The organism is Thiorhodococcus mannitoliphagus (assembly GCF_010915725.1).
Taxonomy (GTDB): domain Bacteria; phylum Pseudomonadota; class Gammaproteobacteria; order Chromatiales; family Chromatiaceae; genus Thiorhodococcus; species Thiorhodococcus mannitoliphagus.
On the sequence record NZ_JAAIJR010000027.1, the window covers coordinates 1 to 53,303 of the forward strand.

44 protein-coding genes are annotated in these 53,303 nt (G+C 63.8%); 18 read left to right on the plus strand and 26 right to left on the minus strand.

Annotation, left to right across the window (positions count from 1 at the left end; translation table 11 throughout):
• Positions 1–397: 397 nt before the first annotated feature.
• Positions 398–1,234, minus strand: coding sequence for a symmetrical bis(5'-nucleosyl)-tetraphosphatase (locus tag G3480_RS08610; protein WP_164653466.1), 837 nt, complete (start codon positions 1,232–1,234; stop codon positions 398–400).
• A 62-nt stretch (positions 1,235–1,296) separates the two neighbouring features.
• Complete coding sequence (gene apaG / locus G3480_RS08615) at positions 1,297–1,668, minus strand: Co2+/Mg2+ efflux protein ApaG (RefSeq protein WP_164653467.1); 372 nt, start codon at positions 1,666–1,668, stop codon at positions 1,297–1,299.
• 403 nt (positions 1,669–2,071) lie between these two features.
• On the opposite strand from apaG, the gene G3480_RS08620 reads away from it, so the two are divergent.
• Positions 2,072–3,058, plus strand: a complete 987-nt coding sequence (locus G3480_RS08620) for a Gfo/Idh/MocA family protein (protein WP_164653468.1) — start codon at positions 2,072–2,074, stop codon at positions 3,056–3,058.
• A 29-nt stretch (positions 3,059–3,087) separates the two neighbouring features.
• Here G3480_RS08620 and pdxA read toward each other — a convergent pair whose 3' ends face one another.
• Genes pdxA through G3480_RS08635 form a run of 3 tightly spaced genes read right to left on the minus strand, consistent with a single transcriptional unit; the run spans position 3,088 to position 7,964 of the window.
• Positions 3,088–4,095, minus strand: coding sequence for a 4-hydroxythreonine-4-phosphate dehydrogenase PdxA (gene pdxA, locus G3480_RS08625; protein ID WP_164653469.1), 1,008 nt, complete (start codon positions 4,093–4,095; stop codon positions 3,088–3,090).
• 52 nt (positions 4,096–4,147) lie between these two features.
• On the minus strand, positions 4,148–5,482 hold the full coding sequence (locus G3480_RS08630; RefSeq protein WP_164653470.1) for a peptidylprolyl isomerase: 1,335 nt from the start codon (positions 5,480–5,482) through the stop codon (positions 4,148–4,150).
• A complete protein-coding gene (locus G3480_RS08635) occupies positions 5,463–7,964 on the minus strand; it encodes an LPS-assembly protein LptD (RefSeq protein ID WP_240905695.1) in 2,502 nt (833 codons plus the stop codon). The genes G3480_RS08630 and G3480_RS08635 overlap by 20 nt, the downstream gene beginning before the upstream one ends.
• A 185-nt stretch (positions 7,965–8,149) precedes the next feature.
• Between G3480_RS08635 and G3480_RS08640 the strand changes: the two genes are divergently transcribed.
• Both G3480_RS08640 and G3480_RS08645 read left to right on the plus strand, forming a co-directional pair.
• The gene (locus tag G3480_RS08640) at positions 8,150–9,151 is read left to right on the plus strand and encodes an aminoglycoside phosphotransferase family protein (protein ID WP_164653472.1); all 1,002 of its coding nucleotides are present in this window, start codon (positions 8,150–8,152) and stop codon (positions 9,149–9,151) included.
• A 156-nt stretch (positions 9,152–9,307) separates the two neighbouring features.
• Positions 9,308–11,566: a PhoX family protein gene (locus tag G3480_RS08645; protein ID WP_240905696.1), complete on the plus strand. Its 2,259-nt coding sequence runs from the start codon at positions 9,308–9,310 to the stop codon at positions 11,564–11,566.
• Positions 11,567–11,756: 190 nt separating this feature from the next.
• Here G3480_RS08645 and G3480_RS08650 read toward each other — a convergent pair whose 3' ends face one another.
• Both G3480_RS08650 and G3480_RS08655 read right to left on the minus strand, forming a co-directional pair.
• On the minus strand, positions 11,757–11,963 hold the full coding sequence (locus G3480_RS08650) for a hypothetical protein (protein ID WP_164653473.1): 207 nt from the start codon (positions 11,961–11,963) through the stop codon (positions 11,757–11,759).
• Positions 11,953–12,381, minus strand: a complete 429-nt coding sequence (locus G3480_RS08655; RefSeq protein WP_164653474.1) for a PIN domain protein — start codon at positions 12,379–12,381, stop codon at positions 11,953–11,955. The genes G3480_RS08650 and G3480_RS08655 overlap by 11 nt, the downstream gene beginning before the upstream one ends.
• A 673-nt stretch (positions 12,382–13,054) precedes the next feature.
• Between G3480_RS08655 and G3480_RS08660 the strand changes: the two genes are divergently transcribed.
• The 3 genes from G3480_RS08660 to G3480_RS08670 all read left to right on the plus strand — a co-directional run bounded on the left by G3480_RS08660 (position 13,055) and on the right by G3480_RS08670 (position 16,872).
• Positions 13,055–14,083: a Fe(3+) ABC transporter substrate-binding protein gene (locus G3480_RS08660; protein WP_164653475.1), complete on the plus strand. Its 1,029-nt coding sequence runs from the start codon at positions 13,055–13,057 to the stop codon at positions 14,081–14,083.
• Between the two features lie 79 nt (positions 14,084–14,162).
• Positions 14,163–15,812 (plus strand): ABC transporter permease subunit, encoded by a 1,650-nt coding sequence (locus tag G3480_RS08665; protein ID WP_164653506.1) that lies wholly within the window; start codon positions 14,163–14,165, stop codon positions 15,810–15,812.
• Positions 15,796–16,872 (plus strand): ABC transporter ATP-binding protein, encoded by a 1,077-nt coding sequence (locus G3480_RS08670; RefSeq protein ID WP_164653476.1) that lies wholly within the window; start codon positions 15,796–15,798, stop codon positions 16,870–16,872. Before G3480_RS08665 ends, G3480_RS08670 begins: the two co-directional genes overlap by 17 nt.
• A gap of 211 nt (positions 16,873–17,083) precedes the next feature.
• On the opposite strand, the gene G3480_RS08675 is transcribed toward G3480_RS08670, so the two are convergent.
• The 13 genes from G3480_RS08675 to aroQ all read right to left on the minus strand — a co-directional run bounded on the left by G3480_RS08675 (position 17,084) and on the right by aroQ (position 31,478).
• A complete protein-coding gene (locus G3480_RS08675; RefSeq protein WP_164653477.1) occupies positions 17,084–18,100 on the minus strand; it encodes a hypothetical protein in 1,017 nt (338 codons plus the stop codon).
• On the minus strand, positions 18,097–20,007 hold the full coding sequence (locus G3480_RS08680; protein ID WP_240905699.1) for a VWA domain-containing protein: 1,911 nt from the start codon (positions 20,005–20,007) through the stop codon (positions 18,097–18,099). Before G3480_RS08680 ends, G3480_RS08675 begins: the two co-directional genes overlap by 4 nt.
• Positions 20,008–20,019: 12 nt before the next feature.
• The gene (locus G3480_RS08685; protein WP_164653478.1) at positions 20,020–20,694 is read right to left on the minus strand and encodes a sensor histidine kinase; all 675 of its coding nucleotides are present in this window, start codon (positions 20,692–20,694) and stop codon (positions 20,020–20,022) included.
• Positions 20,695–20,711: 17 nt separating this feature from the next.
• Positions 20,712–22,331, minus strand: coding sequence for a tetratricopeptide repeat-containing response regulator (locus G3480_RS08690; RefSeq protein ID WP_164653479.1), 1,620 nt, complete (start codon positions 22,329–22,331; stop codon positions 20,712–20,714).
• Positions 22,332–22,529: 198 nt separating this feature from the next.
• Positions 22,530–23,813, minus strand: a complete 1,284-nt coding sequence (purD, locus tag G3480_RS08695) for a phosphoribosylamine--glycine ligase (protein ID WP_164653480.1) — start codon at positions 23,811–23,813, stop codon at positions 22,530–22,532.
• A 401-nt stretch (positions 23,814–24,214) separates the two neighbouring features.
• Positions 24,215–24,991 carry an acyl-ACP--UDP-N-acetylglucosamine O-acyltransferase gene (gene lpxA, locus G3480_RS08700; protein ID WP_164653481.1) on the minus strand — a complete coding sequence of 259 codons (777 nt, stop codon included), beginning with the start codon at positions 24,989–24,991 and terminating at the stop codon, positions 24,215–24,217.
• A gap of 201 nt (positions 24,992–25,192) precedes the next feature.
• Positions 25,193–26,752, minus strand: a complete 1,560-nt coding sequence (gene purH, locus G3480_RS08705; RefSeq protein ID WP_164653482.1) for a bifunctional phosphoribosylaminoimidazolecarboxamide formyltransferase/IMP cyclohydrolase — start codon at positions 26,750–26,752, stop codon at positions 25,193–25,195.
• Between the two features lie 70 nt (positions 26,753–26,822).
• Positions 26,823–27,125, minus strand: a complete 303-nt coding sequence (locus G3480_RS08710; RefSeq protein ID WP_164653483.1) for a helix-turn-helix domain-containing protein — start codon at positions 27,123–27,125, stop codon at positions 26,823–26,825.
• Positions 27,122–28,168 (minus strand): tRNA dihydrouridine synthase DusB, encoded by a 1,047-nt coding sequence (gene dusB / locus G3480_RS08715; protein ID WP_164653484.1) that lies wholly within the window; start codon positions 28,166–28,168, stop codon positions 27,122–27,124. Before dusB ends, G3480_RS08710 begins: the two co-directional genes overlap by 4 nt.
• A 46-nt stretch (positions 28,169–28,214) precedes the next feature.
• Positions 28,215–29,108, minus strand: coding sequence for a 50S ribosomal protein L11 methyltransferase (gene prmA, locus G3480_RS08720; RefSeq protein ID WP_164653485.1), 894 nt, complete (start codon positions 29,106–29,108; stop codon positions 28,215–28,217).
• A gap of 9 nt (positions 29,109–29,117) precedes the next feature.
• Positions 29,118–30,467, minus strand: coding sequence for an acetyl-CoA carboxylase biotin carboxylase subunit (accC, locus tag G3480_RS08725; protein WP_164653486.1), 1,350 nt, complete (start codon positions 30,465–30,467; stop codon positions 29,118–29,120).
• An 88-nt stretch (positions 30,468–30,555) separates the two neighbouring features.
• Positions 30,556–31,011: an acetyl-CoA carboxylase biotin carboxyl carrier protein gene (accB, locus tag G3480_RS08730; RefSeq protein ID WP_164653487.1), complete on the minus strand. Its 456-nt coding sequence runs from the start codon at positions 31,009–31,011 to the stop codon at positions 30,556–30,558.
• Between the two features lie 17 nt (positions 31,012–31,028).
• Complete coding sequence (gene aroQ / locus G3480_RS08735; RefSeq protein WP_164653488.1) at positions 31,029–31,478, minus strand: type II 3-dehydroquinate dehydratase; 450 nt, start codon at positions 31,476–31,478, stop codon at positions 31,029–31,031.
• Between the two features lie 348 nt (positions 31,479–31,826).
• Here aroQ and G3480_RS08740 point away from each other — a divergent pair, with 348 nt between their 5' ends.
• The 8 genes from G3480_RS08740 (at position 31,827) to fabG (ending at position 39,852) form a co-directional block, all read left to right on the plus strand.
• Entirely contained in the window at positions 31,827–32,423 is a 597-nt protein-coding gene (locus G3480_RS08740) for a LolA-related protein (RefSeq protein WP_164653489.1), read from the plus strand.
• Positions 32,420–34,792: an MMPL family transporter gene (locus tag G3480_RS08745; protein WP_164653490.1), complete on the plus strand. Its 2,373-nt coding sequence runs from the start codon at positions 32,420–32,422 to the stop codon at positions 34,790–34,792. Before G3480_RS08740 ends, G3480_RS08745 begins: the two co-directional genes overlap by 4 nt.
• A gap of 26 nt (positions 34,793–34,818) precedes the next feature.
• On the plus strand, positions 34,819–35,682 hold the full coding sequence (locus tag G3480_RS08750) for a polysaccharide deacetylase family protein (RefSeq protein ID WP_206171595.1): 864 nt from the start codon (positions 34,819–34,821) through the stop codon (positions 35,680–35,682).
• On the plus strand, positions 35,679–36,476 hold the full coding sequence (locus G3480_RS08755) for a class I SAM-dependent methyltransferase (protein WP_164653491.1): 798 nt from the start codon (positions 35,679–35,681) through the stop codon (positions 36,474–36,476). Before G3480_RS08750 ends, G3480_RS08755 begins: the two co-directional genes overlap by 4 nt.
• A 190-nt stretch (positions 36,477–36,666) precedes the next feature.
• The gene (locus tag G3480_RS08760) at positions 36,667–37,866 is read left to right on the plus strand and encodes a beta-ketoacyl-[acyl-carrier-protein] synthase family protein (protein ID WP_164653492.1); all 1,200 of its coding nucleotides are present in this window, start codon (positions 36,667–36,669) and stop codon (positions 37,864–37,866) included.
• Positions 37,859–38,665, plus strand: coding sequence for a beta-ketoacyl synthase chain length factor (locus G3480_RS08765; RefSeq protein ID WP_206171597.1), 807 nt, complete (start codon positions 37,859–37,861; stop codon positions 38,663–38,665). The genes G3480_RS08760 and G3480_RS08765 overlap by 8 nt, the downstream gene beginning before the upstream one ends.
• On the plus strand, positions 38,662–39,105 hold the full coding sequence (locus G3480_RS08770; protein ID WP_164653493.1) for a hotdog family protein: 444 nt from the start codon (positions 38,662–38,664) through the stop codon (positions 39,103–39,105). The genes G3480_RS08765 and G3480_RS08770 overlap by 4 nt, the downstream gene beginning before the upstream one ends.
• Before the next feature lie 24 nt (positions 39,106–39,129).
• The gene (gene fabG, locus G3480_RS08775; RefSeq protein WP_164653494.1) at positions 39,130–39,852 is read left to right on the plus strand and encodes a 3-oxoacyl-ACP reductase FabG; all 723 of its coding nucleotides are present in this window, start codon (positions 39,130–39,132) and stop codon (positions 39,850–39,852) included.
• Positions 39,853–39,862: 10 nt separating this feature from the next.
• Here the strand turns inward: fabG and G3480_RS08780 are convergent, their stop codons facing one another.
• From G3480_RS08780 to G3480_RS08800, 5 genes are all read right to left on the minus strand, one after another.
• On the minus strand, positions 39,863–41,032 hold the full coding sequence (locus tag G3480_RS08780; RefSeq protein ID WP_164653495.1) for a 4Fe-4S dicluster domain-containing protein: 1,170 nt from the start codon (positions 41,030–41,032) through the stop codon (positions 39,863–39,865).
• Positions 41,033–41,078: 46 nt separating this feature from the next.
• Complete coding sequence (locus G3480_RS08785; RefSeq protein WP_164653496.1) at positions 41,079–41,717, minus strand: GDSL-type esterase/lipase family protein; 639 nt, start codon at positions 41,715–41,717, stop codon at positions 41,079–41,081.
• A 65-nt stretch (positions 41,718–41,782) separates the two neighbouring features.
• Positions 41,783–44,497 (minus strand): cation-transporting P-type ATPase, encoded by a 2,715-nt coding sequence (locus G3480_RS08790; RefSeq protein ID WP_420824614.1) that lies wholly within the window; start codon positions 44,495–44,497, stop codon positions 41,783–41,785.
• Positions 44,498–44,682: 185 nt separating this feature from the next.
• On the minus strand, positions 44,683–45,438 hold the full coding sequence (locus G3480_RS08795; RefSeq protein ID WP_164653498.1) for a glycosyltransferase family 2 protein: 756 nt from the start codon (positions 45,436–45,438) through the stop codon (positions 44,683–44,685).
• Positions 45,439–45,550: 112 nt separating this feature from the next.
• A complete protein-coding gene (locus G3480_RS08800; RefSeq protein WP_164653499.1) occupies positions 45,551–46,012 on the minus strand; it encodes a hypothetical protein in 462 nt (153 codons plus the stop codon).
• Between the two features lie 260 nt (positions 46,013–46,272).
• On the opposite strand from G3480_RS08800, the gene G3480_RS08805 reads away from it, so the two are divergent.
• From G3480_RS08805 to G3480_RS08815, 3 genes are all read left to right on the plus strand, one after another.
• A complete protein-coding gene (locus G3480_RS08805; RefSeq protein ID WP_164653500.1) occupies positions 46,273–48,486 on the plus strand; it encodes a GGDEF/EAL domain-containing response regulator in 2,214 nt (737 codons plus the stop codon).
• Between the two features lie 497 nt (positions 48,487–48,983).
• Positions 48,984–50,075, plus strand: coding sequence for a HAMP domain-containing protein (locus tag G3480_RS08810; protein WP_164653501.1), 1,092 nt, complete (start codon positions 48,984–48,986; stop codon positions 50,073–50,075).
• 6 nt (positions 50,076–50,081) lie between these two features.
• Entirely contained in the window at positions 50,082–50,633 is a 552-nt protein-coding gene (locus G3480_RS08815) for a DUF8082 domain-containing protein (RefSeq protein ID WP_164653502.1), read from the plus strand.
• Positions 50,634–51,181: 548 nt separating this feature from the next.
• Here G3480_RS08815 and G3480_RS08820 read toward each other — a convergent pair.
• The gene (locus tag G3480_RS08820) at positions 51,182–51,703 is read right to left on the minus strand and encodes a hypothetical protein (RefSeq protein ID WP_164653503.1); all 522 of its coding nucleotides are present in this window, start codon (positions 51,701–51,703) and stop codon (positions 51,182–51,184) included.
• A 751-nt stretch (positions 51,704–52,454) separates the two neighbouring features.
• Here G3480_RS08820 and G3480_RS08825 point away from each other — a divergent pair.
• Positions 52,455–53,297 carry a PstS family phosphate ABC transporter substrate-binding protein gene (locus G3480_RS08825; RefSeq protein ID WP_164653504.1) on the plus strand — a complete coding sequence of 281 codons (843 nt, stop codon included), beginning with the start codon at positions 52,455–52,457 and terminating at the stop codon, positions 53,295–53,297.
• Positions 53,298–53,303 lie beyond the last annotated feature (6 nt).

The following is a 53,303-nucleotide window of genomic DNA, read 5'->3' on the forward strand; positions in this document are numbered from 1 at the left end:
GCAGACGGACTCCAACGTCCACGGAAGAGGCCATTGCGGTCGCTCGCTGGCGTTGGCCGAATGTCAGCAACTGGCCGACAACCGTCAGTGGGACGAAGACGGCGAATTTCCGTTGCCGGGGCGCAGGAGTCACCGCGCCAAGCAGGTCGAGTGACAACTCCCCGCGTTTAGCCCTCGTAGCGGATCCGCCCATCATCTGCGGGGTTGGGCGGCCTCTTGCGGTCGATGAGGGAGTCCGGAATGCGTGCCCTTTTCGCCGCAATGCGGTTATAGGCCAGCTTCCGAGGTGTCCCTTGATGGCCGGATGCTGCCAAGACGAAGACCCAAGACGGGCATCGTCGTGATTCAGAAGTCGCTACAACAGCCGGATCTGCGCAGAGGTGAGGCGCCTTCGGGATCATGCCTCTCCGGGTGTCAGTGCGCCAGGGCAGTCGAGCTGGATGACCCGCATTGGGTCCTGGTCCAGCGTTAGGGCGCTGAGTGTGCCTCCCCAGAGGCAACCGCTGTCGATCGCCCAAACATTCTCCCCGGACCAGTAGCCAAGGGTCGACCAGTGTCCGAAGACGATCCTGTCCCCACGTGTCCGCCTTCCAGGCATTTGAAACCAGGGCAGCCGCCCCGGACTCTGGCTCCCGAGCAGCCCCTTCTCTTTCAGGGCAAGGCCCCCGTCCGGCTCGCAGTATCTGAGTCGTGTCAAGCAGTTGGTGATGAACCTCAGTCGTTCCATGCCGCTCAGCTCCGCAGACCAGAGGCTGGGTCGATTGCCATACATCTCGCGCAAGAAGGTTCGATAGTCGTCGCTTCTCAGCACGCTCTCCAGCTCTCCGGCACAGCGGCGGGCTTGGTCCAGGTCCCACTGCGGCGGGAGACCTGCATGAACCATGGTAAGCGCTAAGGTGGGGTCATGATGGAGTAGCGGCTGATGGCGCAGCCAGTGCAGCAGATCGTCTCGGTCCGGCGCCTCGAGAACGGCGTCCAGGGTGCTTTTCTTAGAGTGCTTCGTGTTTCCCGCGGCCACTGCCAAGAGGTGGAGGTCGTGGTTTCCGAGCACGACGATGGCGGCCTCGCCGAGGCTGCGCACGAACCGCAGGACCTCGAGTGACTGCGGGCCGCGATTGACCAGATCTCCGACGAGCCAGATCCGGTCGTGCTCGGGGTCGAACGCGAGCTGATCGAGCAGTCGTCGCAGCTCCGCATAGCAGCCTTGGATGTCGCCGATGGCGTAACTTGGCATGAGGTCGGTCTCGGATCGCTCCTCGGATGCGCGTCAGCGCACTTGTGCTCGTTGCAGTCTGCTCAGTGGATGCGGGCCGAGGCGAGTGAGAACACTGGAACCTCGGCCTTGAAACGGGTCCCGTCCTCCGCGACCATGCCGTAGGCGCCTTGCATGCTGCCGAGCGGGGTCGTGAGAATGGTTCCGCTGGTGTACTCAAAGGACTCTCCAGGGCGCAGGTGGGGCTGCTCGCCGACGACACCCTGGCCCCTGACTTCTTGGACCTTGCCGTCTGCGTCAGTGATGACCCAGTGACGATCGAGGAGCTGGGCCGCCTTCGCCCCCTGGTTCTCGATTGAGATCGTATAGGCGAAGACGTAGCGGCCTTCGTCCGGCGATGAGCTGTCTGGCTGATACTGGCTTTGTGCGGTGACCTTGATGGAATAATCGCTCACATGTCTCTCCGGTGCGTCTAGTTGTCTTGAGCCAACAAAGTGTCGGACCTAAGTCGGTGATTGCCTGATATTCGGCCGATTCTTGCTAGATTGCTTGTATTATTTTTAAAGAGTTGTAGGATGTTTATAGAAGTCTACGCGAACCAGTGGCGAGAGTCGTGATTACATCAAAACGCAAGAAACGGAGGCCGGATCCGCTGATGTTGTTGTTACTCTTCGTAGTGATTGGGATGTCTGCCACAGTGGGGTATCAGCTCTTTCTCTACTCGGATTCCAGCCACACTGAGTTCGCGCGTCAGGCGCTGCCAGGTCCCCGCGTCGGCGGCTGAGGCTGAGGCTGCGGCTGTATAGGTCGTTGCGCCAGGGCGCCCCGTGACTTCGATCCAAAACTCAGGCTTTCACCATGACGCGCGTGCAGACCGATAAGAAGCTCAGAGTCGGAGTTGTCGGCGTTGGCTATCTCGGCCGTTTTCACGCGCTCATCTACTCGAGGATCCCGCACGTCCATCTCGTTGGTGTTGTGGATACGGATCCGGCACGCGCGCGGGCCGTCGCCGACGAGGCTGGCTGCCGAAGCTTCCCTGCGATCGATCAGCTTGCCGAAGAGGTCGACGCCGTCAGCGTTGTCGTCCCTACGACGGCTCACCTCGAGGCTTCTGGGCCCTTTCTCAAGCGCGGCATTCACGTCCTGCTCGAAAAACCGATCGCGCCGAGTCTTGAGGAGGGCGCTGAGATTGTTCGCTTGGCGGGCGCGCACGGTGCGATTCTCCAGGTCGGTCATGTAGAGCGCTTCAACGCCGGCGTCATGGCGCTGGCCGAGCGCATTCGCTCCCCGCTCTATCTCGAGGCGCAACGCATGGGAGGCTTCGTCGAAAGGGCGACCGATGTGGATGTGGTCTCGGATCTCATGATCCATGACATCGATATCATCCTCTCGCTGGTTGCCTCTGAAATCAGCTCCATCTCCGCGGTTGGTGCCTCCGTCTTGACGGAACACGTGGATATTGCGAATGCCAGGCTCGAATTCGCCAATGGCGCCGTCGCGAACGTGGTTGCCAGTCGAGTTTCGGACAAGCCGACCCGGCGGATTCGCGTTTTCCAAGGGGGTGCCTATCTCGCTTTGGATTTCGTCGAGCAGACCATCGACGTCGCGGCCCCGCGAGCGGTCGAGGGTGCCGAGCGTCCGGAGATCGTGCGCGAGCAGATCAAGGTTGAGCCCGTGAAGCCCCTGGATCAGGAGATCGCCGCCTTCGTGCGCTGCGTCCAAGAGGGAAAGCCCCCCTTGGTCGATGGTCCCACGGGATTGGAGGCGCTGAAGGTCGCGCTGGAGGTGCAGGCTTGTATCCAGCGTTCTGCCGAGCTGCAACGACGTCACTTGCTTCCCATCTGAGCCACATTCGGCCCGCCCGTCAGGGTGCTTCAGCGTCCTTCCTTGTTCGGGGCGGCGGAAGCGACCATCTCGTTGGCCATCTCCACGGCCGCAATCAGACTCCCCAAGTCGGCATTCGCTGTTCCAGCGAGATCGAGCGCTGTTCCGTGATCGACCGAGGTGCGGATGATTGGAAGTCCCAAGGTCACATTGACCGCGCGCCCGAATCCGAGGTGCTTGAGCACCGGCAGGCCTTGGTCGTGGTACATGGCCAGCACGGCGTCCATCCGAGCGAGCTTGTCTGGCACAAAGGCGGTATCTGCGGGAAGCGGACCAACCAGGTCAAGGCCCTGGGTCCTGAGATCCGCGAGCACGGGCTCGATGACCTCGATCTCCTCGCGGCCGAGATGCCCGCCTTCACCTGCGTGCGGGTTGAGTCCGCAGACCAGGATGCGCGGTTTGTGAATGCCGAACTTGGTGCGCAGGTCATGGTCGAGCGTGCGGATGACCCGAGTCAGCAGCTTGGGTGTGATCGCTTTGCAGATCTCGGAGAGCGGCAGATGGGTCGTGGCTAGCGCCACGCGCAGCTCAGGGACCGCGAGCATCATCACCGGCTGCGCGCCGCAACGCTCGGCGAGTAGCTCGGTATGTCCGGTGAAGGGGATGCCCGCATCATTGATCACGCCCTTATGCACCGGGGCGGTCACCATGGCATCGAAGGTGCCGTCGAGACAGCCGTCGCAGGCCTGAATCAGGGTTTGAGTGACATAGCCTGCATTGGCCGGGTCGAGGCGTCCCGGGAAGCAGGGCTGGCTAAGCGCAACGGGCACAACCCGCAAAGTGCCCGGATTGGTGGGGTGGGGCGGGACCGTGGGGTCAAAGTCTTGGATGCTGAGCGCTAGACCGAGTCGCTGTGCGCGCGAGATCAGCAGAGCCGGGTCGGCCACGGCGACCAGTTCGGCGCGATTTCCCTGGCACGCGAGCCGGACGACGAGATCCGGCCCGATCCCGGCTGGCTCGCCCGGCGTCAGCGCCAGACGTGGGGTCGCGCGGCTCATGTGCGCCGGCGCGCGCGGCGACTGGCGGCTGTGAGATGCGACAGGTCCATGACTAGAAATCCTGGCCCAGGCGGATCTCAACGTAGGCCTCGTCGCGCAGTTGTCGCAGCCACTCCTCGGTGGCCTCCTCGGCCTTGCGACGCTGCAGCGCTTCGCGAGCCTTGATGCGCATGATCTCTTGGCTGGTGTCCTGGCTGCGCCGCTCGCGGACCTGAACGATGTGCCAGCCGAAGGGGGTCTTGAAGGGCTCGCTGATACCATTGATGGGTAGAGTGTTCATCTGCTCCTCGAAGTCCGGCACGGTGTCGCCTGGATTCACCCAGCCGAGATCACCGCCCTTGAGCGCGGAGCCGGTGTCGTCGGAATGGGCGCGGGCGAGCGTGGCGAAATCGTCGCCGCCGATGACGCGCTGACGCAGCTGATTCAGGCGCCGCTTGGCGTCGTCGTCGGACACGATCTCATTGGTACGGATCAGGATGTGCCGCGCATGGGTCTGTGTGACATTTTCGGGGGTCGCGGCCTTGATCTCGCGGATCTTGATGATGTGAAAACCGCTTGGGCTGCGCAGTGGGTCGCTGATCTCGCCCTCGGCCAGGGTGTAGGCGAGGTCGGAGACGAGACTGGGCACGGCGCCCATCTCGAACCAGCCGAGATCACCGCCGTCCAGCGCATTGCGGCCATCCGAATCGCGCACCGCGACCTCAGCGAAGTCCGCCCCAGCCCGCAGCTTTACGACCAGGCGCTTGGCCTTGTCCTCGGCCGTCTTGAGCTGCTGGGCAGACGCATTTTCCGGGACTGCGATGAGGATGTGCTGCAGTCTGACCTGCTCGCGCTCGACCAGCCGGCTGCTCTCTTTCTCCAGGAAGATGTCGATCTCGCGGTCCGTGACCTGAATCTTCTTGACGACCTCTTGGTTCTGCAGTCGACTGGTGAGGATTTGCGCGCGCGTGTCCTCGCGGAAGTCCTCGAAGCGAATCCCGCCGGCCTCGAGCGTTGCCTTGAGCTCCTCGAGCGACAGGCCGTTGCGGCTGGCGATATTGGTCATGGCCTCCATCAGGGCGGCGTCGTCGACGCTGATGCCAATATCCTTGGCGCGCTGCTGCTGCAGGCGCTTGAGGATGATGCGATCAAGCACCTGCTTTTCCAGCTGCGGTCGCGGCGGGATGGCCGTGCCTTGGCGTTGGAGCTGAGGAATGACGATCTCGATCTCACGATCGAGTTCGCTTTGGACGATCACGTCGTCGTTGACCACGGCGACGATGGCATCCAGTGCCTGGGTTGCGGCCAGGGCGCATCCGACGCTGATCGTCAGGAGCAGCAGGGTTGCCGCGCCAGACCAGAGACGCTGCCGCCGCGCGGCTGCACGGCTAATCGGGCTGATATCCATAGATTCCTCTTTCCAGGAGCTTGTCGATCTGATTGCCGAAGGATCCGAGTCCGGCAAGCTCCAGTTGCAACATGATGCTGGTGCTGGCGGGGTCTGTGGCGCTGCGCTTGATTTGCTGTCCAAGCAGGCGCAGCCGCCAGCAGCAGCGTCCGACCTCGATCCCAGCGAAGGCTTCGACGGTCTCGTCGTTCAGCATTGAGTAGAGCCAGCGCCCGACCAGCTTGACATTGGAGCCGAGCGGCAGCTTGAAGGATAGGTCGGTGTCCTCGTACTCCTCGGACTCCTGGTTGCCCAGATTGTAACGGTAGGCGAGGTTGATGAGGTGGTTGGCGTCCGGCGCGTATCTGAGCTGCAGCACTTGCTTCTCCCAAGGCTGCTCGGTCTCGTTGGGATTCCATTGCAGGCTGGCGGTTGCGGTCCAGTCGGAGTGCAGGCGTGCTGACAGCTCGCCCGCCACGGACGAGCTGATGTCGCTCTCGGTGCTGTCCGTGTTGCCGTCGAGCTGAACACGGGGTTGGGCGAAATAGTAAACCTGGCCGATGCTGGTGCGCAGCAGCTGGTCACCGCTGCGGTTGGCGATGGTGCGTGACGTTAGGCCGAGGGTCAGGCGGTTCTCATCCCCGATGCGATCGTAGCCGGTGAAACGATTGGGGCGGAACAGGCTCGAGAAGCTGAAATCCAGTGCAGTGGTGTCGAAGAGTGGGTTGTCGGCTTGGTCCACATAAGGCGTTAAGACGTAGTAGAGGCGTGGCTCCAAGGTTTGCAGGGCATGGGTGCCGAGCCAATTGACCTCACGCTCGAAGATGAGCTTGCCGTCGACGTCGACACTGGGGATCAGGTGCGATAACTGGTCCGGGGCACCCTCTTCCTGCCCGGTCAGGTCATAGCCCGTGTAGTAGAGGCGGGCACGCGGGATGAGATACCCGAAGCTCCGGCGCAGCGGCGCGCGTAGCGACGGGAGTGCGACGACGCGGCTGCCATGCACGGCGTTATTGTGGTCGAAATAGTCGTACTGTGCGTCGAAGTCGAGTTCCGCGAGCTTGTTCCAAGTCTTTGGGTCGACATTGAACTCGATATGAGGCAGCTGGCCGTAGGGGCGGTCCTCGGGGGGAATGCTGGCATCGACTGTCTGGAACTGCTGCAGTCGGCCGATCAAGCCCCAGCCGTCGCCTCTGTAGCGGACGTCGGCGCGCTGGCTGAGATTGCGCACGCTGGTGACGTCCAGGCGGTTGCCGAAATCCTGCAGGTATTGGTCGTCCGAGACGGCGGCGTAGTCTACGGACGAAGACCAGCGTGAACCCAGCCAGCCTCCCTGCTTGATGCGGTAGGCGCCGCGCACCCCCTCGTTCTCGGCCTTCTGGTCGTGCGGCAGAATCTCGCCGTCGATCTCAAGATGCTGGAAACTGGACAGGTGACGGAACTGGCCGCCCAGCATGAGGCCGCGCGTGCTCATGTAGCGCGGGATGATGGTGGCGTCCATGTTGGGCGCGATATTCCAGTAGTAGGGCAGGCTGATGTCCGTCCCCGTTTCTTCCGATGAGCCGAAGGTCGGGATGAGCATGCCGCTGCGGCGGCGCCCGTCGATCGGGAAGCGCAGATAGGGCGTATAGAGCAGGGGCACGTCCGCGAAGCGGATCCGCGCGTGGCGCGCGATGCCGATCCCGCTGGCCTGATCGAGTTCCAGCTCGCGCGCGGCGATGGACCAGTCGGTGTTTCCCGGCGGGCAGGTCGTGTAGATGATGTCGCGGTAGCGGCTTTGCTGCTCGCTCAGCATCCATGCTTGCTCGGCTTCGCCGCGCAGATTCGCATTGCCGGACATGCGGTAGCCTGGCTTGGTGATGCTGCCTTTCTGTGTTTCGAGGTTGTAGCTGGCCGCATCTCCGACCAGCCGGATGCCTGGCAGCTCCAAATAGATATTCCCGCTTGCCTTGATGTCGCCATTACTGCGGCGATAGCTCGAACGATCCGACTCGAACCGACGGCCTTCCTGCAGGATCTCCACATCTCCCAACAAGCTGATCAGATCTGCATCTTGGTCATAGCTGACGCGATCCGCCGTGATATCGGTCGGTGGTTGTGCGTCGGCGCCGAACGGCGCGGTCGGGGTCATCTCTGTCGTGCCAGGTTTGGGACCACAGTAGTCCCAGCTCAGTCCTTGGCTTAGCCGCTTGTCCTCGGATCTTGGGCCTAAACGACGCGGCGCTGGATGGGGCGTGACGGCTGGGGTGCTGGCGGGGGCGGTTTCTGCCGGCGCGGCTGGCTTGGGCTCGAGTCCTTGCAGGTCTGTCCCCGGCGGCGTTGGCTCGCTTGGGGTCAGGAGGGGCAGCGCGGGGCGATCATCCGCAGGCGTCGTCGGCTGAAAATCGCTGGGGCGATCGGCTTCGACCGCGGTTCTCGGCTGCTCTTCAGACAGGCTGGGACCCGACAGGGCGATGAGGGCTAGCAGCGCCGAGGCGAGAGCGCTGCGTTTTTGATCGACCATGGTCGGCATCCGTCGGGCGGACTCGCTACACAAGAGTGGACGGTGGAAGTTGAACCTGCAACCATGGCATATCCGGTCTCGGGCGGCAATCGGAAAGCGCTCAGCGCAATGGATGCGGCCTTGTCGAGAACCGTTCCAATCATGAAAACGCAGGGTCGCTGACAACCTCAGCGGCGCAGAGGTGGATGTGCGTGTCAGAACGAAATGATGCCATGCGGGCCTGGCTCGCCAGGGTAACGCAATCAGCGGACTTCGAGTTGGTCGCCGCCTCATCGGACGCGAGCTTTCGCCGCTATTGGCGGCTGATTCAGGGCGGAGAGACCCGCATCGTCATGGATGCTCCGCCGGCGCAGGAAGACTGTGGTCGTTATGTCGATCTCGCACGCCGGTTCCGCGCTATCGGTATCAATACGCCCGAGATCCTCGCCGAGGATCGAGCCCAGGGCTTCCTGCTGATCTCGGATCTCGGGGATCGCGTCTATTTGAGTCATCTGAGCGAGGCGAGCGCGGACCGGCTCTACGGCGATGCCCTTGCTGCCTTGCTGACCATCCAGGCCCACGGACCGACTCAGGGGCTGCCGGCGTACGACGCGCCCTTTCTCAAGCGCGAGCTTGGGCTCTTTCGCGAGTGGTTTCTGGACCGGCATTTGGGGCTGGGGCTTTCGCGGGCCGAAGCGGACATGCTCGAGGCGCTAGACGCCTTGCTGATCGCCACTGCGCTCGAACAGCCGCAAGTCTGTGTGCATCGCGACTACCACTCCCGCAATCTCATGGTGACGGCGTCCGAGAATCCTGGAGTGCTGGATTTTCAAGACGCCGTGGTTGGCCCCGTCACCTACGACGTGGTCTCGCTGCTCCGCGATTGCTACATCGCCTGGCCTGCCGAGAAGGTTGCAGACTGGGCGCTCGCCTATCAACGCCTGGCCTGCCAAGCAGGCGTCATCCGCGAGGAAGATCCGCAGCGCTTCTTGCGCTGGTTCGATCTCATGGGACTTCAGCGCCACCTCAAGGTGTGCGGCATCTTCGCACGGCTCAATCTCCGCGATGGCAAACCGCACTATCTCGCCGACCTCCCGCGCACGCTCGGCTACATTGTCGAGGTCGCGGGGCGCTACAGGGATCTAAGCGAATTCGGCGCCTTCCTCGGCGACAAGGTCAGGCATGCGATGCCCGCTGCTGTCGTCTGAGCCTCCCTCGATTGTCATCCTGTCGTCATAGAATCTTCATCGTTTCCTGATCCGAGCATCTTGTTTTTTCCTTAGTCTCCGCGGTTCGAACGCACGTCCAGGCCCACCAGCGGGTCTTGGTCTCGTCTAACTCTTGCTACTTTAGGAATGCAGTCGATGTCTCAGCTCAGTAAGACCCTTTGCAGCATCCCCGCGTTGATGTTGGCGCTCGGATGTACCCAATCGCAGGCGGATCTCAGCGTTGATAAGATTGCTGGTGTTGCCAGCGATGGGGGCTCGACATCCGCGACCTTCGGGATGCGCGTGCAGTCGCAAGCCGGCACGGGTGCGCCCTTCGCAACGGATGACAGCCTTGACGTCTCCGCTCAGATCGCTCCAGCCGCTGGCGACCTTGGCAACCCCGCTGACCTCTTCCTGGTCGCGTCACAAAATGGCGTTTGGCTCAATCGCGACGCTGGCGGTGTCTGGCACCTCTGGGATGGCCGCATGGACGCTTTGTTGGCGGCGGCTACCGCAGCCAATCTAGGATCGAGCCAAGCGATCGAGGTGATCAAGGGTCTCAGCGATCCTGGCGCATTCCAAGCCTATGTGGGCTATCGTGCTCAAGGCTCGAGCACTGTTGTCTACAACAGCGAGCCGGTTAGCTTCCAGATCAGTGATTTGGTGTTCTCGACGCTTTCGGTGCCCATGACGCCGAACGAAAAGCGCCAGATTCGTGCCTCTAGCTCAGTTTTCGTCGAGGGGCAGGAGCATGACATCGCTTATCACGACATCGTGCGCACGAACCAAGTGCTGCCGAAACTTGACGGAGCCGCGGGCGAGACGGAGATCTTCGGGCTTCTCAAGGATAAGGATGGCGATCCGCTGCGGCTGGAGGATGGAAGCCCCTGGGTTTGTACCAATGGTTCAGGTCCGGACCACACCTCCATCCTGCAGTACGGCTCCAGCCTCTTTGCCGTCACTCAGCTCGAGTGCAGCCTCGGCGGTGCTTACATCACCAAGCTCGAGCAAGGTGGCGACGGGAACCTGACTGCGGTTTCCACGCGCGCTGCGGATTTCTCTGACGTTTACGGCACCTACGTCAATTGCGCTGGCATGACCACGCCTTGGGGCACGCACCTTGGCTCCGAGGAGTACGAACCTCCCATGGCGCTATTCGACGCGGATGCCGCTGACCAAGCCTGGTTCAATGATCCGAGCTGGCACGACGCGCACATGCAGGCGATTGCGGATTTCAACAAGATCGAGAATAGTGCCGACAATGCGGCCTACTTCGGCTATATGTTCGGCTGGATCCCAGAGGTTCGCATCACCTCCGATAACGGCGATCACGAGGTCGCTAAACACTTCGCGATGGGACGCTTCGCGCACGAGCTGGCCTATGTCATGCCCGACCGCCGAACCGTCTATTTGTCTGATGACGGCACCAACGTCGGGCTTTTCATGTTTATCGCCGATGAGGCTGAGGACCTGAGCGCGGGTACGCTCTATGCGGCGCGCTGGGTCCAAACCTCAGGGGCCGGTGCGGGTAGCGCGAACATCGAGTGGATCAATCTCGGGCATGCCACGAATGAGGAGGTCCGCGCCGCGATCGAGAGCTGGACGACGTTCGCCGATATGTTCGACAAGATCGACCCGCTCGACGCCGATGCGGGTACCTGCCCGGATGGTTACCTCAGCACCAATACTTACGACGAAGGTCTGCTCTGCACGCGTCTCAAGTCCGGCATGGAGCAGGTCGCGTCACGCCTTGAGACCCGCCTCTATGCGGCGCACATGGGTGCGACCACCGAATTCCGTAAGGAGGAAGGGCTCACCTACAATCCGGACGACAATGTCCTCTACGTTGCCATGAGTGAGCTTCGCAAGGGGATGGAAGACGGCTCCTCGAACGATGTCGGCGGACCCAATCACATCCGTCTTGATGAGGGGAACCCCTGCGGTGCCGTCTACGGCATGAACCTCCATGGCGGGGCCGTCGACACCGCTGGTCGATCCATCAATAGCAGCTACGTTGCTTACGACATGCATGGCGTCGTGGTTGGCACCCCCAAGGACTACAGCGGCACGGAGCTTTCAGCGAATACCTGTGATGTCGACGGCATCGCCTCGCCTGACAACCTCACCTACCTTCCGAAGTACAGGTCTCTTGTCATCGGAGAGGACACCAGCGCTCATCAGAACGACTACGTGTGGAGCTATGATCTCAACACCCGCATGCTGACCCGCATCGCCACCACGCCGTACGGCGCGGAGACGACCTCGCCCTTCTGGCACGCCAACATCGGTGGCTATGGCTACCTGACTCTCGTGACTCAACATCCCTACGGCGAGTCGGACGAGGACCAGGCTCAAAGCCCTGACGACAAGGAATCGCACGTCGGCTACATCGGACCATTCCCTGCGCTCGACTAATCGACCGGGAACCGGGTGGCGCAGGGAGGCGCCGCCAGCCTGACGTGGGGGTGGTCCGCAGCGCGCTCGGGTGTGGCGCTGCCCACGGCATGACCCAGGCACAATTTGGCAACCTGAACCCATCAAAGCCTGCGAGCGTGATCGGCCCAAACCGCTTTACAGCGCTGAATGATTGCGCGCGAGGTGGCCTTCATTCGTGATTCAGTTGATCCGACAACTGATTCGCGGCGGCCGCGATCTCATCAATACTGAGATCCGGTAGTCCTGTTCTTCGCCACTCCGTATAGTCAAATTTATCTCGCGACACGGCGGCAAGAAAGCGCTCTGCTTCAACAAGCCCGAGCGCACCGATTAAGGCTTGCATACCCGCCATTCGGATTTCGGCTTCAGTCTTCATACCAGTGCTCTAGTGTGGCCAGTGCTTCGCCCGGCAGTCGTGCCGCGAGCAGGTCGAGTTTGCGGAGTCTCTTGAGCAGGCGATCGTCCGTAGTAACGAAGAGATCGACTTCACTGGCGAGCGCGCAGGCGACATGCTGTGCATCAAAACGCGCTACAGCTTGCGATTCGAGTTGCTTGGCTCTAGAAGCAATCTTGGGGGAGACCTGAATGCATCGATCTGCTAATCGACGCCACTGCAGGATTGCTTGTCGATGCTCTGGAAACGGATTCTTACTGCATTCGAAGTCGAGTATGGAAGACCAGACAAGGCGACACCTGCCGTCCTTGATGTTTTCCTGGATCAGCAGCTTTGCCTCTGTTTCGAGCCGAACGCGTGCTTGCGTCTGGTCATCGTAGGGTCGGTTGAAGCAGCACATGTCCAGACAGGGTGATTTCCGAGAAACAACAGACCCGCAGTTCCGATCCCGGATGGGCAAAGCCCTGGCGATGCGCTTCTTTCGGAGTGCCGAGGGTAGAGGGGCGTGCCCATCATCCCAGCTCAGCGCTTTGCAGGATGGGCGCGTCCGTCCAGCGCCGAGGTGACGCTCAAGCCCCGAGTGCGGACTTTGCCCATCCTACCGCCCCGCGCCCTTTGGGTAAGGTCATGTTCGAAGTTCGCGAGTTTAACGCCGAAACGCCACATCTGCACCGAAATCCGTGATCAACCGCTTGCAGCGGCTGGGAGCAACGCCACTGCTTCACCCGCGCACCGAGCGAGATGCGTTGATCCTCGGACCGCCCCGTCGTTGGGCAGGCCCCTCGCATCTTTTGGGCGAAGCGCCGTGGGAGCGGCGCCCCGCCGCGATCGCGCGCCCGTCGCGGCGGGGCGCCGCTCCCACCGACCACGTGGTTGGATCGGAGGATGATCGAGGCCTTCCGGGCGTAACGCTCGTCCTCTCTCGCGACACCGCTCGACGCCGCCGCGAATCCTATGTCGGAAATCACGCGTTGATATTGAGAAGCAGTCTTATTATCATTATTGATACTTGGACGCGAAAGCCGCGCGTGACGACCAACCACCGATTCGACGATTCAGAGGAGCCGCTGTCCGTGAGACGACACCTTGCCACCCTTACCGCGATCACCTTGACGGCAGCCTGCTTGGCCGCCTTTCCTGTCTTTGCCGACGACGAGGTCAATGTCTATTCCTCGCGCAAGGAGGCGCTTATCAAGCCGCTGCTCGACCGTTTCACGCAGGAGACGGGCATCGAGGTCAATCTGGTCACGGGTAAGGACGCCGCGCTGCTGCAGCGGCTCAAGAGCGAGGGGGCCAACTCGCCGGCGGATCTGCTCATCACGACCGACGCCGGCAACCTGCACCGTGCCAAGGCGGCGGGCGTGACCCAGGCGTTCTTGTCCGAGGGGCTCGCGGAGGTCATCCCCGCGAGCTATCGGGATGCGGAGGGCCACTGGGTCGGGCTGACGCTGCGCGCGCGCCCCATCCTCTACGTAAAGGAGCAGGTCGACCCAGCCAGCCTCTCGACCTACGAGGCCCTGGCGGATCCGGCCTTCAAGGGGCGTATCTGCATCCGCTCCTCGGACAATATCTACAACCAGAGCCTGGTCGCCTCGCTGATCGCCGCCAACGGCGTCGAGGCGACCGAGACCTGGGCGAAGGGACTGGTCGCCAACCTGGCGCGCCCGCCCAAGGGCGGCGATCGCGATCAGATCAAGGCAGCGGCCGCTGGCGAGTGCGGCATCGCCGTCGCCAACACCTATTATCTCGCCGGCATGCTCGAGAGCGAGGAGCCGGCGCAGCGTGCAGCGGCCGAGGCGATGGGTGTGTTCTGGCCCAACCAGGAAGGGCGCGGCACCCACGTCAACGTCAGCGGGGCCGCCGTCACCGCAGCCGCCAAGCACCGGGAGGCCGCCGTCCGGCTGGTCGAGTATCTGGCCGAGCCCGAGGCGCAGGCGTGGTATGCGCAGGCGAACGGCGAGTACCCAGTCCGGACCGGCGTGGCGCTCAGCCCGACCCTCGCCGCCTGGGGCACCTTCAAGGCCGACGACCTGGATCTGAGCCGCCTGGGTGAACTCAATGCCGAGGCGCTGCGGTTGATGGACCGTGCCGGCTGGCGCTGAGCCGCGCTTGGCGACGGCCACTGCCGCTGAAGGGCCGGCGGATCGACCCCAGCCGTCCCCGCGCCGCGACTTCGCAGGCGTGCTGACGCGGGGAGCCGGCGGTCGGCTCTGGGCGATCGGCACGGTCACATTGGCGGTGCTCCTCGCGGTGCCCGTGCTCGTGATCCTCGGCTTCCTGCTGGTGCCGTCCGGTGCGACCTGGCACCACCTGGCTTCGACGGTCCTGCCCGACTATGTCGCCAATTCGCTCCTGCTGATGCTCGGGGTGACGCTTGGCACCCTCGTCGGCGGCGTGGGGACGGCCTGGCTGACCAGCATGTGCCGCTTCCCCGGACGCGGCTTCTTCGAGTGGGCCTTGCTGCTGCCCATGGCCATGCCGGCCTACATCATCGCCTACACCTACACCGGCCTGCTGGACTTCGCCGGCCCGCTGCAGAGCGGGCTGCGCCAGCTCACCGGCTGGGGCTACGGGGACTATTGGGTGCCTGAGGTGCGCTCGCTACCGGGCGCGGCCGTCATGCTGTCGTTGGTGCTCTATCCCTACGTCTATCTGCTCACGCGCGCGGCCTTCCTGGGGCAGTCCATCTGTGTGCTGGACGTCAGCCGAACCCTGGGCAACGGCCCCTGGCGGACCTTCCTCACAGTGGCGCTGCCGCTGGCTCGGCCGGCGATCGCCGCCGGTCTCTCGCTGGCCCTCATGGAGACCCTGGCCGACTATGGCACGGTGCAGTATTTCGGTGTCCAGACCTTCACGACGGGCATCTTCCGCACCTGGTACGGCCTCGGCGACCCGGCTGGAGCGGCGCAGTTGGCGGCACTGCTGCTGGGCTTCATCCTGGTGCTCATCACACTGGAACGCTACTCGCGTCGCCACGCCCGCTACCACCACACCAGCCAGCGCCACCAGGCGATCCGTCGTTATCGGCTGGGCGGTTGGCGGGCCGCGGCGGCCACCCTCTTTTGCGCACTGCCGCTCCTGCTCGGCTTCCTGATCCCGGCCGGGCAGCTCTCAGTCTGGGCCGTCAGTCTGGCCGACACAGCCTACGATGCCCGCTTCCTCGAGCTGGTGGTCAACACGCTCGGGCTGGCCGGGCTCGCCGCCCTCCTGGCGCTGCTGCTCGCCCTGCTGCTCGGCTACGGTCGGCGCTTGCAGCCGAGTCGCCCCGTCCGTTTCGCGGTGCGTCTCGCCGGGCTCGGCTATGCCATCCCCGGCACCGTCATCGCCATCGGCGTCATCATCCCCTTCGCCTGGCTGGACAACCAGGTCGACGCCTGGATGCGAGCCACCTTTGGGGTCTCGACCGGACTCTTGCTCAGCGGCACCTTGGTCGCCCTGGTCTTCGGCTATCTGGTGCGCTTCCTGGCCGTCTCGCTGCAAAGCGTCGAGACGGGGCTTGGCAAGATCCGACCCTCGATGGACGAGGCGGCACGTTCTCTGGGTGTCCGCCCCGCGAGTTTGCTCTGGCGGGTCCACGTCCCGCTGCTGCGCGGCAGCCTGATCACCGCCTTGCTGCTGGTGTTCGTGGACGTCATGAAGGAACTGCCGGCCACCCTCATCCTGCGTCCCTTTGACTTCAATACCCTGGCCGTGCGCGCCTTCGAGCTAGCCTCTGACGAGCGTCTGGCCGACTCGGCGCCGGCCGCGCTGACCATCGTCCTCGCCGGGCTGATCCCGGTCATCCTCCTCAGCCGTTCCATCACGGGGTCCCGCCATGTCCAACCGGCTTGAACTCTGCGACGTCGACGTCGGCTACGGCGCGCGCGCCGTCGTGCGCGCTGCCTCCTTCGCACTCGGCGAGGGCGAGATCGGCTGTCTCCTGGGTTCGAGCGGGTGCGGCAAGACGACGCTGCTGCGGGCCATCGCGGGCTTCGAGCCGGTCAGCTCGGGTGAGATCTGGATCCATGGCCGCAGGGTTGCGACGCCGGGTCAGATGCTCGCGCCGGAGGAGCGGCGCGTCGGCATGGTGTTTCAGGACTTCGCCCTCTTTCCGCATCTGAGCGTCGCACGCAACATCGGCTTCGGGCTGCGTCATCTCTCCAGGCGCGAGCGCCGCGCTCGGGTCGCCTCGCTGCTCGAGCTGGTGGGTCTTGGACATACGGCCGAACTCTTTCCGCATCAGCTCTCGGGCGGTATGCAGCAGCGAGTCGCCCTCGCTCGGGCCATGGCACCACGCCCCGAGGTGCTTCTCCTCGACGAGCCCTTCTCCAGCATGGATGCCGCGCTGCGCGAGCAGCTCGCGCGCGAGGTCCGCGAGGTCCTCAAGCGCGAGGGGGTAACGGCGGTGCTCGTGACCCACGACCAGCTCGAGGCCTTCGCCATGGCAGACCGTATCGCGATGCTCGCCGACGGCACCATCCAGCAGTGCGGCAGCGGTTTCAGCCTCTACCACGAGCCGGTCAACCGCCTTGTCGCTGACTTCATCGGTCAGGGTGCATTCCTGCCCGCGACGGCCATCGACGCGCTCAGCGTGCGCACCGAACTCGGCCGGATCGCGGGGACACGACCGCATGGCCTGGCGCTCGACCTGCCCGCCGAGGTGCTGATTCGACCCGACGACCTGGTCGACGACGATGCCAGCCCGGTGCGCGCGACCGTGGTCGAGCGCGCCTACCGCGGGGCCGAGTACCTCTACCGGCTCGAGCTACCGAGCGGTGCCGAGGTCCTCTGCCTCTTGCCGAGCCATCATCAGTACGCGCCGGGCGCGCAGATCGGCATTCGGCTCGAGGCGAAGCATCTGGTCGCCTTTGCTCGAACCGGTGTGCAGGCCGCGAGTCCTGGGTCGAACTGACCCTGGGTTGAACTGATAAGGAAGCTCCAGCGTTATCGCAGGGGTCACACCGCTAGAGCGGCGTGACCAGGACAAGACCTGCGCGCCGTCCGGCGCGGGCAAGCCAGGCGCTCACCCCCAGCCTGCGGGGCGCCGCTCCCACCGACCGCGTGGTTGGATCAAAGGATGATCGAGGCTGAATTCCGCGCTCATGGCGAGATCATGGAGCGCTTCATTTTTTGTCGGCCGGCTCACCGAAGAGGTCTGCGAGGCCTTCCAACTCCTCACGCGCGCGCGCCTCTTCATCCTCCGGCGATTCGGCCTGAGTGGCCGAGCTTGGCTCTGGCTCTGGCTCCGGTTCCTGCTCGGGCTCTTGTTCTGGCTCCGGCTGCGGTGCTTGATTCTGCGTTCCGAAGGCATCCAGCATGGCGTCGAGCGCGTCCTGATCGATTGGTTCCTCGTTGAGCGATGATGGCTCTTCGGGCGTTGCGGTGGGCTCCTCGGCAACGGCTTCTTCGGCAACCGGCTCAGGCTCAGGCTCAGGCTTGGGCGCTACGATCGCTTCCGGCGCGGCTGCGTCAGGTTGTGATGCTTCAACGTCCACTTGCTCGGGCAGAATGTCAAATTCCACGTCTTCGAGCTGATTGTCGGCTGGCTCGGACGGGGTAGGCGCCGGTGGTTCCGGGGGCGCCGCCTGGTCCGGCTCGCCCGCTGGCGCGGGTGTTTCTTCTGCCGTTGCTTCGTCCTGATTCTTCTTGAACGCAGCCATGTACTCGTCCATCAGCTCCTCAAGCGTGTCCTTGGTGCTGGCGAGTTCATCGGCTAGTGCCGCCTTTTCATTCTCCAGGTCGTTGAGTTGGCTGGCATCGATCATTCCTGTCGGCGTCATCTCGGCCAAGGGTGTCAATACTTTGGTCAGCTCCTCGGGGATCTTCTTGAGCATGGCGCCATCACGACTGAGGTAGAGGCTGAGCATGGCGCTGTAGAAGGCCTTCTCGCGGACGATGTACTCATCCACCTTAGCCGCCAGGTCGTCGCCCTCCAGGTGGTAGGTGCTCTCGAACAGGCTTGTCAAGGCATCGCGCCGTGAGAATTCATCTGTTTCTAAGCGGCGCATGACGGCCCCCGCATGGGCGTGGTCTTCATGGGAGCGCTTGTGCTGATGGCGCATCATCATGAAGAGGATGATCCAGGCGATGAGGGCGAACTCGCCGGCCAGGATCAATGCGCCAATCTCGAGCGTCGTCATGACCCTTTCCTCGTCTTGGCCTTCTTCGGTTCGGGCGTTTCACTCGCGATCACGGCGGCTGGCGCCGAACGTTTGAGCAGCCACCAGGTGAGGCCCAAGATGATGCCCAGGAGGAGATTGCCACCCAGTACATAGCTGCTCAGAAGTAGCCACTGGATTGGGGGTTTGGGGGACTCTCCCGTGCGCTCAGTGGTCGCGGGCGCGGGAAAATCCAAGTTGAGTTCATGCGGCTTGGGGCGGAAGACGACGCTGTCGTCCCTGAGCGTGGTGGCAATCAACTGGCCCTTGATGACATAGTGTCCGGGCTCTTGGACTGGGACCTTGATGCCGAGGGGAAGCTGCGCCGACTCGGGAATCTCCACCACGGAACTGCTACCGCCGGGGGCCGTGATCTGCAGGTAGCCGAGTAGGCTCTCAGGCTTGATCAGGTCCGGCTCGCCTGTGATCCGCATCTTGATCCGTGCGATTGGGTCCTCCGGCGACGGCAATTGCTGGTCGTAATCGACCGCGATCGGAGCACCAGAGACCTTGATGCGCTTGACGGTCTGACGCTGAAAGGTACCGCCGTCGATGACAAGCTTGAGTTCATAGCTACCGGTCCCGAGTGCTTGGGTGTCGAGCTTGGTGGCAAAGTGGCCGCTTTGCGCGTCGAGCGCCATCTGCAGCGTAGCGGGCAGTGCGGGACCTTTGTCTGCCGGCTCGGAGGCTGCGTCTGGGGCGGGTGCGTCATGCTCACCGGCCTCGCGCGCGGGCGCCTGCCCTTCTTGGTCGGGAGTCGATTCCACAGGGCGGTCGAGCGGTGAGATCTCCGCCGTTGCGGTCAGTACCTTGAGCAGGTCCTCGCGTGTGACGGGCTGACCATGATCCGTCAGCCAAACTTCAATCTCGGGCTTCTCGCCCTCGCTCAGTGCGCTCGGCAACTGTGCCGCTGCGATTTGCAGGTCCGTGACCACGACGACCCGATTGTCCGGGTCCTCGACACCCTTGAGCCGCCAGGTGCCGGCCTCGGGATCCTTGATGGTGATGAGGTCGTAGCCGGGCTCGGTGCGCCAGGTGATGGTGTCGGCGTGCTGCTTTGCGGAGAGACGCTCGCGGCTCGGTGAGATCAGTGCGGTGTCGGCGCCCTCGGCGCGAAAGGCGAGCACCGTCAGCTCCGAGACTTGGTCGTCGATCTCGAAGCGGTTGCCCTTGATCGGCACCGTCGTTGGCTCGGCCGTCTGCTCGAGCATGTGAAGAAAGATCCGCTGGAGTGCGTCGGCATTTTGTGCGGTCTCCAGCCAGCCGCCGGTCTCTTTGGTCAAGAGTCGCATCAATGCCATGTCGACATTGCTTGAGAGTCCGACTGCGTGCACCTTGACCCCCATGCCCTTGAGCCGCTCGAGCTGCTCGCCCAAGATGCGCTCTCTGGAGGCGGCGTCCGCCGTGTCATCCTTGGAGACGTCGACTAAGCCGTCGGTCAAGAGCACCAAATGTCGCTCGTCGTCGGCGCCGGCAGGCGCGTCCCAGCCGCGCGTTCCGGTCGCAATCGCCTGCTCGATATCGGTGAGCAGGCCGCGCGAGTGGATGCGTGTGAGTCGCTCGCCTGTCTTGCGTTTCCATGCCTTGTCGACGGTCCCTGGTGGCGCCAAGACCTCCGTCTTTTCGGCGAAGAGCCAGACGCCGGCCTTCGCACCTTCGGGAAGCAGCTCATTGACGAGCCGCAGGGCAGGGACCCGCAGGTTCTCGGGATCGTTCTTGCGCATGCTGCCCGAGACGTCGATCAGCATCCGGACATCGGTCGCTGCAGAGAGGTCGCACGCGGTGAGCGCGAGAAGCACAATGATGACAAGTCGAGTCACAACGCCAGAGATGGGCTTGGAGTCCGTCATGGCCTGTGTGACGGCGGCCTGCGCAGGATCTTGAGTCATGATGGGTGCGGGCTAGGGCAGCCAGAGTTCGAAGCAGCCGCCGGGTAGGCGATGGCCATTCTTGAGTTCGATGCGTCCGCGCTTGCCGTTGTTCTGGTGGAGTTCGGCGATGCTCGTGGCGAAGAAGAGGCCCAGCTGCGTTCGGCCTGGCGCTTGCGATTCCTGCGGCTGCTTGGCCATGTTCTTCAGCAGTCCGGACAGTGAGTCGGGAAAGCCGCCGCCATCGTCCTCGACGCGAATCACCAGATAGCCGTCTTCTTCTGTTGCGTTGACCTGGATCTCGGTCTTGGCGTAGCGGTGTGCGTTGCCGATGGTGCTGTCGAGGACGCTGCGGATGAGATCGGCATCGAAATAGCCGTTCAGGTCCGGATCGCAGTCGGAGCTCAGCTGGATGTTCAAGGACTCGCAGAGGGCGGAGTTGTTGGCGATGACCTCGTCGAGGAAATCCTCCAGATTTTGCTCGGCGACGCGCGCGGCGAGCTGCTGGTTGCCGATCTTGTAGAGCGTGAGCAGTTGGATGAGGTTGTTGTTGGCGCGCTGTGCTTCATGCTGCAGCAGACTGGCCTGGCGCACATCGGCAATCTTGTTGTTAGGATCGTTGACCAGCTCGTCGACGCTGCTCAGGATAAGCCCGAGCGAGTTCTTGATGTCGTGGATCGAGGAGGCGAGGATGTCGGAAAAGTCCATGCGTCTTGCCCTCGTTGTCAGGAGGCTCCGGTTGCTAGCTGGCGCAGGCGGGAGATGACATCGCCGAGACGCCAATCGTTTGGATCCAAGTCTCTAACGCGCTCGATGAAGTGCCTGACCGCAGTGATGTCATCGGCGGTCGCACCCATGCTCTCCATCTTCATGATGATGGCCTTGGCGGCGTTGAGGTTGATTGTCTTGTTGCCCGGCATCTCGTCTGCCGCGCCGCTCAGCAACTGAATGGCGGCTTCGAACTGGCCTTGCTTGATGAGACGCACGCCCTCGTTGTTGGTCTTGACCACCGCCTGCTGGATCTCACGGATGGCGGTCTCCGCGTCATAGTCCAGGTCGGCGTCTCGGCAGACCTGGACCACCTCCATCAGCAGCTCCTCCTCGTCGTGATTGTTGGCGATCGCTTCGTGGATGAGCTTCTCGGCCTTCTTCTGCTCGCCAAGCTGCGCGTAGGTCTTGGCCATCTCAAGCGTCACCTTGGAGGAGTGACGCGTTGTGGCCATCTGCTGCATGCTCTCCTCGGCCGCTTTCAAGGCTGCGGCGGCGCCTTCCATGTCGCCCTGATCCTTTTTGACGGTGGCGGTCGCCGTTGCGGCATAGAGTTCGGCCTCCTGACCGTTAGCGAAGGTCTTGCCGATGTCAGCGACGACCTTGAGGGCTTCGGCGTGCTTGCCGTTCGCGGATTTGGATTTGGCCAAGCCGGCGAAGAGCGATGGGTGATTGAGGACCGAGTGCTTGGCCAGGGCGACGGCGCGGCCGAAGGCGAGTTCCGCGTCGTGGGTGTTGCCATTGCTCAGCGCAAGCTCACCGAGGAGCTGCTGGCGGGGCAGGCCCCTTGGGGATAGCCGGGCGGCGCTCTGTATCGTCTTTTCGGCCGCGGTGAACTGCTTGAGCGCGGTCTGTGTCTTGGCCAGCCAGTCGTAGGCCGCGATCATATTCGCATCCAGGCCGACGATATGCTCGAAGACCTCCTGCGCAAGCGGGTATTTCTTCTGCCAGAAATAGACCTTGCCGAGCCCGAGTCTCGCCCAGGGGAGGTCGCGCGCGCCGAGCACGTCCTCGAAGATCTTCTTGGCCTCCTCATAACGCTTGGCCGTCAGCAGGATGTCGGTCTTGGTGCGAATGAGTTCGGAGAGATTCTTCGGCTTGGCGGCGATCAGGCGGTCTAGCTCGGAGATTGCGGCCGCATAGTCCTTGGCGATTAGGGCCTTGTTGACCTCGGCGAGGTTCGCCTTTGCCGCAAACAGCTTGGTCAGCCGGGTGCGCAGCAGCTCTTTGGTGAAGGGCTTGGCGAGGTAGCTGTCCGGCGAATACTCAATGGCGCTCATGACCATTTCGCGGGTGTTCTCCGCAGTGATCATGATGAAGATGGTATTGACCCCGATGAGTTGCCGGTGACGCGCCTCCTCGAGCACCTGTTGCCCGTCCTTGCCTGGGCCGAGGTTATAGTCGCATAGGATGACGTCGAAGCTCGTACGGGTGAGCTGGGCGATGGCTTCTTGACCATCTCGCGCCTGCTCGAGCGTGCTCACGCCGAGCGAGCGCAGCAGATGCCTGATCGCCGAGCGCATATCCGGGAAATCGTCGACGACCAAGAAGGATTTGTCCGAAAAGTCGTTCGCCATAGGACTGGGCTCCAGGTGCTTTGCACTGGTGGCTGTGCATTCCCGTTGCATTGCCGTCGGGCCGCAGCTGGGCAGATTTTCGCCCCTAGGCCCCAAGATCGAACAACCTTATCGTGTTCTGAAGGGCCCTGCCTGGCACTCGATTCAGCCTAGAGCTTCTTTGCCCTGGCGCGGCAGCGCGATGGACTCATGCCTCCCTTAGGATTCTCGCGCGATGGCACGGTGTCCAATGTCGCGTCGAGAATAGCATTGATCCCAGTGAATCCGATCGACGGCTTGATAGGCTAGTGTGTGCGCGGTCGAGATGTCATTTCCGAGAGCTGTGACACAAAGTACGCGACCGCCGCTGGTCACAACCTCTTTACCTTGGAGTTTCGTTCCGGCATGAAAGACCTTGGCCTCGCTGGCGGGGACCTCATCCAGCCCTGAAATGGGCTTGCCGCTCTCGTAGGCATCAGGATAGCCGCCGGCTGCCATGACCACCCCAAGGGCGGGGCGCGGATCCCATTCGGCGCTGAGGGTGTCGAGCTGACCCTCGAGCGCGGCGTGGCAGAGCGTGACGAGATCGGACTTCAACCGGATCAGCAGCGGCTGGGTCTCTGGGTCGCCCATGCGGCAGTTGAACTCAAGGACCTTGGGCGTGCCGTCCGGCGCGATCATGAGACCGGCGTAGAGGAAGCCAACATAGGGCAGGCCCTCGCTGGCGAGTCCGCGCACGGTCGGCTCCATGACCTCGCGCATGATGCGGTCGTGGATCTCGGGTGTGACCACGGGTGCCGGCGAATAGGCGCCCATGCCGCCAGTGTTGGGTCCAAGATCGCCGTCGTCACGGGCCTTGTGATCCTGGGATGAGGCCAATGGCAGGATGGTGTGGCCATCGACCATGGCGATGAAGCTTGCCTCTTCGCCGGTCAGGAATTCTTCGATGACGACGCGCGCTCCGGCCTGGCCGAAACGACCGGCGCCGAGCATGTCGCGCACCGCTTTCTCGGCGATCGCGAGGTCGTTGGCGAGGATGACGCCCTTACCAGCGGCCAGGCCATCGGCCTTGACGACGATGGGTGCGCCGACCTGGCGGAGATACTCCAGAGCGGGCTCGATGTCCGTGAATACCCCATAGGCGGCCGTAGGAATCTCGTGGCGGGCGAGGAAGTCCTTGGCAAAGGACTTGGAGCCCTCAAGCTGAGCCGCCGCCTGGGTCGGGCCGAAGCAGGGCAGTCCGGCGTCCTGGAAGGCATCGACCACGCCGGCGACCAGCGGCACCTCTGGGCCGACGATGGTCAATTCGATCGACTCTCGGCGCGCAAAGCCCAGCAGTCCGAAGATGTCATCGGCGGCGATGGGGACGTTCTCTAGGCCAGGCTCACGCGCGGTACCACCGTTTCCGGGCGCGACAAAGACCTTCTCTGCAAGGGGCGATTGGGCGGCTTTCCAGGCGAGCGCGTGCTCGCGTCCACCGCCACCGATGATTAAAACCTTCATGTAAGTCTCCGCAAGACGCGTCCTAGGAGTCCTTCAGTGCGGGTGGGCGACTGAATGCGCCCCTCCACCCGTCCATCGGGGCCTCGACGATGATTTTCAGACGGCCTCTTAGCTAGGATGTAGGGTGATTTCTGTCAAAGTGTATCCCCGCTGACGACTTGTCTCGAGGCCCGTCTTGCGCGTCGCAGCGGCGGTCACAGCGCCCGGTGATGCTCCCGCCGCTGCTCCTTGACGGCAAACCTCGGTCCGGCGCCATCAGGTCTGAGCTTTTCCGACAACCGCCTAAGGGGATAAGAGGTCGCGGATTATAGTCCGCACCAGCGGGCGCGGTCGCGATCCTTCCGGCCTGGGGCCGTCTCGGTGAGTCGCCTCAAGAACTGGGCGCGGGAATCCGACGGCGGCTAGCCGAAGGAGATCAAGCCGCGCTGGCTCGTCCGGACAAATGCCAGGATCTCGTCTGTCTCTGGTCCCGGGTAGTCGCGCTGGGCGCTCGAGAGGGCTTCGTCGCGCGGCAGTCCGGACTTGAACAGCAGGCGGTAGACCGCTTTGATCCGGCTGCGTTGCGCCTGCGAGAAACCGTTGCGTCTCAAACCCACCACGTTGAGGCCGAGCATGCGGGCGCGGTGGCCGTCTGCCAGGGCAAAGGGCGGCACGTCCTGAGGGACGCCGGTCACTCCCGCAATCATGGCGTAGGCGCCGATGCGACAGAATTGATGCACGGCGACCTGGCCGGACACAAAGCAGTGATGCGCGACCTCGACATGACCGGCGAGGGTTGCCGTGTTGGCGAAGATGTTGTGATCGCCAACGATGCAATCGTGCCCCGCGTGCGAGAAGGCCATCCAGTAATTGTGGCTGCCGATCCGCGTACCTTCCTCGGACTTGACCCCGCAGCTGATGTTGACGCCTTCCTTGAAATGGTTGTGGTCGCCAATGGTCAGGGGCCTGGCCTTGTCTGGCGTGAAGGTCAGATCCTGCGGCTCGGAGCCCAGGGTGACGCCGTGACAGACCCGGTTGTTGGCGCCCATGCGGGTGTTGGCGTAGATGCGCACGCAGCTCTCGATGCGGCACCCCTCGCCGATCACGGCACCGGCCTCGACGATCGAGTAGGGGCCGATGCTGACGGACGGGTGGACGGACGCACCGTCCTCAATGATGGCGGTCGGGTGGATCTTCATTCTTTAGCCGATCACCTAAGCAAAGTCTCCATCAACAACTTCCCCCCTTTCGCAAAGGGGGGCCAGGGGGGATTTCGGACGGGATCGCTCACATCGGGAAACAATTGATGGACGCTCTCTAAGGATGGGCAGAGCCCCTGTGATGAGGTTCATCCGAAGCGCGAGCCTTCTACGGGCGTGCCCATCCTGCCGAGCGTCATCTCAATGCCTAAAGTGCCGCATGCCGGTGAAGACCATGGCGATACCGTGCTCATTGGCGGCGGCGATGACTTCCTCGTCACGCATGGAGCCGCCTGGCTGGATGACGGCGGTGATGCCGGCCTCGGCGGCCTGGTCGATGCCGTCGCGGAAGGGGAAGAAGGCGTCCGAGGCCATGACCGAACCCACGACGGCGAGGTCCGCCTGTTCGGCCTTGATGCGGGCGATGCGCGCCGAGTTGACCCGGCTCATCTGTCCGGCGCCGACGCCAATGGTCATGCGGTCGCGACCGTAGACGATGGCATTGGACTTGACGAACTTGGCCACGCGCCAGGTGAATAGCAGGTCTTCCAGCTCCTTGTCCGAGGGTGCGCGGTCGGTGACGACGCGGGTCTCATTGCTGAGCTGCAAGTCGGCGTCCTGGACCAGCAGTCCACCGTTGACGCGCTTGAAGTCGAGCCGGTGGATGGCCTCGCTCGCCCAGTCTCCGCACTCCAGCAGGCGGACATTCTTTTTCGCGGCAACTGCCTCGACGGCGGTCTGCGAGACCTTGGGGGCGATGATGACCTCGACGAACTGACGCGCGACGATGGCGCTGGCGGTCTCGCCGTCGAGCTCGCCGTTGAAGGCGATGATGCCGCCGAAGGCCGATTCGGGATCCGTGCTGTAGGCGCGGTCATAGGCCTCGAGCAGGCTGCTTCCGAGCGCGACGCCGCAGGGATTGGCGTGCTTGACGATGACGCAGGCCGGCGCCTCGTCGAACTGTTTGACGCATTCCACTGCGGCGTCCGTGTCGGCGATGTTGTTGTAGGACAGCTCTTTGCCTTGCAGCTGCCGTGCAGTGGCGATGCCGGCCTCTTCGATCTGGTGCTCGACGAAGAAGGCGGCCTTCTGATGCGGGTTCTCGCCGTAGCGCATGGACTGGCTGCGCTTGAGCTGCAGGCTCAGGGTGCGCGGGAAGTCGGCTGGTCCATCGGCCTGAGCACGCGCGCCCAGATAGTTGGCGATGGCGCCGTCATAGCGCGCGGTGTGCTCGAAGGCCTTGGCCGCGAGATCGAACCTGGTGGCATCGCTGACGCCGCCATCGGCCTTGATCTCTTCGGACACGCGGCCATAGTCGGCCGCGTCCACCACCACGGTGACGCTGGCGTGGTTCTTGGCGGCGGCCCGCAGCAGGGTGGGCCCGCCGATGTCGATGTTCTCGATGGCGGTGGCGAGGTCGCAGTCGGGCTTCGCCACCGTGGCCTCGAAGGGGTAGAGATTGACCACCACCAGATCGATGGCGGCGATGTCGTTGTCGGCCATCACCTGGTCGTCGACACCGCGGCGGCCGAGGATGCCGCCGTGGATACGCGGATGCAGCGTCTTGACGCGGCCGTCCATCATCTCCGGGAAGCCGGTGTGCTCGGAGACCTCGGTCACCGCGATGCCGCTCTCGGTGAGCAGTCGGGCGGTGCCGCCGGTGGAGAGGATCTCGACGCCGTGCTCGGCGAGCTGGCGGGCGAAGTCGACCAGACCGGTCTTGTCTGAGACGCTGATGAGGGCGCGTTGAATGGCTTGCATCGGGGGGATATCCGGATCTCGATTTTAGGGTCTAAGTGAGGCGTCGGGTCTCTTGAAGCACGGGACGCGGCTAACGCTCGATCCCGTAGTCGCTGAGTCGCTTGCGCAGGGTGTTACGGGTCATGCCGAGTATCTTGGCGGCGTGGCTGAGGTTGCCCTTAGTGTGCTCTAGAACCGTTTCGAACAGCGGGCGCTCGACCTCTTCCATCACCAGGCGGTAGAGCCCCTTGATCTCATGATCGGCCATATTCTCGAGGTAGGACCCGAGCGCTTCCCGAACGCATTTGCTCAGCGGGTCGGTACGGTCGGCATCGCTGATCGTTAGCCCCGTTGCCGCCGTTTTTGGTGCTTGCCGCGCAGCTTCGGCTCTCATGCTGCTTGTGTCTCCATCTCGGGGCTGTGGTCGAGGAACGCGAGCGCCTGAGATAACTGATCTGCAGGGCTCTCGGTTCGGTTGATGGCTTGTCTGAAGGCCGCCGCGCCATGCAGCTTTCGGCAGTACCAGCCGATGTGCTTGCGCGCGATCCGGACACCCTGAGGCTCGCCATAGAAGGCATAGAGCGCCTCGAGATGGGCTCGCACGATGTCCTTGATCCAGTCCTGCGAAGGGGCTCCGCCGGCGCCATGCGGTTGTGGGTGCATTGCGGTCTGATCGGATTGCCTTGGAGCCAGCGCAGCGGCGATCTCGCGAAAGATCCAGGGGCGTCCCTGGGCGGCGCGTCCGATCATAATAGCATCGGCACCAGTGTAGTCCAGAATACGTCTCGCCCGCTCCGGAGAGTCGATATCACCGTTGGCGATGAGGGTGATGTCAACCTCCTCTGCGATGCGGCGGATGCTGTCATATTCGGCCGGGGTGGCGTAGCTGCAGGCACGGGTCCGACCGTGCACCGTCAGGGCTGCAATTCCCGACTCGCGGGCGATGCGCGCGATCTCAACGGCATTGCGCCCCTCGGGTGACCAACCGGTGCGGATCTTGAGAGTGACCGGCGCCGCCACAGCCGCTACTACGCGCTCCAGGATGCGACCGACGAGCGCCTCGTCGCGCAGCAGGGCGGATCCGGCCGCCACCTTGCACACCTTCTTGGCCGGGCAGCCCATGTTGATGTCGATGATGTGCGCGCCGAGGTCGAGGTTGATGCGCGCGGCCTCGGCCATGGCGTCGGGGTCGGTGCCGAGGATCTGCGCCACGACCGGCCCCGTCTCTCCCGAGTAGTCGAGGCGACGGATCGACTTGCGGCTGCTCCAGAGGCTGGTGTCCGATGAGACCATCTCGGCGACCGCGAGCCCCGCGCCTTGCTCGCGACAGATGGCGCGATAGGGGCGATCGCTCACCCCGGCCATGGGCGCCAGGACGAGATTGTTGGCGAGCTGGTAGGGTCCGATGCTGAAAGGGCGGATGAGGCCGGCGCTCATGACGGGCGCTTCTTCGATTCGCGCCCGACCTGGCCGTGGCGCTCGATCATGGCGACTGCTCGAGCTTCCTCAAGCCGGTCATGCACACCCAGTCCTCACAGTGCTTGGTCGGGTCGAGTTCGACCCTATCCCTGTAGGCAGCGCAGACCGCGTCCTCCTGCTCGGCTAGGACGCCGGAGAGCACCAGCGCCGCGCCCGGTCGCAAGTGACTGATGAGTTTGGGCGCGAGTGAGACCAATGGGCCGGCCAGGATGTTCGCGAGCACGACATCGTAGGTCGTGTCCGGTGCCGCGTCCGGCAGATAGATCTCCATCCGCTCGGCGACTGCGTTGGCCGCGGCGTTGTCCCCTGTCGCCTCCAGTGCCTGGGGGTCATGGTCGATCGCGACCGCGCGCGCCGCGCCCAGCTTGAGGGCGGCGATGGCGAGGATGCCGGAGCCGCAGCCGAAATCGAGCACCTTCTTGCCGGCGAGGTCGGCGCCATCCAGCCATGCCAGGCACATGGCCGTGGTGGGGTGATGGCCGGTGCCGAAGGCTAGGCCAGGATCCAGCCACACCACGATGGCCTCTTTCGCCTCGGGCGGTTGGCCGTGCGGGCAGACCCAAAGCCGCTTGCCGAAGCAGGTCGGTTTGAAATCGTCCAGCCAGACGCGCTCCCAAGCCTGATCCTCGATGCGCTCGATCGTCGGTGGCGTGGCGGTCTGCGTGGTCAAGCTGGCCGCCAGCCGCTCGACCAGGGCCTGGCTCGCGGGGTCCGCCTCGAAGAGTGCGGAGACCAGGATCTCCGACCACAGCGGGGTCTCGCCCGGACCAGGCTCGAGCTGAGGCTCGTCGCCGGCGTCCAGCAAGGTGACCGAGAGTGCGCCAGCGGCCTCGAGGGCCGCCTCCGTGGACTCGGCGTGCGCGCGCGGCACCCTGAACTTGAGCTGTAACCAGGGCATGAGGGCGAGCTACATCCCGAGCTTCTTTTCGAGGTAGTGGATGTTGGCACCGCCCGCCAAGAAGGCACCGTCGCGCAGAATGGTGCGCTGCAGCTTGATATTGGTGTTGATGCCTTCGATGACCGTCTCGCGCAGGGCGTTGCACATGCGGGCGATGGCCGCGTCACGGTCTTCGCCATGGGTGATGACCTTGCCGATCATGGAGTCGTAGTGACAAGGCACGGTGTAGCCCGAGTAGATGTGGGTCTCGATGCGCACGCCGGGGCCGCCGGCGGCATGGAAGTCGGTGATCTTGCCCGGACTCGGCATAAAGGTCTCGGAATCCTCCGCATTGATCCGGCACTCGATGGCATGGCCGCGCAGCGTGATGTCTTCTTGGGCGTATCTGAGCGGCTCCCCGGCCGCGACCAGGATTTGCTCCTTGACGATGTCGACCCCGGTGATCATCTCGGTGACTGGATGCTCCACCTGGACGCGGGTATTCATCTCGATGAAGTAGAAATGCCCGTTCTCGTAGAGGAACTCGAAGGTTCCGGCACCGCGATAGCCGATGCTGCGGCAGGCGGCTGCACAGCGCTCGCCGATCTCGCTCCGCTGCGCATCCGTGATGCCGGGCGCCGGGGCCTCTTCCAGCACCTTCTGATGGCGCCGTTGCATGGAGCAGTCGCGCTCGCCGAGATGGATGGCGTTGCCCATTTGGTCCGCGAGCACCTGGAACTCGACATGACGCGGGTTCTCCAGGTACTTCTCCATGTAGACCATGTCGTTGTTGAAGGCCGCTGCGGCCTCCGCCTTGGTGAGCGCGATGGCGTTCAGCAGCGTAGCCTCCGAGTGGACCACCCGCATGCCGCGGCCGCCGCCGCCGCCAGACGACTTGATCATGATCGGATAGCCGATCTCGCGCGCGATCTCCAGGGTGCGCTTCTTGTTGTCGTCGATCGGGCCATCCGAGCCTGGCACGCAGGGCACGCCGGCCGCCTTCATGGCGGCGATGGCGGAGACCTTATCGCCCATCATGCGAATGGTTTCTGGCTTGGGGCCGATGAAGATGAACCCGGAGCGCTCGACACGCTCGGCGAAATCGGCGTTCTCGGACAGGAAGCCGTATCCGGGGTGGATGGCGACGGTGTCCGTGACCTCTGCCGCGCTGATGATGGCGGGGACGTTCAGGTAGCTCTGCAGGGCGGGGGCTGGGCCGATGCAAACGGATTCGTCCGCCAGCAGGACGTGCTTGAGGTCGCGGTCCGCCTCGGAGTGCACGGCGACGGTCTTAATGCCGAGTTCGCGGCAGGCGCGCAGAATGCGGAGCGCGATCTCGCCCCGATTCGCAATCAGGACCTTCTCGATGGTTGCAGCCATGATGGAAGTGTCTTCCGTTGGTGAAGGCAGATGGAGTCGAGGCACGGCCCTTGGCCCCGGGCGCGGGGCAGGGCGCGCGCCTTGGGCGTCATTCGATCACGAACAGCGGTTGGTTGTACTCGACCGGCTGTCCATTCTCGACCAGGATGCGTGTGACGCGTCCAGCCTGCTCGCACTCGATCTGGTTCAGGATCTTCATGGCTTCGATGATGCAGAGGGTATCGCCGGCCTTGACCGACTGACCCTCTTCGACGAAGGCCTTGGCCCCTGGCGAGGGCGCGCGGTAGAAGGTGCCGACCATGGGCGAGCGGATGACCTCGCCGGCGAGTTCTTCTTCCTCGTCCGCGTCCGCCTGTGCCGCAGCACCCGCCGCAGGCGCCTGCGCTGGAGCTGGCGCCGGCATGCCTTGAGGCATATACATCGGCATGGCGTTGCTGCCGTGGCGGCTGATGCGCACGGATTCTTCGCCTTCATGGATCTCGATCTCGGCGACGTCGGATTGCTCCAACAGCTCGATCAGCTTCTTAACCTTGCGGATGTCCATTGTTCAGTTGTTCTCGTTTACTGTTGGTCCTGCGCCAGACGGCTGAGCACGGCGCGCAGCGCCAGTGCGTATCCCTCTGCTCCGAGCCCGCTGATCACGCCCACCGCGACGTCCGAGAAGTAAGAGTGGGCGCGGAAGGGCTCGCGGGCGTGCACGTTGGATAGATGCACCTCGATGAAGGGAATGGCCACGGCCAGCAGGGCGTCGCGCAGCGCGACGCTGGTATGGGTGAAGGCAGCAGGGTTGATGATGATGTAGCTCACATCATCCTGCGGAGCCTTGTGAATGGCTTCGATGAGCAGGTGCTCCGCATTGCTCTGGAGGAACTGCAGGCGATGGCCCTCGGACTGCGCCGTCTCTTCGAGCGCGCGCTGGATTTGCGCGAGCGTCGCCTGACCATAGTGGCCGGGCTCGCGCGTGCCGAGCAGATTGAGATTGGGTCCGTTCAGGACCAGGATGGTGGCCATGGCGCCAGTTGCCTTCCAGACGAAAGTGGGTCTCAGAGGTCCTGCCGTCCTCAGGGAATCGGCGGCAAATCGCGGCGAATTGTCCGGATTTCCGCGGATTTTGTCCAGCAACGAAGAAGCGACTCCAAGGCGGCGGGCGCTGGCTCATGGCGCCAGGGTCGCTAGGGGGCGATCGGGGTGAGGCAAGCGCCTGCACCCCGATCGCCCTGTTGCGCGATGCAGTCTCTATCGAGGCTGATGCGCATGATGATCACCCTCTGGTTGCTGGACGCCTGCCCCGGGTTCTGCAAACCTTGCGCCGCCACGGGCCGCTCGGGGCTCTACACAAATGGATGACTACCCAGATCGATGACCTCGCCGCGCCTCAGGATTCGTGCTCGACTGATTCGGCTCTTCGTTTACGCAGTGCTAGGCGGCGTCCTTTCCGCGCGCGCCGCCGGCTTCGACCTGGATGCGCTCATGACGCTGCTAAGCGACCATCCGCACGGCCGGGTGAGCTTCGTCGAGACACGGCATCTAGCGCTGCTCGATCGTCCGATCGCGGCGCGTGGCGACTTGGTCTTTATCCCGCCGGATCGGCTAGAGCGGCACACTCAGGCGCCGCGTCAGGAGTCGGCGATCCTGGACGGCGATACCCTGACGCTGATCCGTGAGGGTCGGCGTCGGGAGCTGTCGTTAAGCCAACATCCCGGCATCGCCCTGCTCATCGGCAGTCTGAGGGCCGTCCTGAGCGGCGACCGCGCGCGCTTGGAGCGCGACTTCGTGCTCAGTCACGCAGGCACCCCGGACGCCTGGATTCTGGACCTGCTGCCGAGGGCGCCCGAGGCGGTGCCGAGCCTGCGCCGAATCCATCTGGTTGGCAGCCGGGGGCAGGTCGAGCGTGTCGAGATGATCGAAACCGACGGCGACCGCTCGGTCATCGAAATCGGAGACGCCTTGCCATGACGGCGCGCGGTCGACTCCTGCGCATCGCCGGCTGGCTCACGGCCGTCGGGATGCTGCTCGTCCTGGTCGTGAAGGCCGAGTATTCGGCCGATATGTCGGTCTTCTTGCCGCGCTCGCCCACGCCTGAGCAGGCCCTGCTAGTCGATCAGCTGCAAGAGGGGACCGTCTCACGCCTCACCCTCGTGGCCATCAGCGGCGGCGATGGCGCGCAGCGCGCCCAGGTCTCACAGGCCATGGCGGCCCGGCTGCGTGCGAGCCGAGCCTTCGATCTGGTCGCGAACGGCGATGAGGCCGCGCTCGAGCGCGATCGTGTCTGGCTTTTCGAGCATCGCTACCTGCTGAGCCCCGCGGTCGACGCGCAGCGGTTCGAGGTCGCTGGGCTGCGCGAGGCACTGATGGAGACGCTGGATTGGCTGGTCTCGCCAGCGGGGATGCTGATCGAAGACCTGGTCCCGCGCGACCCCACGGGCGAGCTGATCCAGATCCTCGAGCGGTTGGATCGGGGGCAGCAGCCGAGGCGTGAGCACGGCATCTGGGTCAGTCGCGACGGTCGGCAGGCGCTGCTGCTCGTCCTGACGCGCGCGTCCGGGGCGGACCTGGACGCTCAGGAGGCGGCGCTCGCGGCAATCGACGCGGCCTTCGCAGCGGCTGATGATGCCTTGCCGGGCGCCACCGCCTTCCAGTTGGTGAAGAGCGGTCCTGGCGTCTTCGCCGTCGAGTCGCGCGCGACCATCAAGGGTGAGGTGATGCGCATCGCGCTCCTCGCCACCCTCGTCATCGTCACCTTGCTGCTGTTTGTTTATCGCTCGGTGCCTGTGCTGCTCCTCGGGCTCTTACCCGTGGCGACCGGCGCCTTGGCGGGCATCGCGGCGGTCAGCCTCGGCTTCGGTGTCGTCCATGGTCTGACCATCGGCTTCGGGGCAACCCTCATCGGTGAGGCGGTCGACTACGGCATCTATCTCTTCGTTCAGCGCGGCGGCTTGGACTCGGATCAAAGCACCCTCTCGGATCTCTGGCCGACCATCCGCATCGGACTGCTGACGTCGGTTTGCGGCTTCGGTGTCATGCTGGGCTCCGGGTTCCCTGGGCTGGCTCAGCTGGGGCTCTACTCCACCACAGGTCTGATCGCGGCGGCGCTGGTCACGCGCCTGGTGCTGCCGGCCTTCCTGCCGGCCAAGCCCAAGCTGCGTGACTTGACGCCTCTCGGGATGGTGCTCGGCAGGGCGCTGCCCGCCTTGGCCCGGCTGCGCTGGCTGGTCCCAGTCTTCTGTGTGACCGGGCTGATCGTGACTTGGGTGCATCGCGATGGGCTTTGGAACGACTCGCTGCTCGCGCTCAGCCCGGTCTCGCCGCAGGCGCAGGCCCTCGACGCCCGGCTGCGCGCTGAGATGGGCGCGCCCGAGGCGAGCGCGCTCCTGGTGATCGAGGCGCCGGACCTTGAGACCGCGCTGCGTCAGGCGGAGCGCGTCGGTCGGGTGCTGGACGGTCTGGTCGAGGAGGGGGCGATTGCGGGATGGGATGGCCCCGCGCCTTTTCTCCCGAGTCTGGCGACCCAGCGGGCGAGGCTGGCCAGCCTGCCGGAGCCTGCTGTCTTGGCCTCCAGGCTGGCCGTGGCGACGGTCGAGCTGCCGTTGAAGGCGGACCGGCTCGAGCCCTTTCTGGCTGATGTCGAGCGCGCACGCGCAGAGGCTGTCATCGGGCCGGCGTCCCTAGCTGGAACCTCGTTCGCCCTTGCGGTGACTTCGATGATGATCGAGACGGGGCAGGGCTGGCGCGTGAGTCTGCCCTTGAGGGCGCCCTTCGATCCGGTCGGTCAGCTCGGGATCGACGCCGAGCGGGTGCGCGAGGCGCTGGCGTCCGTCGAGCATTCGAACGTCGTAAGCCTGAGCTTGCTGGAACTCAAAGCGGAGTCTGATGCACTCTATGCTGCCTATTTGAACGAGGCGATCGTCTTGTCTCTCATCGGGCTCGCGGCGATCCTGCTGTTGCTGAGCATTGCGCTGCGCTCGCTTGCTCGCCTCTGGCGCGTGCTCTTGCCCCTGCTCACGGCCGTGCTCACCGTGACTGGGGCGCTGGTGTTGGCTGGAGAGTCGCTGATCCTCATGCATCTGGTGGGCCTGCTTCTGGTGGTCGCCGTGGGATCCAACTACGCGCTCTTCTTTGCGCGCGGCGAGGCTGCGCCCGCGCCGCGCACCTTGGCCTCGCTGCTTTTTGCCAATCTGACGACCCTGGCCGGCTTTGGTCTGCTGGCGACATCCTCTGTTCCAGTCCTTCAGGCCATTGGCATCACGGTTGGACCTGGGGCCGTTCTGGCGCTGCTGTTCGCCGCCATGCTGAGTCGTCCGCGCGCGGCGGTAAACCCTGACTGATGGACCCTCTAGCGATGGACACTTTCGTGACTCAGGACAGAACCTCCGCCATGAATCCGCCGGGCCTTGTGGTGCGACCAAGGCGTTGGCGCCCGTCCTTGCTCATCTGGCTGAGCTTCGTCGTGCACATGGCCGTGGCGCTCTGCTGGCTGTGGCAGCCGGCCTTGTGGTCCTGGTGGGTCTTGGTGCTGGCGCTCAATCACCTGGTGCTGACGCTGGCGGGGCTTTGGCCGCGTTCGGCCTTGCTCGGTCCCAACTGGCGCGAGCTGCCGCGTCCAGCGGCGCGTCGTGGTCAGATCGCGATGACCATTGATGACGGTCCGGATCCGGCGGTGACCCCGGAGGTGCTTGCCCTCTTGGCGCGCCATGGCGTCAAGGCGACCTTCTTCTGCATCGGCGAGCGCGCCGAGGCTCACCCAGCGCTGGTCGCCAAGATCCATGGCGCGGGGCATGACGTTGAGAATCACTCCTACAGCCATCGCTACGACTTCTCGTTGCTCGGACCCTGGCGGATGCGGGCGGATCTAGAGCGTGCCCAGCGCTTGCTCACGCGGCTGACGGGCAGGGCGCCGCGCTTCTTTCGGGCGCCGGCTGGACTGCGCAACCCCTTTCTGGAGCCGGTGCTGGCACGGCTCGGACTGCACCTGGCGAGCTGGACGCGGCGCGGTTTCGATACCCGTGAGTCTGACCCCGGCCGCGTCCTTGCGCGTCTGGAGCTTGGTCTGGCTCAGGGGGCTATCCTGCTGTTGCACGATGGCAGCGCGGCGCGGAGCCCATCGGGCCGGCCAGTTATCCTGGAGGTACTGTCGCCCTTGATCGAACACATTCGTGCGGCGAAACTCCAGCCAGTCACCCTGCGTGAGGTGCTTGCGGAGATGGAAGCAGGATGAGCGAAGAGTTCAAGCGGCGTCTGATCGCGGAGGCCGCAGCCCCCTTCAAGCGCGCTGGCCGCTATGCCTATCACTTTGCGCGCGGCAAGCTGGGTGGAGATCCCGTCTTCGCTGCCATGCTGCGTGACGGTCTCCTGCCGCCGTCGGTGACTGTTCTCGACCTTGGCTGCGGCGAGGCCTTGCTGGCAAGCTGGCTGCGCGCCGCGAGCCTGCTCCATGCCGATGGCGATTGGCCGTCCGATTGGCCGGCGCCGCCGCACTTGGAGGACTATCGCGGCATCGAGCTGCAGCCGCGCGACGTGGCGCGTGCGCGCCGGGCACTGCCGACCGCGTTGCACATCGAGCACCGGGACATCCGCGAGGCGTCGTTCGGCCGCGCGAGCCTCGTTGTCATTCTCGATGTCCTCCACTACATCGGTTATCAAGACCAGCGCAGGGTGCTCGAGCGCATACGCACCTGTCTCGAGCCCGACGGAGTATTGCTCTTGCGCGTTGGCGACGCGGCCGGCGGGGTGCCGTTTCGCATCAGCTTGGCGGTCGACGCCCTGGTGACGCGACTGCGCGGACAGTCCCTGGGGCGACTGCACTGTCGCACGCTCGCGGACTGGCGGGCAGAGCTGAGTGTGATCGGCTTTGCTGCCAAGCCCATGCCCATGAGTGCGGGCACGCCATTTGCTAACCACTTACTGGTCGCGCACCCTAGGAGCCTGTCCGACTTGGGGGGATCGAAGCGAGGAAGTGGGAGAGCGAGGCCATTTCGTTCCGGTTTTGAGGCGCATAGTGGTTCTATGTAACGAAAAAGCGGGGCGAAAGGGACCCTTCTCCCGATTCCGCAGCCGATTCATCCTAAGTCGGACAGGCTCCTAGAGGGACGGGCTGATTGATTGCCTTTCCCGTGCGGACCCTGGATGGCGGGTGACCATCGACAAAGAGGGCCGCATCCATCGGACCGCTGCACAACCTGATGACCCAAAGGACGACTGCTTGAATCGGATCGCTGTCACTAAGTACACCTTGACAACCTGCCTGGGTCGCGGTGTTGCGGCGCACCGTGATGCCCTGGTCGCCGGCCGCTGCGGCCTCGCGCCTTGCCGCTTCGAAGACGTGGATCTCGAGACCTGGGTCGGCGAGGTGGAGGGTCTGGACGCGCCCAATCCATCGCCGGACAGGCGCGCCCATACCTGCCGCAACAACCGTCTCGCGGAGCTGGCGCTGGGGCAAGACGGCTTTCTGGATGCCGCGCGTCAAGCGGTGGGCCGTTATGGCGCTTCCCGCGTCGCCGTCTATCTCGGCACCAGCACATCCGGCATCCTGGACACCGAGCTTGCCTACCGCGTGCGTGACGCGGCTAGCGGCGGCTTGCCGGCATGGTTCGACTATCGTTCCAGCCACAGCATCTCCTCGCTCGCTGAGCACGTCGGTCGATTGGTCGGCGCGACCGGTCCGCTCGGCGTGATCTCCACGGCCTGCTCGTCCAGCGCCAAGGCCTTCGCAACGGCGGCGCGTCAGATCGCCTGCGGTCTCATTGATGCGGCCGTGGTGGGCGGCGTGGATACCCTCTGCTTGACGACGCTCTACGGTTTCAACTCCCTGGAGTTGCTCGCCAGGGGACCTTGCCGACCCTTCGACCGTGAGCGCGCTGGTCTGTCGATCGGTGAGGCCGCAGGCTACGCGCTCTTGGAGCGCGCTGCGCGGACCGATCTTTGGCTCACCGGCTATGGCGAGTCCAGTGATGCGCATCATATGTCCACCCCGCATCCCGAGGGGCGCGGCGCGCTCCAGGCGATGGACGCAGCCTTGGCACGCGCCGGGCTGCAAGCGTCCGCGATCGACTACATCAATCTGCACGGGACAGCGACGCCCTCCAATGACACAGCCGAGGGCAGGGCAGTCGCCCAGCGCTTCGGCGCCAGGGTGCCCGCCAGCTCGACCAAGGGCGCGACCGGTCATACCCTGGGTGCGGCTGGCGGTGTCGAGGCCGTGATTTGCCTGATCGCGCTCCATGAGGGGCTGATCCCTGGATGCGTCGGCATGACCGAGGCCGACCCCAGTATCCAGATCGGTCTTGATGCGCTGGCGCGCCCTGCGCCCTTGCGCAATGTGTTGAACAATTCACTCGGCTTCGGCGGGACCAACTGCAGCCTGGTGTTCTCGCGGGAGGACGAGGTGTCCGCACATGGATGAGCACGGCTTCTCGATGGCTGCGCGTGTCTCCGGCATCGGCGTGGTCGGGCCTGGGGCCGATGATTGGGGTGCGATGCGCGCGCGGCTCCTCAGTGAGAGCGGCGCAGCCCTGGCGACGACGCGGATTGCCAATCCCGAGGGGCTTCCGCCTGTGGAGCGGCGCCGCGTCGGCAGGGTCGTCAAGCTCGCCATGGCTGCCGGGATGGCCGCCTGCCGCGATGCCGGCATCGCGCCCTCCGTCCCTGCAACCGTCTTTGCCTCCTCGGGCGGGGATGGTGAGAACTGCCACGCGATCTGCGAGTTGCTCGCGGGCGAGGATCGGCGCATCTCGCCGATTCGCTTCCACAACTCGGTCAACAATGCCGCGTCCGGCTACTGGGGGATCGCGACGGGCGCGCTGTCGGGCTCCAGCGTGGTCTCGGCCTTCGACGGCAGCTTCGCGGTCGGTCTGCTCGAGGCCTTTGCCCTGGTTGCGACCGAGGGCGCTCCCGTTCTCCTCGTCACCTATGACCATCCCTATCCCTCACCCTTGGCCGAGTCGCGCCCCTTGGGTCCCGCCTTCGGCATGGGGCTCTTGCTCCAACCCCTGGATGCTGGGGCGGGGCCTGTGCTGAGGCTGATCGGGCTTGCGGATACGCCGGCGGATCGGCTCTCGGATCCCGCGCTGGAGGCGCTGCGCCAGGCCGTGCCCGCCGCACGCTGTCTGCCGCTCTTGAGTGTGCTTGCCCGCCGTGCGGCGGCGCGGGTGGCACTGGACTATCTGAACGGCCAGTGCCTGGTGGTGGAGGTGGCGCCATGACATCCCCGCTCGACCGCGACTGGATCCTGGCGCATATCCCCCATCAGGGCGCCATGTGTCTGAACGACCAGGTCGATGCTTGGGACGGCGACAAGCTATGCTGCACGGCCTGGAGTCATGCCTCGCCCGAGAACCCACTGCGCATTGACGGCCGGCTCAGCCCCTTGGCGGGCATCGAGTATGCCGCCCAAGCGGTTGCCATTCATGGTGCCTTGCATGGCGCGGGCAGCTCCCCCGGGATGCTGGGCAGCGTGCGCGGCCTGACCTCCGATTGCGGCCGGCTGGATACTCTCGAGGGGCCGCTCCGTGTCGAGGTCACGCGTCTTGGCGGCGACACGCGGGCCTTGCTCTATGCTTTCGATGTCCAAGGCGAAGGACGCTGTCTCTTAAGTGGCCGCTTGACCATCGTGCTCACCGCGTCGGCCGAGCCCTCGGCCTGACCGTCCAATTCAAGGAGCGAGACCATGGGAAAACTGGCCTTAGTCACTGGCGGAAGCGGGGGCATCGGCGCCGCGATTTGTCGATCCTTGGCCCAACAAGGCCATGCCGTCATCGTCCACGGCAACCAAGGCGCGGACCGCGTTGAAGCACTTGTGCAGGAGATCAACGCTGGGGGAGGGGAGGCGCGCCCGCTGATCCTGGATGTGACCGATACCGAGCGCTGCCGTGCGGTCCTGGAGACGCTGACCGAGGAGCGACCGGTGCAGATCCTGGTGAACAATGCCGGGATCCATGACGACACCGTCTTCCCTGGGATGCGGCCCGAGCAATGGCGCGCCGTTCTGGACGTCAGCCTCAATGGCTTCTTCAACGTCACCCAGCCCCTGAGCCTGCCGATGATCCGCAGCCGCTGGGGGCGGATCATCTCGGTGACCTCGGTCTCCGCCATCGTCGGCAACCGCGGCCAGGTCAACTATTCGGCCGCCAAGGGCGCGCTGCACTCAGCGACACGCTCGCTGTCGCTCGAACTCGCCAGTCGGGGTGTTACGGTCAATGCCGTGGCACCTGGCATCATTGAGACCCCAATGAGCGAGGATCACTTTCCACCAGAGGCCGTCGCCCAGCTGGTGCCGATGAAACGCGCCGGCCGCCCCGAGGAAGTCGCCGAGGTCGTTGCCTTCCTGGCATCCGACGCGTCCTCCTACGTCACCGGGCAGGTGATCTCCGTGAATGGCGGGATGATTTAGCCGGCGCTGCTCATGGTAGCCAGCGCCTCGCGCGGTCGAGGACGAAGGGCCAGAGACGACCTTTCTCCCAGAGGATGCGGGCGAATAGCTGGCCGCGCGCCTTGGGCGGTTTGCGCCGCTGGGCGCGCGCGCTCAGCGTGATGGCCCCCTGCTCACAGACCGAGACGCAGGCGCCGCAGCCCAGGCAGACGCTGGCATCAATTGCGGCGAAGCGCGCTGCGCTTGAAGAGTGTCGGGCAGCCGGGTCGAGCCCGATGCACTTGACGTTGCATGCCTTCAGGCAGGCGCCGCAATAGTTGCAGCCTTGCGGATCGATCTCGGCGAGAAAGGGTGTCTTGGCGATCCCGTCGCTGAATCCCAGTTGGACGCCCGCCATCAGTTCGCAGCAGCAGCGGCAGCAGTTACAGAGGAAGGACGGCTGCTCGCGCACATTGTCCGTGACGTGGGTGAGACCGAGCGCGCGGGCGTGCTCCAAGGTCTCCAGCATGCTTGCCTTATCGCGCTCCTGTGCAAAGCCGCGTCGCACCAGAAAACGTGCACCCTCGCCGAGGACCATGCAGATGTCCTCGACCGGAGCACCCTTGCGGCAAGTCTCCCCCAGGTGCTCTTTCTTGTGCCTGCAATAGCAGAGCGTGACGGCACAATAGTCGGCATCCTGGATGATTTGGCGAGCATCCTCGTAGGAGGTGACCTGCGAGCTGACCGGGATGTGTGTGTCATAGACCAGGGCGCGGGTGAGCTGGGTGCGGCTGCCGAAGAATTCGCCCGCCTGCCCCGCTTTACCCTGCTCCTCCAGATACTCGCTCATCAGCCGAGCCAAGTCGCCGAGCGGCAGATCGGAGTGGCGCCGCATGAAGGTGAATTCCATGAAGCCGATGAGGCCCGGGACGAGCAGGTAGTAGGTCGTGCCGGCGAACGGCATATCCATCACCAATCCCTTGTCGGCCATGCGCTCGAGCACTGGCAGGACCTGCTCCGGCGACATCTCAGTCAGCCTGGCCAGCTCCTCCAGGGTCGCTTCATGCAGGGGAAAGCGCGAGCCGACGAAGGATTCCATCTCGTCGAACAGCAAGGATAGGATCTCGCGCAGCCGCTCGCTGTCGACGAGACCGATGGGATAGCGGTTCAAGCGGTCGATCAAGGGCGTCAACCCGGACTTACCGCCGGCTAAATGGCCCATGCTGCCCTGACCTTCCGTGCTCGCCCTCGGTATCGGTGCATCGCACTCATAAGGCACCCTCCTCGACGAGCAGGTCATGGAGGGATTCGGCCATCAGTCGATAGCCTTCCTGGTTGAAGTGGATCGCATCCGACTTGTAGGCGCCTTGGCGCATCAGTTGCGCCACAAGGTCGTCCTCGAAAACCAGGTCGTACTCCTCGGCGAGTTCCTTATAGAGCGGCGCTGTCGTCGAGAACAGACGCTTCTCCGGCACGCCGATCAAGACGACCTCGACGCCCTGTTCTTCGGCAAGCTCGATCATCGCGGCGAGGTTTCTCTTGGTGGCCTTGAGGTCTCGGTTGCGGAGGATGTCATTGCCGCCTTCCAGCAACAGCAGCAGATCCGGCGTCGTCCTTGCGAGCAGATCCCGCAGTCGCGGCAGACCATCCTCGGTCTCTTCCCCAGAAACGCCGGCATTGATGACACGACGCCCGCTCAGGCGTTCCAGCACGCTCGGATAACTGTCCGGCGGGTTGACGCCGACGCCCTGGGTGAGGCTGTCACCGAAGGCGAGCAGTGTCCCATCGGGAGGGATGGTGCTGAGGCGCGGCGATTCGCAGCCTTGCAGCACCAGGGTGATGAGCAAGAGCAGGATGCCCAGGACTTGGCGGGGCTTGGTGCTCACAGGGCGGCTGGGCTGTTTCATCCGAGCTTTTCCAGCTGCGATCGCTGTGCTGAGTCTGTTCTTTGGCGGTGCCTGCGGCTCTGATGTCAAGCGCATGGCTTGCTCGATCGCTTGAACCTTCGCGTCACTGCCTTTTCCGCCTCGACGATGAAGAGCACCGTCGAGGCGACCAGGACGATTCGGCCCCACACCAGCGGATCGATTGCGGCGGTACCGAAGAGCGCTTGCAGTGGGCTCAGATAGGTGAAGGCGATCTGAAAGACCAGCAGCAGTCCGACGGCGACCAATACATAGGGATTGCCGAGCAATCCTTCACGGCTCAGCACTGGGGCATGGATGTAGCGGGAGTTGAACAGATAGAAGATCTCGAACATCACCAAGGTGTTGACGGCCACCGTGCGCGCCGCCTCGATGCTGGCCCCTTGCTCCAGCTCCCAGAGAAAGAGGCCGAAGGTCCCGGTCATGAGAATGACGGAGACATAGCCGATGCGCCAGAGGAAGAGGGGCGTGAGCACGGGTTCGCGCGCGTCGCGCGGCGGACGCAGCATGACGCCGGGCTCGGGCGGCTCGAAGGCGAGTGCGAGCGCCAAGGTGACCGCCGTGATCATGTTTACCCAGAGGATTTGCACCGGCGTCAAGGGGAGTTCATGGAAGCCGAGCAGGATGGCGCCGAGCACTACCAATGCCTCGCCACCGTTGGTGGGCAGGATGAAGAGAATGGCCTTCTTCAGATTGTCGTAGACGGTGCGGCCTTCCTCAACGGCATTGGCGATGGAGGCGAAGTTGTCGTCCGCGAGCACCATCTCGGCGGCCTCCTTGGCCGCCTCGGTGCCGTTGATCCCCATGGCGACACCGACGTCGGCGCGCTTCAGCGCCGGGGCGTCATTGACCCCGTCGCCCGTCATGGAGACGATGTAGCCACACTCTTGGAGACTGCGTACGAGGTTTAGCTTGTGCTCGGGCGTGACGCGGGCGTAGACGTCGACGTCCGCGACCTCTTGTCTCAGTGCCTCCTCGTCGAGGGCGTCCAGGTCTCGGCCGGTGAGGACGCTGTCGGGATTCCGCAGGCCGACTTGAGCGGCGATGGCCCTGGCGGTCGTGGCATGGTCGCCGGTGATCATCTTGACGCGGATACCGGCCTCGCGACAGGTCTTGACCGCGGCAATCGCCTCCTCGCGCGGTGGGTCGATCAGGCCCACCAGCGCCACGAGGACGAGCCCTTCCTCCAAATCCTCGAAGTTCAGCTCGACGGGCTGCAGATCCAGAGATCTTGCCGCGATCGCGAGCACACGCTGGCCTTCGGCCGCCAAGGCCTCCATGCGCTTCAGCCAGAAGTCACGGTCGACCGGGGCCAAGTGGGCTTGGCTGCGCTGGTGCGCGCACATGTCGAGGATGGCCTCCGGGGCACCTTTGACGAAGATCGCCGCCGCGCCCGCATGGTCGTGATGCAGGGTCGCCATGAACTTGTGCTCGGACTCGAAGGGGATGAGGTCCGAGCGGGGAAAGGCCTTCGCGAGGTGCTCCGGATCCAGTCCGGCCTTGATGCCGGCGACAAGCAGGGCGCCCTCCATGGGGTCGCCGTGGACCCGCCACTCACCCTTGGCAGACTCCAGCGCGGCGTCATTGCAAAGCACGGCGGCCTGCAGCGCTTCGGTCAGAATGCCATCGTCCAGCGGGTAGCATGTCTCACCGTCACAGAGGATGGCGCCGTGCGGATCATAGCCGGCGCCGCTGAAGGTGAGTTCGCGCTCGACCGTCACAACCCGGCGGACCGTCATCTCGTTCCGTGTCAGCGTGCCCGTCTTGTCGGAGCAGATCACCCCGACGGTTCCCAACGTCTCCACCGCAGGCAGCCGACGGATGATGGCATTGCGTCCCGCCATGCGCCGAACGCCGATCGCCAAGGTGATGGTCATAATGGCCGGCAGTCCTTCCGGGATTGCCGCGACCGCGAGACCCACGGCGGCGAGGAACATCTCCGAGGCGAGATAGTCCCGGACGAAGACGCCGAACACAAAGGTCGCGCCGGCGAGCGCGAGAATGGCGATGGTCAGCCAGTTACCCAGCTGCGTCATCTGCCGCAGCAGTGGTGTCGTGAGTTGCTCAACGCCGGCAACCAGGGCGCTGATCCGGCCGATCTCCGTGCTCGCACCAGTCGCGACGACGATGCCTGCGCCCTGTCCGTGCGTGACCAAGGTGCCGGAATAGGCCATGCAGCGGCGGTCCGCTAGCGGGGTGTCCTCCGGAAGCGCGGTGACGCTCTTGTCGACGGGCACGGATTCGCCGGTCAGTGCCGCCTCTTCGATCTGAAATCCCTTGACGCGCAGCAGGCGCAGATCAGCGGGGATCTTGTCGCCGGATTGCAGCTGCACCAGGTCGCCCGGCACCAGATCCGCGGCGTCGAGCGTCACCAGGCGGCCGTCGCGCCAGGCCATGGCATGCGGCGACAGCATGCCGCGAATGGCGCGCAGGGCGTCTTCCGCCTTGCCTTCCTGGACGAAGCCGATTGCGGCGTTGATGAGGACCACACCAAAGATGACGCTGGCATCGAGCCAGTGCTGCAGCAGCGTCGTCACCACACCCGCGGCCAGCAGCACATAGATGAGCAGGTTGTTGAACTGCGCCAGGAAGCGTGACAGCGCGCTGCGCGGAGCTGCTTCTGCCAGCAGGTTGGGGCCGTAGCGCTCGAAACGCGCGCCAGCCTCCTCGGCGCTGAGACCCTTATCCGAGGTTGAGAGTGCCGTCAGTGTCTCTTCGGTCGATTCGGCGTGCCATGCCCGATCGGCTTGTGCGCTGTCCAAGGGGCTGAGTGCCGCTGCTGGCGCGGAGCGGCGTTTCAGCCAGAGCAGCGCACCCGTGGCAAGGGCGACGACCAAGACGGCCGCCAGGGCGAGCGGCCAGTCCAGCGCGAGAAGACTTGGGGTGGAGCTGGCGTGGTCGGTCATGTCTGACTCCTGGGGAAGTTGCTGGTTCGGGGTTCAAGGTCTCATTGCGACCTTGCGCGCATCCATAGCATCCAGGGGAGACGCAACAGAAAGCCAAGGAAGAGTCGCACGTGCATCCAGGTCAAGAGGACGTTGTCCCGCCAGTAGTTGAAGTGGGAGCTGCCGCCTTGTTCTGCGCTCAAATAGCGCACGGGGGCGTCGCGGTTGATTGGGCGGACACCGCGCCAAGCGAGTCGCACCACCGCTTCTGGGTCGAAGTCGAACCGGCGCATCCAGCGTTGCTTACGCATGATGTCGATCAGCGGCGCAACCGGATAGACCCGAAAGCCGAAGAGCGAATCGCCGATGCCCATCCAGAGCGTCTCGAGGTTGGCCCACCAGTTCGACAGGCGACGGCCGCGCACCCGCAGCAAGGGTGCGCTGGCGTCGAAGACTGGCTTGCCAAGGATCATGCAGTGTGGATGCTCGGCGGAGGCCGCCATGAAGGCGGGGATCAAGTCGGCCGGGTGCTGACCATCCGCGTCCATGGTGAGCACATGCGTGATGCCTTCGGCTGCGGCGCACTCCAGACCATAGAGCACAGCGGCACCTTTGCCGCTGTTTTGCGGCAAGATCAGCACCCTCAGGCCAGCATCACCCCGCGCCAGTTCATCAAGCCCTTCCGCCGTTCCATCCGTGCTCCCATCGACAACGACCCAGACCGCTGTCCAGTGCCGCCTTGCGGTCGCGACGGTCTCGAAGACGATGGGGCCAGTGTTGTAGCTCGGGATCAGGACAATCGGCGGTCTTTCTCTCATCACGAATCCGTTGGTTGTTTCCAAAGAGGCTCATGCCAGGAGCGAAGCATAGCGGGATTGGGCTCGCGCGACATCTAAGGTTTTGTTTTGAAAATTATTAATCCTGTAAATCCTATCCGAGCCAAAGTCCGCTTGTCGCGTCCCTGACGTTGGCTGCCGACGCTGGATCGGCTAAGACTCCTGAGTCGCCCGTGGGTCGCCAGGGTGCAGAATCGCTTTCGAGCGAGGCCGTTTGCGGCGACGCTGGTGTGGGCAAGCCTTGGCGACGCAGGCCCAGAGTCTCGGCCAGATCAGGCCAGGGCAAGACGCCGTGCTTGCAGTCGATGTCGATGAGGTTCGCCAGCACGGCGGATGCGCGCGAGCTCAGCTCGGTGCGCGCGCCTTGGCTGACGCGACGCAGCATCACCGCGCGGCGCAGGGCGGGTTCGCCCTCGTTCTTGGGCCAGGATCCAAGACTTTTCGGAGGGGACTCAGGTATGCTCTTGCGACAAGCCTGTGCTTCCAAAAATGCACTGATCCGATCCATCTTGTCAGTCATCCCAATGAGTTCACGGCGCGAAAATGCGGCTTTCATGTCGCTCGGGAAAGGCGAGAAACCAGTGATTTGCGGTGTCGAGATCAGCTGCTGGCAGGGACTGCTTTTGACTCAGGCGATTTCTGTCAAAGCTCATACCCGCTGACTGGTCTCGAGGCCCGCCTTGCGTGTCGCACCAGTGGTTATAGAACACGGCGATGCTCCTTGAAGGCAAGCGACCATCCGGCGCCAGCTGGTATGAGATTTTCCGGCAATCACCTCAATCATCTTATTGGACGCAGCCGAACGGGATGAATGACTTGACCGAGCTCATTTACGAAGACTCAGAGGATCTGTGGCGGGACGAGCCAGACGAGGGTCGTTGTTGGAAAGTCTTGATCGCTGATGACGATCCTGACGTCCATCAGACGACGGCGTTGTCGCTGAGCGACCTCAAGATCGCAGGTCGGCCGCTGCGTATGCTGCATACCAGCTCCGCGGCTGAAACCCTCGCGGTGTTGAGCAATGAGCCCGATGTGGCGGTGATCCTGCTCGATGTGGTCATGGAGAGCCCCGACGCGGGCCTGCAGATCGTGCGCAAGATCCGCGATGACCTGAAGCTATACCTGGTTCGCATCGTGCTGCGGACCGATCGGTCTGGACAGGCGCCCGAGATCGATGCCATCACTCACTACGATATCAACGACTACAAGACCAAGACCGAGCTGACTCGCTCCAGTCTGGTCACGACCCTGACGACGGCGATTCGCTCCTACGATCAGCTACAGCGTCTCGAGTCAGGTCGGGTCGGTCTCGAGCGCATCGTCTCGGCGAGTAATCAGATGATTGCCGAGACTGGGCTGAAGGCATTCGCTGAAGGGGTGATCCTGCGGATTGCCGACTTTCTTGGCGTGCGCCCCGAGGGTGTCGTCTGCGCATGCCCAGACTGGCGAAGCGCCGCTGTTGACTATGCCGACTACCGTATCCTAGGTGCGGCTGGTGCCTACCGCCGCCATCTCGATCGACGGCTCACCGACATTGAGGACGCGCGCCTGTCCGCTGCGCTCACCCGCTCCCTGACGATGCGGACCACGCTGATCGAGCAGGACGGACTGACCCTGTTCTTCGCCGGGGCGCAAGGAGGCGGCTTTGCCGCCCATCTGGAGTGGGAGTTCGAACCGGACCAGCTCGACCGCGATCTGCTGGCGGTCTTCTGCCGCACCATCGGTCTGTGCGCGGACAACGTCTCCATGGTCGCGCGCTTGCGCGAGGTCGCCTTCAGCGATCCACTGCTGCAGATCCCGAATCGGAGCGCATTTCTGGAGGCGCTCGACCAGCGTCTCAAGACGGTCGATGCGCGCGATCTTGCGCTGGCCTTGCTCGATATCGATCAGTTCGCTGAACTCAATGATCTGCTCGGTCATCACTACGGCGACAGTCTTTTGCGCGCATTGGCCGAGCGGCTGCATCAATCGCTGCCGAGCACTTGTCTGATTGCACGTCTGTCGGGTGACGGGTTCGCGCTGCTGGGCCGCGTGTCCGACATCAGCGAGTCCACGCTGCGCGTCTTGCTCAGCCTGCCGTTTCCAGTCGAGGGCACCAGCCATTTGCCCAGTGTCTGCGTCGGCATCGTGAGGCTCGATGCCTGTGAACCGAGCGACGCAAACGGCCTGCTGAAGCATGCCTATCACGCCCTGAAGCAGGCCAAGCAGCTGGGCCACGGACGCTTCGCTCACTACTCGCGGCAGATCGCAGAGCAGACACGCGGCCGGGCGGCGCTGCTGCGCGATCTGCGACATGCCTTCGAGGCGGGCCGGCTGACGCTCGCCTATCAGCCTATCGTGGACCTTGCCGCCAACAAGGTCGCGGGGATCGAGGCCCTGCTGCGGTGGCGGATGGACGACGGCAGCATGGTCGCTCCGGGTGAGTTCATTCCGCTCGCGGAGCACACTGGACTCATGGTGCCCATTGGAGACTGGGTGCTCCAATCGGCGCTCGCGGACACCGCTTGGCTCGCGGCGTCTGGCTTCCCAGGCATCCGTGTCTCCGTCAACGTCTCGACCGTCCAGTTCCGCGAGGCGGACTTGTGCGAGCGGGTGAAGTCTGCGCTGCGGCAGTCGGGCTTGGCGCCGGCCCAAGTGGAGCTTGAGATCACCGAGAGCGGCGCGATGACCAGCGTGGATGATGCCTTGGCCAAGATGCATGAACTGCGCGGCCAAGGCGTCGGTCTGGCCATCGACGACTTTGGAACCGGCTATTCCTCCTTGGCGTATCTTGAGCGCATGCCCGCGACGCGATTGAAGATCGACCGCTCCTTCATCAACACCCTCAACGATCCCCAGCGACCGCGCATTGTGGAGATGATGATCAGTCTCGCAGGCCAGCTCGGCATGAAGGTCGTGGCGGAGGGCATCGAAAATGCCACCCAACTCGCGTGCATGCGGGCGCTCGGCTGCGACGAGGTCCAGGGATTCTGGTTTGCCCGCCCGGCGCCGCTCGATGATCTGCTGATCTGGCTGAAGGCACACAAGTGACGCAGGGCCATCCGCTGCATGGCGCTGCTCCTCCTGCTCGCAATGGCCGCCAGGACCCGGACGCCGCCCGGCAGGCCATGCGCGCGCTGATTGCCGCGGCCGAGACGCGATTCATGGATCAGTATCTCGGTCCACAGCGGGCCGCATCGCGGTTGATCGACAGAAGGATGCCTTCACGCCTAGCTGGGTGAGAGCGGTCCGGTGACAAAGGGATGTGTTGGATGTTGGGCAGCATGCGGGAACGCGGACTTCCAATACGGGTTGCGCTAGCGGCGTTCTCTTTTCACTCCTGGCCTCTTGACTGTGACTGCCTTCAAGAAAATGCAGTTGCCCTGATGCGCTTGGACCCTTTCCGGTTGTTCGTCTGAGGATGAATACCTAATATCCCGCAGGCACTTTCCGCTACCGCGATTGTCCTGGCAGCTCTCATCGGTCGATCGCTTGCACGATGGATCCGACTTCGCGTCGAGGACCGCGAGACGATAAAGGAGACGACGATGGAAGCTCAACCTCACAATCGCACAACAATCCGATTTCCGATTCTCTACCAGATCCTCCTGGCCATGAGTGCGGTGGCACTGGTGCCGATCGTCGGACTCTGGTACATCAGCGTCTATCAGTCGACCCAGGAATGGGGCGAGCGCGTGTCCCAGGGCTTGGTCGAGAGCGCCGATGCGCTCGGCTACAGCGTCGAGCAATGGAGCCGCATGAATCTCCGCGCCCTTGAGCAGAATGCGGAGACACCCGCGATGCTCAGTATGGATAGCGCGCGGCAGAATCCCGTTCTCAAGACCATCAGCGAAACCTATCCCTGGATCTATCTGGCCTTTACCGTTGCGCCAAACGGCGACAATGTCGGCCGCAGCGACGGCAAGCCATCAACCTTCTACGGGGATCGCGACTACTTTCAGCAGGTCATTGGCGGCGCGCCCCTGGGGCAACAAGTCCTGCTTGGTAAGACATCCAAGAAGCCCGCCCTCATTTTGGCAAAGTCGATCCAAGGCTCCGACAATGGAACCAAAGGCGTGATCGCCATTGCCATGACCCTTGAGGACTTGTCGCGAACCGTCACCAAGACTCGGATCGGCAAGACCGGGTACGCGATCCTGCTCGACAAAGACAACCGCCTGATCGCGCACGGCGACGGCAAGGTGTCCTCCGAGCTGCAAGACTTGAGCACCCATCCCGCCTTGCGGAAGGACGTGAAGGCTGGTGCCACCGACATGAGTTCCGACTACCAAGGGAGAGAGGTCGTCGCCTTTTCCAAACCCTTGAGCAATGGCTGGACGCTGATCGTTCAGCAGGATCGAGACGAAGCCTACGCAGCCGCCAATGCGGCCCTGCGAAACGCCTTGCTGCTGCTCGGAGCCACGCTGCTGGCTGCGGTTGTTTTTGCCCTCTTGCTAGCCCGCCGTCTGAGCGCACCCATTCGTCGGCTGACCGCCATCGCCGACGACATCAGCCGCGGAAACCTGAACGCTGAGGTTTCCGAAGTGAGTCGCGACGACGAGATCGGAGCCCTCGCGAAAGGGATCGAGCGGATGCGGGTCAGTCTGCAAATGGCCTTCGACCGATTGCGCAAGAGGTGAGCAGCGATGTCGACTCCATACCTGAGTTTCTCCGAGATCACCAAGGCGCTATCGCAGCTTTGCAGCGACGGCGCAACCGGCACGCTGTTCGTCGCCACGGACGCGAACCGCAGTGCTCAGGTGAAGCTGAATCGTGGTCTGATCCTTTATGTCTCCTACGCCAACAAGCGGGGCGAGGAGGCCTTGGACCTCATCCCGAGCATCTCGGCTGGGCGCTATCGCTTCCAGGAAGGCAGCATCGGCGGCGCGCAGATGGATCTGCCGACGACGGCGAGCATCCTTGCGCGCTTTGAGCAGGCGGCTGCCGCGACGGACGCCGCAGATCCTGCTGGCGAGTCCGACGCAGCGAAGGCGACGCAAGCGCTCGGCCAAAGAGAGCGCGAGATCCTCAGGTCTTGCCTGGCCGAGTTCGTCGGCCCCATCGCCGAGCTGGTCTGTGATGATCACTTCGATCATGCTGCGGACCTGCGGTCGGCTATTGATGCCCTCGCGACCGAGATCTCCTCAGACCCCATGGCGCAGCAATTCCGCGCAATGGTCGCGAAGCAGCTCGGCTAGCGTGACGCACTGACGCCCGGACGGATGTCGCGCTCTACTCGGCGCTCTGCTCTGAACCTGGTCAGCGCAGGACCTAAGAAAGTGACCATCAACAACTCCCCCCTTTCGCAAAGGGGGGGCAGGGGGGGATTTCGGACGGGATCGCTCACATCGGGAAACAGTTGATGGGCGCTTCCTAAGAAAGCGTCCATCAACAACTTCCCCCCTTTCGCAAAGGGGGGCTAGGGGGGATTTCGGGCGGCATCGCTCGCATCGGGAAACCATTGATGGACACTTGCTAAGTGCCGTCACAGTCGCGGCAGGAATTTTCGTCTATCGTTCGCGGTAGCCCACCCAGGGCTTGGTGCGCGCAGACAAAGGCATCGGATCAAAGGCGTCGAGCGCAGCTCTGAGAGGTTTGGTATTGACGCCGGTCGGGTAGTGTCCTGGAATTGTGCATGAAAAGACGCAACCGGTTGCTATCGATGCTTCTTTTGGAAGATGCACAAATTTAGAACACCTCCCATCAGTGTACGCCAGGCATGGAGGGCTGACCGACGAGGTGCGACCTATCGGTAAGCCGGCTCCCTGGGGTTGTAAATAATCCAGGTCAGGTGGCCGGATGAGAAGTCCCCGATCGCACCGCCGGCGAAGATGAGTCGGCCCTGATTTTTGTACACGAGTTCATGGCGATACCGATCGCTTCCAAAGTAGAAGGGAATCCACGCCTTGCCCGTCATATAAGCGCCTTGATCAGAAGGTTCGCCGATGAGATCGGTCACCTGCTTCATCGGCATGCCGATCTTTAGGCGGTCGAACTTAGCGCCCCGGAATGACTTACCGGTGATCTCGCCTTCCCAGTCGTTGAGTCCCGTGACCTGCTTGCCATGCCCTCCCTCGATCTGAGATGAATCGACCACCTCGCCCTGGGCATTCATGCCGGGCGGAACGCTCCTGGATGTCGCCGCCTGGCTTGTTTGCGATGCCGCCCCGGCATCGGTTGGTTTGGACTGATTGGAAACGCAGGCGCTTAGGACAACGCCGAACAGCAAGGCTACCGTGACGAGCCGCCATTGTTCGATCTTTGACATAAAAAACCATGCAAGTTGAAGTGATAAGGTCGAGGAAGCCTACGTCAAGAGGCTCTTGGTATGCAATGAGTGTTCTCGTGTGAGGCTGGATCCAATCCGCCCGCCGGTCCTTGGGCACACCTGTGTCGTCGCCCGGGGCGTGGCTAATGGTGTGGTCCTCCATCCCGCTTGGCCCACCTGCCGGTTTGGTCTCTTCGCCCTCGAGCACCGCGATCTCGTCACGCAATGATTGTGTGGTTTCCGTGCATGGTTTCCGCTTGCCATTGGTGCGTTTCGGGCAAGGTTACGATCAGCTTCACCAACTGCTCAACCTAGGCGGTGTGTTTCGCGTCAGGGATGTCAGGAAGGTGGGTCGGAGTCGGCATGCCGTGGGACGAGGCCCTACGAAAGGGTGTAGCTTGGGCCTCCTAACGCCGGCCCAAACTCGAGTCGCTGGACGGTGCGCATCGCTTAGAAAGTGTCCATCAATTGTTTCCCGATGCGAGCGATGCCGCCCGAAATCCCCCCCTTGCCCCCCTTTGCGAAAGGGGGAAAGTTGTTGATGGACGCTTTCTTAGGGTCGGGCTCGGTGAAGGATGACAAGCGCCTGCACGACGGAGAGCAGCCCAGGCGTCGCCCGGATACAGGTGCGGTATCTGTTTCACGTATTTGGCGGCAGCGCGAGCCTATAATCAGGCGGCGTCGCAAGGTGCCTTTCGCCCCGACACTTGAGACGCGGCTATCGAATGGGGCACAACAGAGGGATCCTTCAATGATGGAGCTTGCCCGGCATCTCACCCGAACAGGATTCGCCCTTCGTCGGCCCTGCTTTGGTCGCTCGATCATCCTGGTTCTGCTCGCAATGCTGAGCGTGGCGACACCAGCGATGGCATCCGAGCTGACGATTGGGGGAACGGGCAATGCGCTTGGGACCATGCGGCTGCTGGCGGATGCCTTTTCGCGCGCCAATCCAGACATCCACGTCACCGTCTTGCCCAGTATCGGCAGTAGTGGTGCGATCAAGGCCGTTCCCAAGGGCGCGATCGATCTTGGTCTGTCCTCGCGTCCGCTCACGCCGGCAGAGTCGCGGGACGGCACCCGATCGGTCGAGTATGCCCGCTCGCCCACGGTCTTCGCGGTTCGCGCAGACAATCCGGCAACGGCGATCACCTCGGCGCAGATCGCCGACATCTATGCAGGGCGGCTCACTGCGTGGCCGGACGGATCTCAGATTCGCCCCATCCTGCGCCAGTCCGGGGACGACAACACCCGCCAGATCAAGACCCTCTCGGCCGAGATCGAAACGGCGATCGTCGCCGCTGACAAGCGTCCAGGGTTGGCCTTCGCAACGACCGACCAGGAGGCCAACGACAAGCTCGAGCGGATTCCTGGCGGGCTGGGCGTCACCGCCTTGTCGCTCATCCGGTCCGAGCAACGCCCACTCAAGGCGCTGACACTCGACGGCGTCGAGCCGACAGCGGAGAACCTGGCCAACGGCCGCTACCCGCTCGCCAAGCTGAGTATTCCGGCCGAATCCGGACACCTATTCCGATCCAAACCGGACACCAATCCGACGTCAAAGCGGACAGCATTCCGAGCTGAAAGCGGACACTGATCCGAC

What these genes read in the sequence shown, in the direction of transcription:
- G3480_RS08610 (WP_164653466.1), bottom strand. Translation starts at nt 1,234, where the DNA reads ATGCCAAGTTACGCCATCGGCGACATCCAAGGCTGCTATGCGGAGCTG.
- G3480_RS08620 (WP_164653468.1), top strand. Translation starts at nt 2,072, where the DNA reads ATGACGCGCGTGCAGACCGATAAGAAGCTCAGAGTCGGAGTTGTCGGC.
- pdxA (WP_164653469.1), bottom strand. Translation starts at nt 4,095, where the DNA reads ATGAGCCGCGCGACCCCACGTCTGGCGCTGACGCCGGGCGAGCCAGCC.
- G3480_RS08630 (WP_164653470.1), bottom strand. Translation starts at nt 5,482, where the DNA reads ATGGATATCAGCCCGATTAGCCGTGCAGCCGCGCGGCGGCAGCGTCTC.
- G3480_RS08635 (WP_240905695.1), bottom strand. Translation starts at nt 7,964, where the DNA reads ATGGTCGATCAAAAACGCAGCGCTCTCGCCTCGGCGCTGCTAGCCCTC.
- G3480_RS08640 (WP_164653472.1), top strand. Translation starts at nt 8,150, where the DNA reads ATGTGCGTGTCAGAACGAAATGATGCCATGCGGGCCTGGCTCGCCAGG.
- G3480_RS08645 (WP_240905696.1), top strand. Translation starts at nt 9,308, where the DNA reads ATGTCTCAGCTCAGTAAGACCCTTTGCAGCATCCCCGCGTTGATGTTG.
- G3480_RS08650 (WP_164653473.1), bottom strand. Translation starts at nt 11,963, where the DNA reads ATGAAGACTGAAGCCGAAATCCGAATGGCGGGTATGCAAGCCTTAATC.
- G3480_RS08655 (WP_164653474.1), bottom strand. Translation starts at nt 12,381, where the DNA reads ATGTGCTGCTTCAACCGACCCTACGATGACCAGACGCAAGCACGCGTT.
- G3480_RS08670 (WP_164653476.1), top strand. Translation starts at nt 15,796, where the DNA reads ATGTCCAACCGGCTTGAACTCTGCGACGTCGACGTCGGCTACGGCGCG.
- G3480_RS08675 (WP_164653477.1), bottom strand. Translation starts at nt 18,100, where the DNA reads ATGACGACGCTCGAGATTGGCGCATTGATCCTGGCCGGCGAGTTCGCC.
- G3480_RS08680 (WP_240905699.1), bottom strand. Translation starts at nt 20,007, where the DNA reads ATGACTCAAGATCCTGCGCAGGCCGCCGTCACACAGGCCATGACGGAC.
- G3480_RS08685 (WP_164653478.1), bottom strand. Translation starts at nt 20,694, where the DNA reads ATGGACTTTTCCGACATCCTCGCCTCCTCGATCCACGACATCAAGAAC.
- G3480_RS08690 (WP_164653479.1), bottom strand. Translation starts at nt 22,331, where the DNA reads ATGGCGAACGACTTTTCGGACAAATCCTTCTTGGTCGTCGACGATTTC.
- purD (WP_164653480.1), bottom strand. Translation starts at nt 23,813, where the DNA reads ATGAAGGTTTTAATCATCGGTGGCGGTGGACGCGAGCACGCGCTCGCC.
- lpxA (WP_164653481.1), bottom strand. Translation starts at nt 24,991, where the DNA reads ATGAAGATCCACCCGACCGCCATCATTGAGGACGGTGCGTCCGTCCAC.
- purH (WP_164653482.1), bottom strand. Translation starts at nt 26,752, where the DNA reads ATGCAAGCCATTCAACGCGCCCTCATCAGCGTCTCAGACAAGACCGGT.
- G3480_RS08710 (WP_164653483.1), bottom strand. Translation starts at nt 27,125, where the DNA reads ATGAGAGCCGAAGCTGCGCGGCAAGCACCAAAAACGGCGGCAACGGGG.
- dusB (WP_164653484.1), bottom strand. Translation starts at nt 28,168, where the DNA reads ATGAGCGCCGGCCTCATCCGCCCTTTCAGCATCGGACCCTACCAGCTC.
- prmA (WP_164653485.1), bottom strand. Translation starts at nt 29,108, where the DNA reads ATGCCCTGGTTACAGCTCAAGTTCAGGGTGCCGCGCGCGCACGCCGAG.
- accC (WP_164653486.1), bottom strand. Translation starts at nt 30,467, where the DNA reads ATGGCTGCAACCATCGAGAAGGTCCTGATTGCGAATCGGGGCGAGATC.
- accB (WP_164653487.1), bottom strand. Translation starts at nt 31,011, where the DNA reads ATGGACATCCGCAAGGTTAAGAAGCTGATCGAGCTGTTGGAGCAATCC.
- aroQ (WP_164653488.1), bottom strand. Translation starts at nt 31,478, where the DNA reads ATGGCCACCATCCTGGTCCTGAACGGACCCAATCTCAATCTGCTCGGC.
- G3480_RS08740 (WP_164653489.1), top strand. Translation starts at nt 31,827, where the DNA reads ATGACCTCGCCGCGCCTCAGGATTCGTGCTCGACTGATTCGGCTCTTC.
- G3480_RS08745 (WP_164653490.1), top strand. Translation starts at nt 32,420, where the DNA reads ATGACGGCGCGCGGTCGACTCCTGCGCATCGCCGGCTGGCTCACGGCC.
- G3480_RS08755 (WP_164653491.1), top strand. Translation starts at nt 35,679, where the DNA reads ATGAGCGAAGAGTTCAAGCGGCGTCTGATCGCGGAGGCCGCAGCCCCC.
- G3480_RS08765 (WP_206171597.1), top strand. Translation starts at nt 37,859, where the DNA reads ATGGATGAGCACGGCTTCTCGATGGCTGCGCGTGTCTCCGGCATCGGC.
- G3480_RS08770 (WP_164653493.1), top strand. Translation starts at nt 38,662, where the DNA reads ATGACATCCCCGCTCGACCGCGACTGGATCCTGGCGCATATCCCCCAT.
- fabG (WP_164653494.1), top strand. Translation starts at nt 39,130, where the DNA reads ATGGGAAAACTGGCCTTAGTCACTGGCGGAAGCGGGGGCATCGGCGCC.
- G3480_RS08780 (WP_164653495.1), bottom strand. Translation starts at nt 41,032, where the DNA reads ATGGGCCATTTAGCCGGCGGTAAGTCCGGGTTGACGCCCTTGATCGAC.
- G3480_RS08785 (WP_164653496.1), bottom strand. Translation starts at nt 41,717, where the DNA reads ATGAAACAGCCCAGCCGCCCTGTGAGCACCAAGCCCCGCCAAGTCCTG.
- G3480_RS08795 (WP_164653498.1), bottom strand. Translation starts at nt 45,438, where the DNA reads ATGAGAGAAAGACCGCCGATTGTCCTGATCCCGAGCTACAACACTGGC.
- G3480_RS08800 (WP_164653499.1), bottom strand. Translation starts at nt 46,012, where the DNA reads ATGAAAGCCGCATTTTCGCGCCGTGAACTCATTGGGATGACTGACAAG.
- G3480_RS08810 (WP_164653501.1), top strand. Translation starts at nt 48,984, where the DNA reads ATGGAAGCTCAACCTCACAATCGCACAACAATCCGATTTCCGATTCTC.
- G3480_RS08815 (WP_164653502.1), top strand. Translation starts at nt 50,082, where the DNA reads ATGTCGACTCCATACCTGAGTTTCTCCGAGATCACCAAGGCGCTATCG.
- G3480_RS08820 (WP_164653503.1), bottom strand. Translation starts at nt 51,703, where the DNA reads ATGTCAAAGATCGAACAATGGCGGCTCGTCACGGTAGCCTTGCTGTTC.
- G3480_RS08825 (WP_164653504.1), top strand. Translation starts at nt 52,455, where the DNA reads ATGATGGAGCTTGCCCGGCATCTCACCCGAACAGGATTCGCCCTTCGT.